This is a genomic window from Methylotenera mobilis JLW8 (assembly GCF_000023705.1).
GTDB lineage: Bacteria > Pseudomonadota > Gammaproteobacteria > Burkholderiales > Methylophilaceae > Methylotenera > Methylotenera mobilis.
Genome location: NC_012968.1, coordinates 230,687 through 288,357, shown reverse-complemented (window position 1 = coordinate 288,357; position 57,671 = coordinate 230,687). Strand labels below are relative to the sequence as shown.

Sequence of the window (57,671 nt, the reverse complement as noted above, 5' to 3'; positions counted from 1 at the left end):
CTGACCTTCTGTATTCATCAGCACAAAGCGTGTGGCATTCCACAGCTTATTGCAGAAGTTACGGTAGCCATCGCAGCGCTGTAAATCAAACTTGATATCACGGCCCGGGCTAGCTAATGCGGCAAACGTGAAACGTAGTGCATCGGTACCGTAGGCATTGATACCCTCTGGAAACTCTTTACGTGTACGTTTTTCGATTTTCTCGGCGTCTTTCGGGTTCATCAAACCCGTGGTGCGTTTTTTAATCAGGTCATCTAAGCCGATACCGTCAATCAAATCAATCGGGTCCAGCACATTGCCTTTAGACTTACTCATCTTCTGACCTTCGGCATCGCGAATCAAGCCATGCACATACACGTGCTTGAACGGGATCTTGCCGGTGATGTGCGTAGTCATCATCACCATACGCGCCACCCAGAAGAAAATAATATCAAAGCCTGTGACCAATACAGAAGACGGCAAATACTGTTGCAAGGCAACGTTAGCGGCGTCCTTTTCTGCGTCGCCAGACCAATCCAAGGTTGAGAATGGCCATAACGCAGATGAGTACCAGGTATCCAGCACGTCATCGTCACGCTTTAAATTGCCGCTGTAGCCATCTTTAGCGGCTTGTGCCTTAGCTTCGGCTTCATCATGTGCCACATAGACTTTGCCGTCATCTGAGTACCAAGCCGGGATTTGGTGGCCCCACCATAACTGGCGTGAGATACACCAGTCTTGAATGTTATTCAGCCATTGGTTGTAAGTGTTGACCCAGTTTTCTGGGTAGAACTTGATTTCACCGCTCGCTACCACGTCTAAAGCTTTTTGCGTGATAGATTTACCGTCAGCCGCAGCCTTACTCATGGCTACGAACCATTGGTCAGTCAGCATAGGCTCAATTACCACATTGGTACGGTCGCCACGTGGCACTTTAAGTTTATGCTTTTCTGCTTTAACCAAGTAGTTTTGCGCTTCTAAATCAGCCACCACTTGTTTACGCGCAGCAAAGCGCTCCAAGCCAATCAGGTTGGCAGGCATTGCGATAGATGGTTTAGCTGCGCCATCTGCCGCCCAAACTTCAGCTGTCGCTGGTACAAAGCCTTGCAGGTTAAGGATAACAATCTTATCCAAACCTTGACGCTGGCCGACCATATTATCGTTAAAGTCATGCGCAGGTGTCACTTTCACCACACCGGTACCGAACTCTAAATCAACATAGTCATCGGCAATAATTGGAATCTCGCGGTTACACAGCGGTAACTGTACGGTTTTACCAATCAGGTGTTTATAGCGCGCATCTTCAGGATGCACCATCACGGCCACGTCGCCTAACATCGTTTCCGGGCGGGTTGTCGCTACTGTTAAATGACCAGAGCCGTCGGCAAGTGGGTAGTTGATGTGCCACATAAAGCCATCTTCTTCTTCCTGCACCACTTCCAGGTCAGATACGGCGGTACCTAGCTTCACATCCCAGTTCACTAAACGTTTGCCACGGTAAATCAGGCCTTCGTTATACAGGCGTACGAAAGTTTCGGTCACCACTTTGTTGAGGCCAGCATCCATGGTGAAGCGCTCACGGCTCCAGTCGGGTGAAGTACCTAAACGGCGCATTTGTTTAGTGATGGTACCGCCTGAGTATTCTTTCCACTCCCATACTTTTTCTAAGAACTTTTCGCGGCCTAAATCATGGCGCGATACGCCTTGCGCATCCAACTGGCGCTCTACGACAATTTGCGTAGCAATACCAGCATGGTCGGTACCCGGTTGCCATAAAGTGTTGTCACCACGCATACGGTGGTAGCGTGTGAGTGCATCCATCAAGGTCTGGTTAAAACCGTGACCCATATGCAATGTGCCAGTCACGTTAGGAGGCGGTAATAAGATACAGAAATTATCCTGCTTAGCGGTATCTAAACCAGCGCCATAATAGCCGTGCCCCTCCCAAAATTCATACCATTTACTTTCAATGGTTTTAGGGTCGAAGGATTTGGCTAGCTCTTTGTTTTCTTGCATATTCTGTGTCGAATGGTCAGTTGTCATAACCTGACATTTTATCACATGGCAAACCTGCTGTTATAACGCTAGATAACTCGCTATAAAAGAAAACAAAACTGCGATAGAAAATATGGTGAAATGCACAATCGCCCAATAGCGATAGCGCTGCCTCAACGCTTGCGGTGTAATGCCGGATATTACAAATAGACGCTTGCTTTGCGGCTTGGCAATCAAATGCTGTTCACTTTTAAGCAATTGGCTTTGCTGACGTTTTATATCGGAATAAGCCTGCTCGCGGGCATGCTCCCACTCTTGCATATCAATCTCGCCATCCCGATTCAGGTCAAACCGCTGCAGCAACCTGGATTTAGACTGTTTCCATTGCGTCAGCAGCTTGCCTACTTCTCGATTGATTTCAGCCTCGGTATGCGCTTGGGTACTAGCATCTAAATCACCCAACACATAGATAGATTTATCCGCAAACAGCACATCCTCAATATAGCGATGCTCATTTTGTATAACCTCATGCCGTTTTGCAGCATAGATATCTGCGCCCTTGGGGTCTACCAAGCACACGCCGGTTGCATCGTGCAGCTCAAACACCTGCTCACTAACCTGGTAATCTTGCAAACGCCACATGTGGTTACTATCACGCGTGTACACCCACAGCCGATACCACACACAAGCCACACCTTGGATCGGGCTACGCATGGGCAGGCGCTGCCGTGATTTGCCATATAACTCTACATAACCTTGAGCGGCTGACGCAATCGTGGAGATAGGCACCTCGGAAATTGCCAGTAATCTTTTGTAGTTAAACACCCAGGCAAATATGGCAACCAGAGCGCTCACGCCCAAAAGCATGGGTAGTTGGTGCGCCTGCCCGTCTTGGTAATCTAAATACACCCCCGCCAGCACCAAGCCTAGGCAGACACACAGGGCGAGCGGGTTTAAATAGTAACTACGCAAGCGCAAAACGCTGCCTACAGCTTGGCGTTAAAGCGCTGACTTACGTCAACATCTACAAGCTCTTCACTAGAAAACTTAAGTAATGACTCTTTAGCAAAGCCGAGCAATCTGGCCACGATTAAATCTGGAAACTGCTGCACGCGTACATTGTTTATATAAACACTGTCGTTATAAAACTCACGACGGTCTGCAATTTGATTTTCAAGCCCGGTGATACGGGTCTGCAACATGAGAAAATTCTGGTTAGATTTCAGCTCAGGGTAGCTTTCAGCCACGGCAAACAAACCACCCAAGCCAACACGTAGCGCGCCTTCGGCTTGCCCTAAGGCTGTAACATCATGCGAATCACGCGCCTCATTCACTTGCGTACGTGCTTGTATCACTTTCTCTAGCGTCGCCTGCTCATGCTGCATATACTGCTTGCAAGTATCAATCAGTTTAGGTAATTCGTCATGGCGCTGCTTTAACAGCACGTTGATGTTAGACCATGCTTTTTCAACGTTATTTCTAACACTGACCAAGCTGTTGTAAGTGATGACAAAATACAGCACAACTACAGCTACCACTATCCACACTAACATCATATCCCCTTATTTTTATTGATGATATTTGCTTACGACCAACCCAAAAAGCCCGATTATAAAAGCTTGGTCGTGAAGGATAGTAGCATTTAAGACTTAAAGATTAAACAACCTCGAAGATTAAACATCCGCCATTAACACAGGGCCGACTTTCTCCCAGTAGCGAGAAAAACGCTTTAAGCGCCGTTCGCTCAGCCGCACATTAGCCAGCTTTGGCGCTGACTCCCAACTCGGAGCAAATGGCATCAATATTTCTTTAAGCTTCAAGTTCGGCGTGTCTTGCGTAAAAACCTGCCCCACCCCTTTTTGCAGCAACACAGCATGGGTATCACCCATCCAAACTTCAACATTCATCATTTCATGCAAACAGTCCGCGACAAACTGCAAACGATTCAATGACCAGTGACCACACAACACAGGATCGAACACAAAGATTTTAGGGTAAGGTTTACTCAGCAAGGGGTTTTGTGCAGACAGCATTTCATCATGGACCAGCACCGCAACGGCTTTAAATGTATGCGCAGCCTTCATCGGCAACGACTTAATTGGATATTGCTTGGGGCTAGCGGCAACAGATGGCGTAAATAAACGCGCACTCAATGCCTCATAACTTGCATCAAACGGGCATTGAGCTGTACAGGTTGCGCAATATTTGCCGCCGGTATAGCGCTCCAGGTTCTCTTTATTAAAATAGTAGGGTTTAGAGCTAAATGTCGAAGCAATCCATTGCCATGACAAGTGATTACTTGCAAAGTCACCATCTAATAAGTGCGCCTCAAACCAATCCGCTGCTTCACGCCAGTCTACTTTAAGATGGTGCACCACATAGCTGGCAAACCACATGCGTGCATGGTTATGCATATAACCCGTGTCCAGTAACTCCTTGATAAAGCCATCCATACAAGGCAAGCCTGTGTTTGCCTGCTTAACAGAAACACTAAGCGGCTGGTAATCAAGATTGACTTTAGGCTGCTCCATCTCGCTAAAGATGGCATTGCCCTCATAAAACCAGACTTGCCGCCAAAAATCGCGCCATGCTAGCTCCATCAGCAGACTTTCACCTTGTAAGCCAAACTTCTGCTTCACAAAAGAAAAAACCTCATTTAAGTTCAGGCAGCCGTGACGTAGATATGGGGATAAATGCGTGACCGCGCCATTGATAAAATTACGGTTACGCCCATACTGCACAGCATCAACTGCATGCAACTTTCTTAGTGCGCCGGTTCTGCCTCCAGACCAATCTAATGCAAGATCAGGACCCTTTGCCTGTGCGAAAATGCGTTTGATGTAATGTAATCGTTCTAGCCGATCGCTCGGAAGATTAAGTTTCTGTGCGGGGTTCATAGGAGTATTTCCTACAATGTTAATGGAGCGTTATGTACCACCCAAAAGGGTACACCTTTTTTAAGGAATTTTATATTAAAAATTATTGAAATATCATGCAATAATAATCACCGATGTTTAGGCTTAACACTTATCAATCTTTTTATCAGGACACTCAATGATAGAAGCAACTTGGGTTTGGGCGGTATTAGGTATCGTTTTAATCGCAGTAGAAATATTAGCAATTGGTACCTTATATATCTTATGGTTTGGCATCGCCGCTATCTGTTTAGCCATTGTCACTTGGCTGTTTCCTAATATCCCACACGCGATACAACTCATCGCGTTTGCTATCCTATCTATCGGCTCGTTGGCCATATGGCGACGTTATTACAAAAAAACTGACAGTAGTTCAGCCGTAGGACAATCACAAGGGGAAGAAATTGGCCGCATCGGTACTGTGATGCAAGCCAGCGGCCCGGCACAAAACGGCTCAATCCGCTTCACGCAAGGCCTGATGGGTAGCCGTGAATGGGTGGCAGTATCCGACGAAGTGATTGAAATCAACAGTCAGGCGAAAGTGATTGCTGTTGAAGGCAACGCATTACGTATTGCAAAAATCAGCTAACGTTTTTTTAACCTTCTCACTTTTTATTTTTTCTCACTTAAGGAATTCTCCAAATGACAGAGTTTAGTTTAGTACTCATATTTTTAGTGATTGTCGCCATTATCAAAGGCGTGCGCATTGTGCCGCAAGGTGAAGAGTGGGTGGTGGAGCGTTTAGGAAAATTTGCTGGTGTACTCACGCCAGGGCTGCATGTCATCAACCCGATTTTTACCAGAGTAAGTTACAAAGTTACCACCAAAGACATTATCCTAGACGTGCCGGAGCAAGAGGTGATCACCCGCGATAACGCAGTGATTCTAGCTAACGCGGTAGCTTTTATTAAGGTGACTAAAATTGACCGTGCCGTGTACGGGATTGAGAACTTCCGTGAAGCTATGCGCAATATGGTGCAAACCAGCCTACGCTCTATTATTGGTGGCATGGATTTAAACCAAGCACTGACCTCACGTGACCGCATTAAATCTGAACTCAAACTTGCCATTGCAGATGAAGCGCTAGACTGGGGCTTAACCGTTAAATCCGTTGAAATTCAAGACATCAAACCATCGCCGAACATGCAGGATGCAATGGAGCGCCAAGCTGCTGCAGAACGCGAAAGAGTAGCGGTGGTGACCGAAGCTGAAGGTGCTAAACAATCACTGATACTTAATGCAGAAGCACGACTGGAAGCTGCGCGTAAAGATGCTGAAGCACAAATGGTGGCAGCCAAAGCATCTGCTGAATCCATTAAATTTATTACAGAGGCCGTACAAGAGAATAACGCATCAGCCATGTTCTTGTTAGGCGACCGCTATATCACTGCGTTACAAAAGATGTCCTCATCTGAAAACAGCAAAGTTGTAGTCATGCCGGGTGACTTGGTAGGTGCAGTTAAAAGCTTAGTGGGCGGAAAATAATTAAAGCTTAGCAATCAATTGCCCATTCTTCCCTGCATTGGGGGAATGGGGTATTAAACACTACACACGGTACAAGCCGAGTCTTTACTCAGCTTAATCGCTCGCCATTCCATAGAGAGCGCATCTAGCAACAACAGCCGTCCTTGCAGGCTCTCGCCTATCCCCATCAGAATTTTCAGCGCTTCCGCCGCTTGCGTAGTGCCTATCATCCCTACCAGCGGGGCAAACACGCCATTGGTCGCACAGCGCAAATCGGTGCCTTCACCATTGTCAGGGAATAAACAGTGGTAACAAGGGCTTTGCGTTGAGCGCATGTCATATACTGTGACCTGCCCTTCAAACCCCAAGCCAGCACCTGAAACTAGAGGCTTTCTCAGCTGTACGCATAGCTTATTCAGCAAATAGCGCGTAGCAAAGTTATCAGAGCAATCCAATACGACATCGGCTTTAGCCACCAGCGCATGCAGCTCATCTTCACTGGCACGCTCGCATATGGCGTGCACGATAACTTCTGGATTAAGCGCCAACAATGTTTTTTGTGCTGAAAGTGCTTTGTTAACACCGATGGAGCTGGTCGTATGCACGATTTGACGCTGCAGGTTACTTAAATCCACCTGATCAAAATCACAAATAGTAATGGTACCCACCCCGGCTGCCCCTAAATATAAAGCAGCTGGCGAGCCTAAACCGCCAGCTCCCACGATTAAGGCATGGCCGTGGACTATTTTGTCCTGACCCTCGTACTCAATCTGTGGCAACAGAATATGGCGGCTATAGCGGAGAAGTTGGTTGTCGTTCATAAGTTAATGCAATTGTCCTGCTTCGATCATGGCATTATAGAGAACATAAGGAGAAATCCAAGTCACGATATGATCAAACTCGCCGTTAGGGTCAGCTGCACTTCTAGGTTCGTGGCTGACAAATACGCCATCATCCACAATACCGTTAGCATCCGCGTCATTTAAGTTCGCTGTTTCGTCTGCGCCGCCAATGGCTTGGTTCCCAGTGGCACCTATAGAATAGATAACAGCCACAGCGTTATTGATTAGGTAATTGGTTTCCGGCACAGCAGCTGAACATGCGGTGGCAGTGATACCAACAGAGCTAGCGCAAACCCGTAAGTCTGGCATCAAATTCGACATACCAACAACACTCATACCATCAGTTGCAGTGTTTGCAGTAAAGTCTGGGAGGGATGGTGCAGCAGCGTTATTAAACTGTGTAACCGCATAACGAATACGGTTCCCCCAACCATCCAATGCAAACCCTTGCGCATCAGCAGGCTCAACACCCAAGGTTGCTGCAGGCAAAAAACCTATACCATACTGAGCACAGGCAGCCGTGCCACCCAACGGCTGCTCCATCCCATTACTTGCCGCGGTGGCTGGGCAAGGTAAGCGACCATGCCGTTGCGCAAAGCCTAGCAAAGCCCTTTTGGCCGACGCCAGTGTATTTTCAGTTTGCGATTGAAATAGCTGATTACGTTGCGCCTGTAACGGCAACAGCAAAGCACCTAACACAAACCCTAAGATAATCAGTACGATGGCCATTTCAACCAAACTGAAACCTTGCTGCTTAATATCGATGTCTATTTGCATATATTTATAAAGTACTCATGGTGATACAACCACAACCTGATCGTTGTTTGTCGATGTTTTTGGCATCGTGTTACTGTAGACAGAATCTTGCGTACCATTACTCACAATAACATTTGTGTTTTCTACCGCACTCAAGTAGTTTGAAATATCACAAGAGGCCCCACTAGGACTTGCAAGAGATGTTGCAACTAACGCACTAACATTATTATTAATTCCAACCGTAATTTTAGGTGGTGAGCTGGCACTAGAACAAATCGAACCACTAACACAATCACTAGAAACAGCATAAGTAATATACTTTTGCCACTCGTTCTGTAAGTACCAGGCGGGAAGTAATCCACCGACAGCTGGTAACGATGTAATCACTTGAGTTGCACCACAAGCAGCCAATGTAAACGTGCCATTTGTGTTGTTTGAACAAGTTGCCAGATTAGTAGTATTTGAACAGCCTCCTGTTGAAACTAAAAATGAGCCTGTTGTGCTAAATCGGTTAATACCAGCGACTTTAGCGGAGCAGCTACCACAAGCATCGCAGCTGAACTGCTCAACCCCACCCGCTCTCTTACAACCGCCCTTACCAGTGCAGGTACAGGTTTTTCGGTCACTTGCCGCGACTGAACATGCACCGGTTGGTGCATTAGAGGCTGAGCCTGTTGCTACAAAGTTTCCACTTGCGCGAGTAAATGCAATGCTGCTCACTACACTGAAATTACAATTGCAAACTCTAGCAGACGTACAGCTACAAACATGCGCTGAAGGTGCGTTCACAGGCAACAAACCTCTAAGATTACCTTGTACACATTGATTTGAGTTCGCAACCAACCCGTAACTTGCTGCAAATGGATAGTAGGTCTTTGATTGATAGTAACTTTTTAGCGTCTGTCTCGTTTCTTGCAGCACTCGCTTTTCTAGTGCGTACATCAGTTCATCAATGGTAATGTAAACCAATTTATCGTTAAAGTAATATGGCTGGTTAAAGCTGGCATCATTTGAAGATACATTTCTGCTATCTTCGCCCATGATGAAGTCCTCATCTGCTGTGGCATATCCACGATTACTGAAGATTGCAGCACCAATTTGAAAACTATCTAAATATTGACTAGCATCTGGAGCCGTTGACGATCGATCTTGCCCTTCAAGGGGGTTGCCAGGTGAAATAATCACAGCCGCCACACGATCTGAGACAAGACGCCCGTTTCTATCAAGAACCTTTAGCCAAGGATAAGAGTCCGTGCCACCCTGTCGCAAATAAGGTGTAACGGCATGTGGTGGATTAGCCATACCTGGATTTATAATAGGGTATTCAGAATTCTCATAGTCTCGGACTAGATTGCGCGACACTGCGTACCAAAGACGATTACCCTGAGCATCTCTAAAATCGACCCCCAAGCCAGTATGTGGGGTTACACATGGATTTGATTGTGCCCTCCACGGCAGCTGACCAAGTAAATAGCTTGGTTGAAAAGTGCCAGTAGCACAGTCACTCTTGCCGTCGTAGGCACTAACACCATCAAAATCCAAATCAGTGTTTCTGTCTGGCCATGGCATCATGCCTGGCGAATTCGGATGACTCACGGCCCAAGCAATTAATACAGCCTTAGCCTCACCCAGCACGCGCATAGTTTTTTCATCCTGCGCGGCTTGCAAGTTTGAGGCGCTGAACATCTTGAACATGAACGCTGCGGCGCCTAGCCCAATAATAAATGCGATCAGAATAAGCACCATTCCTCGCTGAGCGTTACGCCCAAGAGGATAATTACTCATCACCACCAATCACTCCAGCCTCCTCCAACCTTAACCGCTTTGCTTTTTCTACGACTTGCAATTCTTTCACTTGGCTAGTCTCTGGCTCATACACCTGCCCAGCTTTCAGCCTGATTTTTTTACCACCGGTTTGCACATCAACTCCCTCAGTATTGGCAGCCTTGTTGGAGAACCCTCGGCGATTGATTCGTCCGATTTGTACGTTATCAACAGCGCCTCCTTCTTGCACGGCCTGATTATTAATCCAGAGCGTACCGCTTACGCCATCGCTGCGTTTTACGTAACCTTGCATGGCAATGGGGGCTGAGTTGTCCACTGGCAGCGGGTCGGCATCACTTGCTGCCGGCTCCTCTTCTTTAGCACGGACCACTTTTAGCTGCTGGCTCTGCCTTAGTTTATCTAATTTCTCACGTTCGGCAGGCTTGCTGAACAAACGCCCAAAATCATCATTAGGCGCAGCGTAGATGGTCGTGAAGCGGACACTCAACAGACCAGCAATAATCACTCGAAGTAGTAATTTCAGCATGACTTAAGGCCCCACTGCTGTTTGGATGGCGGCAGGTTCACGCAGAGTAAGCCAATCCAGCTCGCATTGCGCATGTAAGTTCGCAATCAACTGACTACTCAAGGCACCGCTCTCGTTCAATCTGGTAATTTCGCAATCTCTTAACATCAAGTCAGCGACATTAGCTTTACTTAAAGACTCCGTTAGCTGCAATAAATCTCCTTCATGCAGCATATCCAACTCAAACTGCATCACTGAACGATTCAAGGTAAAGCCGCCTAAGTTTAGAGCAAATCCTGGCGTATATTTTTCCTGCTGTTTGATACTGTATTTAATCCCAAATAGCTTATGGTTTTTATGTTGCTCTCGCAGGCTTTCCACCCACTCGATACGACGCTCCTCCCCCACAAAACCTTTATTAATCAAGGTTTGATATTGCGGCAAATAGGCGGTAATGACTTCCTTCTCCAGCCCAGAGGATTGATAGCGCTGGCGGGCAGCATTGAGCAGGCTTTGTTGTTTGAATAATGCTTGCTCCCTCTCCACCTTATACTGCTGAGTCAGCACAATACAAACCGCCACAACAGCAACTACCCCGCCTAAAATGATTAGTGGGATTTGCAGTTTTTTCCAGTCATGCGACTCTAGCTTCATGATGGCGGCCCTCCGCTTACACTCGTATTGTCTGTCGTGGGCTTGAGCACTATTTTTAATTTAAAAAACGCCGGTTGTTTTTGTGTGGACTGCTCATCCGTAGTACTGCCCTGCAAGCTCACAAATGAGCTCACGTTCACCGGCTCTTGCAGCACAACTACTTCTGCCACGCGGGCATCCGCCTTAATGTTAGACACAAACTGATTCAGGCTATTTAACGCACGGCGGTAATCACCAGTAAAACCAGAAATTTGCGCGGTAAGAAAAGCCACTTCGACCAACTTAGTAGGATCTGCCGGCAGCATAGCGTTAGCGGGCGGTTGCGCGCTGTTGCTGGTTGCTGATAACGGCGTAAATTTATCTTGGTCATTAACATTACTGTCATTAGTCAGCACCCAATGCATACGGTCAATTTGAATTTCATCTAAAGCACCCTGTGCGTTAGGGGCGAGCGCTGCACCAATCACCTGCATCATCAGCCTAGGCGACTTAGGAAAGGCTGCGATGGTTTTATCCAGCTCCACCGCCACCTTTAAATCATTCGCACTAATCTGCGTGACGGGAAAGTCTTTTGCGGCCTCCTCATATTGATGCTGTTGAATCTGCGTATCTTGCTGCGCCTGTTCAAATGCGGCTTTATGCTCCCAACCCTCTTTAAACATCCACGCAGCAGCAGCTATACCAAACAAGCCCACCAACACCGTGCCTATCGCCAGTGCTTGTTTTAGTTTATTAAACTGGAAAGACTTAGTGAGCCAGTTTGGTGCCAGATTATCGACCACATGCCCGCTAGCCAGCAATTGCATATGCATCAGCTCTGGCTTTTCCTGCAGCAGTGCTATCGGCAAGCCTAGCGTTTTGGCCAAGCTAGTGAGATTCACATCGGTGCAGTTCAAACCCTGCTCCTGGCTGATGCCTTGGCTAATCTGCTGGGTAGTACCGGTTGCACTGACTAATGTTAAATTTAGGGGAGTATCGCGCGTGATATAACGCTGGCTCATTAAGTAAAGACGTGTTTTTTCTATCTCTACCAGATAAAAATAGCCTAACTGACCGGGGCCGTCAGGCACATTCGGCACCAGCCGGCTCATGCGCAAACAGCCGTGATGGAAATAAGTTTGGCGCAGTCCGGAAGACAACCTTTCGCATAACAGCAAGTGCGGCTCTGTCAGCTTGAGTTGCTTCATCATGACCATACTTAGCATAGGCAGTAAGTAAACACCTACCAACTGTGCTTCTTGCGCCTTAATTATGCCGAGCCACGCTTGCAGGAAGTCATCTTTACTGATGGCAACAAACAAAAAGTTATCGTCTCTTCGTTTATCTTTATCTCGATCAATAAAATGAGCGGTACGAAAATCCAAACCGCGGTAATGCTGGTTCAGTTTACGCGTAATCAACTCATGCTTAGCGCTGCCAGTGGTATGCGGCAAACTCTCTAGCCTGAAATCCTCTTCCACCGCATCTGTAATCAAATAAACCGGGCTGGATGAATATTGCTGTAAAAACGTAGCAAATGCCTGATGCCCCGCTTCGTTATTTTCAAAAGCCTGATTACCTTTGAGCTTACCCGCATGCCAAACACCAACCAGTAACTGATTGGCTGTAGCGCATAACACTAGTTTGTTTGGATTAGCGAATATCATGCTTTATTGTAGTTAACTACTTAAATTTTAAGCTTGCTGAATGAGTCATAAACCGGCCCAAGCACAGAGAACATAATGAACGCCAGTATGCCACCCAGCAGCACCGTCAACGCAGGCTCTATCATTTTGAGCATTTTCTGCATAGAGTCATTCACATCACGGTCATAAAAGTAGCTGATATTGAGCAGCGATTTATCCAGCGCGCCAGTACTTTCGCCCACTTTAATCATACGGACCACTAGCTGCGGGAACAGCCCGGCATTACGAAAACTCTCACTCATGGCATCCCCCGCGTTAATCTGCGTATGCACCCGCGTCAATGCGTCCGCCACTACCCGGTTGCCTACGATGTTTTCACAGATTTTAATCGCATCTAAAATGGGAATACCGGTTTGATACATCAAGGCAAAATAACGGGCAAAGCGCGCCATGATAATTTTATGCAAAATAGGCCCAGTAACCGGGATGTTTAATTTAAACATATCAAAACGGTAGCGTGCAGCAGGGTTAGTGCGAATGGTTGCCGCCAATGAAACCACTGCAGCCACCGGCAAACCTAGAATCAACCACCAGTAGTTAACAAACGCATTCGACATCGCGATTAAAATCTTAGTATTCAGCGGTAGGTCTTGCCCCATGTTGCGCAAAAAAGACACCATTTGCGGCACCACGTAAATCATTAAAAACACCACAGCCAACAATACCACCACCGCAACAAACGCAGGGTAAGCCAACAGCTTTTTGGTTTGCGACATCAGCTCATCTTGCCAGCGTATCGTGTTAAACAGGTTACCCAGCACCACGGATAACTGCCCAGTGCGCTCACCCGCATCAATCAGGCTGACAAAAACATCACTAAATACCGCGGGGTGCTCAGCTAAAGCTTGCGACAGCATTTTGCCGCCCTCAACCTCTGCACTAATGGCGCCCAGCACTTTTTGAAAATATGGGTTATTACTGCTTTCGCGCAAGTCCACCAGGCATTCTAGCAATGGCACGCCGGCACTGGATAGCTGCTCTAGCTGAAAGCAAAACATGACCAAATCTTGGTTAGTTACCTTGTTACGGTTAAACAGACTGGTAGACCTCGTTGCAGGGCGAAAGGTAATTAAATCGAGGCCCATGCGCTCCAAGCGAATCTCAAGATCCACCTCATTCAGCGCATCTACCTGGCCCATGGCAAAGCGGCCTAACTTATCAACGGCTTTATAGCTAAAAGATGGCATAACTTAGTTAGTGATCCTGCTAGTTAAATCAATCACCCGCATCACTTCGCTTACGCTGGTATAGCCTTCTAAAATGCGTCGCACGCCATCCTCAGCCAAGGTGATAAATCCTTTATCCAGCGCCACTTTCTTCAGCTCATCCAAGTGCGCACGCCGTGAAATCAGCGCATCCATATCCGTATCAATACGCAATAGCTCAATAATTGCCATACGCCCGCGATAGCCGGTTTGGTTGCAATGCTGACATCCTTTAGGCTTGTAAATTGGCGTCTGATCATTTGCTTTAAGCTGCAATATCTTGCGCTCAAGATCATCTGGCTTATGCTTTTCTTTACAATGCGGACATAGCACCCGCACCAAACGCTGAGCCACCACGCCAATAATATTACCCGCCATAATGTCAGGCAAAATACCGATATCAGTTAATCGCGGAAAAGCACCTAAGGCTGAGTTAGTGTGCAAGGTACTGAACACCTGATGACCGGTCATCGCCGCGCGGAACGCCATCATGGCGGTATCCGCATCACGAATCTCACCCACTAGAATGATATCGGGATCTTGCCGCATAATAGAACGGATACCATTGGCAAAATCCACCTTATTCACTTCAGCCACCGAGGTCTGACGCATCATGGTCACGGGGTATTCCACCGGGTCTTCCAGCGTCATGATATTCACCGCTTCAGTATTCTGATGTGTAAGCAGCGAATAGAGCGTGGTGGTCTTACCGCTACCGGTCGGACCCGTGACAATCAAGATCCCTTCAGGGCGGGTCATCATTAACTGCAGTTCATCCAGCGTTTCTGGACGCAAGCCCATACGCTCCATCGGAATAATCGACTTCTCACGGTCTAGCACCCGCAATACGATATTTTCCCCATGGATGGTTGGGTGGGTAGATACCCTAAAATCGATGGGGCGGCCACATAAGTTCATGTTCAGGCGGCCATCTTGCGGTGCGCGCGTTTCCGCAATATCTAAGCCACTCACCACTTTTAGGCGAACGGCTAAGCCCCCCCAATAACTTTTATGCAAACTTCTAATTTGCTGCAATACACCGTCAATTCTGTAGCGTATGCGTAAAAAAGCCAGCTCCGGTTCAAAGTGGATATCCGAGGCACCCCGTTTGACCGCATCCATCAGCAAAGCACCGACCAAGCGCACCACGGGCTGCGTGTACTCATTATCGTCAGCGCTCAAGCTTTGATAATCAATTTCACCGGTTTCTATCTCACGTAAAATGCCATCAACTGACAGCTCGTAGCCATAAAACTGGTCAATCACCTCTTCCAGCTGCGCCTCTGCTGCCAACACTGGTTTTAATTGAATCTGCCCGCCCAGCATGGCTCGCAGCTGATCCAAGGCCACCACATTGAACAAATCGGCCATGGCCACCACCATGGTTCTGGTCAGCGCATCGTACGCCACCGGTAGCAAATGATAACGGCGTGAAAAGTCTTGCGGCACCATTTGCAGTGCCTCAAAGTCAGCGACCACAGTGGTTAAATCAATACTATCGGTTCCAATGGTGTGCGCAACGGTATCGCGCACCATGGCCTCTGTGACAAAACCTAGACGCACCAATTGGCGGCCTAACGGCAGGTCGTTATGCTCTTGCTCAATCAGCGCAATGCGCAGCTGATCCTGGCTAATTAAGCCCTGCTGCACCATTAACTCGCCTAAACGAATTTTACGCCGCTGTTCAGCCATTTAATTTAGCCTGTTTATATAGATTCATTCTTGTTTTTCTTTACTTAATCAGCACTGCAATCGTCTTGCGATATTTCCTAACATGATACGTATGGTGACAAAATATGCTTACTGCAATGCACGAATTCTGGCCTCTAACTGCGCACGGCCAGGGCTCGCGGCACCCGTCATGTTCAACAAATCAAGCGCGCGCTGATACTGCACCAGCGCCAACTTAGGCTTACCTAAATGCTCCAAACTAATCGCTAAATTAAATGCATAGTCCGCACTGATTGGTGCAAACTGGCTCGCGCTAAAATAAGCGGCCTGTGCTGCAGCCCATTGATTCTGTGCAGCATACAAATTACCCAAGGCCGCGTGTAAATTCGCCGCCTCCGGCTGACGTGCCAACATGCTTTTAATCTTACTTTCCGCCCCTACCGCGTCCGTATTTGCCTCTAAATCTGCCAGCGCTGATTGCGCGATAGTATTTCTAGGCTCAATGTCCGTCACTTTACGGTACCAGCCGATGGCATCCATCGTGCGAGCTTGGCGCTGTGCAATGGCCGCCATGCCCAGTAAGGCATCTACGTTTCTGACATCTTTTTGCAGCACTTGACGATACTTCTGCTGTGCAGAAACATCATCACCGCGGCTAAATGCCTCATACGCCGCCAACAGTGTCGGATCTACCCCAGCAGTTTGCGCTTTAGTCAAAAGTTTTAGCGGTTCCTTCGGCTCCGCCACTGCAGATTCATGTCCCGCGCCCTCATCAGCCTTCATCGGCTTATGCATAGTCTGAGCAACCAATGACGCATCTCCCGCTGCAGGCTCTCCTGCCGACATTGGCGTATCTACCTTTGCTCCAGGCTTACGTTTTTCTAGCGCTGGCTTTACTACCGTATTGTTAACTGCCGCAGTGTTAACTACAGCACCGCTATCCTGTGCCGGTGGTGCGTCAACCACCTCACCCGCATCAACATTGGCCGCCGTGTCATTCATAGCATCCGGCGCACTATCCGTGACAGACGCAAGCTCAGTGCCAACATCGCTGGCAACTGCAGCAACCTGAGCCACTGGCGGTGGCGCAGGTTTCGGCGTGACCACGACCACTTCACTAGCGCCTAATGCCTGGATGTATTTGTAGCCTTGCAAGCCCAGCAAAATAATTAAAGCACCCGCCACACCCAGCAAAAGTAGTGCAGTACGCGAGCTTGCCGTTTTTACCGCATGATTCGCCACAAACACACTGGCCGCAGCCTGCTGGTTGTCCTTTTTGGCATTAGCCTGCGCTTTTAAATTCGCCACACTTGCCATTGCCGCCTCATTGAAAGCGTCAGCCTTACTTTTCGAGTTAGTTACACCAGCTGCCGGCGAAGGCCTAGGCTTAACCGTAGTCTCACGTCTGACTTTCACCTCGGGGCTAACCAAACCGGCCTCTTCAGCTAAAGACAACCCTGCATCATGAAACACATTTGCCTCAGCAGCAGATGTAAGCGGAGCAGCCTGATCTGTAGACTGGCTATCGGTAGCACCCGGTGCCAAATCAAGCGGAGCTAAAGTTAAGGCTTCAGCTGCCAAAGACTCTGCCCCCCCGGATTTGGCAGACTTACCAGCCTTCTCCTTATCTTTTTCCGCTGTCGCAAGCGCCTTGATTAGCAAACTCATTTGCTAATTACCTTTCACTCTCGGCATCTAATGTATTTTCCAGCTGCTGTGAAGGAAGATACTGCTTATAAGAAGCAAGCTCATCACTTTCTAAACTCGCACTGACTATCACCGTAGGCCGTAGGAAAATAACCAGTTCAGTTTTACGATTTGCATCATTTTGCCCAGTAAACACTTTTCCTACGCCGGGCACTTTTGACAAGCCCGGCACTTTATCCGTATTTGTCAGCACATCATCCTGCATTAATCCACCAAGCACGGCTGTGTTACCGCTTAGAATCTGCAACATCGACTCCATTTCGCGCACCTGGATTTCAGGCACCAAACTTTCAACAGTCAAGTTAGGATTTGGGTCTTTTTTGAACCCCAGCACCCTCGAAACCGTTGGTCGTATATTGATATTCACATTACTCAAATCATTGATTTGCGGGGTGACGCTCATCACAACGCCAACAGGCACTGTATTAGGGGTTGTTGTCACGGTAGACAAGATACCGCCGCCTACAGAGCCTTGTGACTGCTGCGACTGCACCGTAAAGTAAACCAAATTATCGACAACCTTTAGCACTGCAGTCTGGTTATTCAGCACCATCAACTTAGGACTAGACAGCACTTTAGTTGATCCAAATTGCTCAAGCAAATTAATAGATGCTGCAATATTACCTATTTTACTTACTGGGTTAAGGTAGCCAGCCACAAATCCCGCATTCGTCGCCACGCCAAATGCATTCGCGGTAGTGGTGAAGGTATTCCCTGTCGCATTAATACCGTTCGTTTGCGCACCTAACTGCTGCCTAAACTGAAAGCCACTATTAGACGCACTATTATTTAGCCGGCTCCAATCAATGCCTGCTTGAAAGCTATCACTTAGCCTCACCTCAACGATGGTCGCTTCAATCAATACCTGACGCTTAGCGCTGGCTAGCACTTTATCTAAAAACTCCTGAACTCGCTCATGTTGCTTGTTGGTGCCGCGAACACTGATTACGCCAGCTTCACGGTTAGAAATAACATTGGCGGCAAACAAGGTCTTGTATTCAGTAAATGCCTTTTGTGCATCCACTTTTACATTATTAGCTTCAGTTTTTTGCGTATCCCCCAAAGCCACAGAGCCCGCTTTAGCACTTTGATTATCAGCACTAGCTGACTGCTTATCTGCCTCTAATCGACCGATAATGATTTCTTTATCACTCTCGGCCAATAATGCTGTGATATTTTTCTCCAAGGTATCCCAAAAACGATTATTGGACTCACTTCTCACCATAGTACGAGAGCTATTATTCGCCCCTGTGCCTGACGTATTACTTGTTGTACCGCCGCTAGTATTGGAGCTCTGACCAGTGCTAGAAATTTGACCATCCACACCGATAAAACCAATCGCATCTCGCGACATGTTCACATAGTCAACTTTATATGTCCTCAACACCGGCTGATCTGGCGTGATCGTTAACACATTACCTTTAACGGTATAAGTTAGATCCACTTGTTTTGATAAACGCTCTAGTATCGCTGGCAAAGTTTGATCTACTGCATTTAAAGTAACTCGCCCCTGAATAGCCGGATGTATATCAATATTTAGCTTGCTGTCTCGGGCTATGGCAAACAGCACTTCTTTCACGGGAGTATCGTAAACCACGATACTGTAAACAGGCTCTTTCGCCTTAGGTTTTGGCGGTGGCAAATAAGGGCTGTTTGTAACAGGTTTAGGGATGGCGGCGACAGGAGCCGCTGATTTTGAAGTTAGGGAGGGGGTTGAGGTATTCTTGCCGTCAATATGCCCAGTTGATGGCTTCACTTTAGATTGATGTGAGCACGCTGACACCCCAAAAACCAGGGTCATGCATAGCAGTGTTGATACTGTTTTATTCTTTATCACGGCTTGGTTACCCCTACATTCTGCAACTTTATCTATACGCTCTATGTTCACTTTCCATGATACCGCAAAAATGCAAGAAAATACAAATAGCAACAACAAGTTACACGAATAAATCAAGGTTATTAATGAGGTAGGACTCAAACTTTATAGCGACCGCGGCCGCTTGATAAACTCTGCGCCAACACAACAACATCAACCCAAACAAACGCAATCAAAAATACTGACAGAGACAACGACCATTTGCCTCAAGAGAAACTTAATTAACTGGCACCAACTCTTTGCTAATTCCTGCCAGCGTTCTTAAATAAGGCCGATAATTTTTAATATTGGGAGGCAGATCTTTTAATGCTGCAAGTGCCGCAGCCCGCTCGGCGTAAGCGCCGTATAACACCACGGTGTATAAACCATCTGCCTTACGCATACGGTAAAGATAGATGTTATCTACCTCCACCTGTCGACTTAGGCTTTCAAGCTCGGTCATCAACTGGGTATCTTCTACTTGGCCAACTGATGACGCAGCATTGGGTACCGATTTAATCTGTAACAGTACGGTTTCAGGTTTCGCGTTTTGCAATAACTGACTCATCGCCCCTAAACGCTGACTCACTAAGCCTTCCGCGCTTTTATTTTCCACAACAGGTGGCTTATCGCTCGCTACGGTCGCATTTCTCAACGCAGCAGGCGCATTGGCAGAAGTCAGTGCTGATAAAGTATTCACGCCCACCTGTGTATTGGTCACGGCAACGGCAGACTGCTTTACCGCTTGGGGTGAGACAGAGTTCACGGCTGCAGGTTTAACATCAGCCGTTTTAGCATCAGCCAACTTATTTGCAGCAATGGGAGCTGGTTGCACCCCCACTTTGGCCGCACTTTGTGGGGCTGGCGATTGCTGCCAGATGAACGCAGCAGCCAATGCGCCACTTAAAACCACCAGCAAGCAGATAAACCACATGGCCAGTCGCTTATAACGGCCGAACTGTTGGCCATATAAACTTTCGGCAAACTCGCTATCCTGAATAGCGGCTTTTACGTGCTTGGGAGTGACCTGATACACATTGTCCGCAAACGCTGCCAGCAATGCCTTATCCGCCAAGATATTCACACGCCGCACCAAGCCCTGTGCCGCATGAGACAGTTTTTTAATCGATGCATCACTGAACAAATGGGGCCCATGGTAGCCTGCCGCTCGTAATCTAAAAATCAGGTACTCGCCTACATCCTTGGTTTGCAACGGGCTCAAATTAAAACGGTGTGTGATGCGCTCACGTAATTGGCGGATTTGCTCCTGATTTAAATTCTCATCAAGCTCCGGCTGACCAAACAGCACAATCTGCAATAGCTTGTCTTGCTTGGTTTCCAGATTAGATAGCAGGCGAATCTCTTCCAGAGTTGCTAGCGGCATGCCCTGTGCCTCTTCCACAAAGATCACAACCTGCCGCCCCTCTGCATGTCGGCTCAACAAATGCGCCTGCAACGCCTGCATCACTTTTAACCGGTCTGCATTTTTTGGTAACTCAAGCTGCAACTCAAAAGCAATCGCATGCAGCACATCCTCTGGCGCTACGCTGGGGTTGGCAAGGTAAATGCTCTCGATTCTTTCAGGCAATATCGTTTGCAACATGCGGCACAACATGGTTTTGCCACTACCGACTTCACCGACCACCTTGACAATGCCTTCACCATTACCAATGGCGTACACCAAGGCATCCAGCACGGCACCTCGATTCCCGCCAGAAAAGAAAAAGTCTGTATTCGGGGTAATCTTAAACGGAGGCTGCTGTAAACCAAAGTGAGGATAATACAAGTAATTTCCTAGCGTCGATTAGTCTTCTTGTGTGTTCATACGGCTATACAGCGTGGTACGGTTCACATTTAACAATTTCGCTGCCTGGCTTAAATTACCATGCGTCATTTTCATGGCGGCATCAATGTAGGCGCGTTCCCACGACTTCAGCACAGCATCCAAACTCACATTCGCTTGGCGCTGGAGGTGTTTTTGTGCTTGCGCAGTCATACTCGCATCATCGCTAAAATCAAAGGCATCTGTAGAGAATGCCTGCTCGCTTAAATCAAACTCAGCAGTCAACTCACTTTCTTTAACCGTCTTACCGGAGTATTTGGCAATTAAGCGTATCACCACATTTCTCAGCTCACGTACATTGCCGGGGAAATCATAATCCAGCCAACGCACTTCAGCTTTAGCATCCAGCTTGAAAGGTAACTTGTCAATTTGCTTGGTGTAAAACTCGATAAAATGATCACGTAGCAGGTGCTTATCTTCCGCCAGTTCACGCAATGGCGGCACATGCACGGTGAACACGCTCAGGCGATGATATAAATCTGACCTAAATTTACCGGCACGCACCTCTGCCCTTAAATCGCGATTAGTCGCGGCCACGATACGCGCGCGGCTCTTGCGCGTTTGCGTTTCGCCGATACGCTGATACTCGCCGTTTTCCAACACTCGCAACAGCTTTGCTTGTAATTCTAAAGGTAGCTCGCCAATCTCATCTAAAAACAAAGTGCCATCACCAGCATCTTCAAAATAACCGGCATGCGCGGCAACCGCACCCGTAAAAGCACCTTTAGCGTGCCCAAACAAGATAGACTCTGCCAACAAGGGTGAAACCGCAGCGCAGTTCACTGATAAATATGGGTACAACAAACGCTGGCTTGCAAAGTGAAAGCTGCTAGCCACCAACTCTTTACCACTACCAGACTCACCTTCAATCAACACTGGGAAAGGGGAGTCTGCAAATTGACGAATCTGCATGCGCAAGGCTTGGATAGGCAAACTATTGCCCAGCAAACCGCCATGCTCTTGCTCCACGCGCATTTCGTTCAACTCAACATCTTGAACCTTCAGCGCATTTAGCAACATGTCTTTAAGCTTCTCTACATCGCAAGGCTTGGCAATAAAGTCTACCGCGCCTAAGGCGAGCGCATGCTTCACGTTCACGTCATCACTTTGACCTGAAAGCACATGAATTTTAATCGTTGGAGAATGTGTTAGCAGTGCGCTAATGACTTTAAAGCCTTCTTCGGGGGTATGAGGGGTAGGCGGCAGGCCTAAATCAACCAACGCTAAGGCGGGGGGAGAGTCTAGTTGTTGCAGCAAACTTTTCAATTGCGTGTACGACTCGGCCACACACACCTCAAAATATTTACTCAACACAAAATGCAAAGTATCAGTGATTAGCGGGTCATCATCAATAATCATCAATACAGGACGTAGTGCCGCCATTAACAAACCCTTTTTTAAATTAGATAACAACTATAGCCAGCGTCACTATAGCCTGAATAGTTTGATGTATCAATACTTTCACTACCCTTGCAGCATGGGTAGAATTGAGATGAAACCATGGTTTAACACCTGGCGAATTGAACAGTAAAACTGTCAAAATCTTCTAGTGAGTTTAATACATCTCCGATAGCGGCACACTCACTGCACTTTGCAATGATGCACCTACCACTCTAGGTGGATAATCACACCACAAGTGGACTAAAAAGCAGATGGCGATGCGCCTTTAGATAGGCCAAGAATTCTATACCACTAAGCTCAGTGAGCTTTTGATTTACTTCTTGATTGTTACTAGGAAAACAGAATACTGATGCATCTTGCCCCACAGCCTTCAATCCATCATGCGCAGCGTCCTGCATGATATTTCGCACCTTATCTTGCACTTGCTCAGTAGCTGGCGTATACGGCACTATGATCCAGAAATCACTACCAATCCTAGCTACTAAATCTGTATTTCTAAACACGGCTTTTAGGTGGCTGGTCATTGCAACCAACTGCTCAGCCGCATCTTTTGCGCCGTAAGCATCACCCAGCTCATTTTTATCCCCATGATCTATATGCACTAAGCCAAATTGCATAGCACACATATATCTCGACATAACTGCCATCAACCATTCAAATATAAAAAGAAAGCGATCCCGATTCTCAATATCTTCAATTAACATGATACCCCCACATTAAATTTATGATGATTGCAAAAAGTCATTGGCCATCCTGCTTGATACGCGTAAGTGCCAATACACAACCCACACATCGACCACCAGGGTAAAGATACCCTCTTTACCATGCAAATGATACTAGTTTAATGCAAACGTCTTAACGTGCGCACTATTTACCCAACATCCAAATCATGTATTTATTTGGTAACATTTACATAGACTAAGCATCTCAGAGTTCTAAACACCTGTCAAAAAAAAACCCCGCATGAACGCAGGGCTTCAGAATAGAGGATTAGCTAATAAAGCGCTTATCCAGACTAACAGCAGTCACAACTTCAAGCTCACCACCAGGGGTACCGCGATACGAACGTTAAGTGGCGAGTTGAGAAAAGACACATCATTATTATTCACTTAACTAAGCATTAATCTGCCGATGGTGCATACGCTGATTTTTTACCACCAAATTCATAACGCACACCAACCCATACGGAGCGTGGTGCACCTGGCGCCAAGAACGTTTCACCCACAGTCTTAGAGCGGCGACCATTGGTTGTCATGTAATTACCATTAGCCGGGTTGAAAGGGCTAGCACCGAGCTGTCCGGCTGTCGCGTACTCTTTGTCAAACACGTTATTAATACGTGCAAACAAATTCCACTCATCATTCATTTGGAATGCAGCTGACAGATTAACAGTGCTGTAGCCAGCGATTTTGCCGCCACCTAGGAAAACACCGCCTGACTCATGCTTATTATTCTCGTTACCGCGCACATATGAGCCAGTAACAGCCAGTAGATCACCGCCCACACTGAATCTATCTGTCACACGGTAATTTGAATAAAGCTTGAACATGTTTCTAGGCACCAATGGGATACGGTTGCCTTTTTTAACATTAACGTTACCATCGTCAGCCGAAGAGTTAGCTTCAGCCATAAAAGTCTCGTTACTCTCATATGTAGCATCAAGGAAGGTATAATTGGCACCTATCGCAAGATTACCCAGACTCGCGTTCAGGCCACCCTCAACCCCACGACGACGGGTTTCACCAAAGTTCTTAAAGTAACCTTCACCAGAAGTCGGGCTGCTAATAAATTGGATGTCATCGTAGTTTGTTGCGCTAAACACACCAGCATTCCAAGATATCGCACTGTTCAACTTACCACGCAAGCCAGCTTCCCACGTTTTGGTCACCACCTGATCCAATGGCGGATCACCTGCCATTGCATTAGGTAAACGACAACCGTTATCAGGGTTAGCACAGCCAAGCTCGATGCTGGTTGGCGCGCGACTACCTTCATTGTAGCCAGTATAGACATTCAGAGCATCGCTCACCGCATAAGTCAGACCGATTGCTGGATTAATGCGGCTGAATGTGTGGTTACCACTTAATGAGTCGTCGGCATCTCGATAAGCATCACCATCCAAGCGATCTTTATTTTTTACGCGGATATGGTTATATCGCGCAGCAGCAGTTACGTGTAGCTTGTCAGTCACCGCTAAAGTATCTGTCGCAAAGATGCTCCATGTATAGTTTCTGCCGCGCAAGTTAACACGTGCATCATCCAACTCACCATCAGCGTTATAGCCTTTACCATTTGTTGGATCAAGAAAAACGCCCGAGCCAGCAATGCCGCGATCTGCGGTGACCACACCGTATTCAGAAGATGCCTTGTAAGTGCTGCGACTAAAATCAAAGCCAGTACCAACCGCATATGTATTGTCTAAACCCCACAATTTATTGCTGACATTGACCTGACCAAAAATACCCATGTTTTCTTGGTTTACTTCACTACGGTTAATCAAGCCAGAGCACTTTTCCAGTGGCTCATCACCAGTCGCTAGCTGACTAGCACAGGCAGGAGAACCATTGGCCAAGAATACATTCTGCCCCCAGTTTGGCGAGGTTACGGCACCAACCACCTCGGGCAATGAACCGTCGTTAAGATCACCGTTATAACTACGCGTTTTAATCTTCCGGTAGTAGGTATTACCTGTGAGCGACACGTTATCAGTAAAATAATGCGCTAATTGCAGATTCAAAAAGTTAGATTTATTCTGCGTATTATCCGGCCATGTGAACACGCTGTCGTAATTGCGGCGCAGCATACTTTGTGGCGTCATGCCGTTACCGTTCAGGTCAGTATCGGCCCAAGCATAGGTCAGATTCAGGTCAGTTTTTTCACCATGCCAACCCAACTTACCAAATAACTGCTTGGAGTTGGATTCAGAATGGTCACGCCAGCCATTTTCATCAAAAAAAGTACCGGCAACAAAGTAATCGATATTATCCGCTACACCGCCATATTCCATATTTGTAACATTACGGCCCCAACTACCAAACAAAGTTTGCAGTGCGCCACCTGGATTGTCGCGGCCATTTTTAGTTTGAATCGACAAAGCACCACCTAACGTATTCAAGCCAAACATCGGGTTAGAGCCAGGCATCAACTGCATGCCTTTAATGGCATTCTTAGGAATCAAGTCCCAGCTCACCACATCGCCAAATGGCTGGTTCATACGCACGCCATCCATATAAATGGAAAGACCCTGTGGCGTTCCCAATAGCGGTGACGCAGTAAATCCACGGTAATTAATGTCTGGCTGCAACGGGTTATTCTGAACCTCGTTTACATAAACGCTACCCATATGGCGCTTCATGTATTCACTAATATCCAAAGATTGTGTACGTTCTAGATCTTCAGCATCCACCGTTTGTACATTAGAAGGAATTTGACTAACTGGCACACCGACAGATGGCAGCGGTGTTGCACTCACCACTTCAACCTTGTCAATTGTAATCTTGTCCCCAGCTTGCACCGTTTGCGGCACTGAATAGGCTGCCAATATGGCCAGCAACATCAGCCTTGGTTTCATTGTGTTTTGCATAACTCTCCCTGTCATTATTTTAAATACGGGGAACTAGTAGGCAAAAGGCATACCAACATCAAACCATAAAAATAATCTTGCAGAATCAGCCAGTTATAAAAACTCAGACTAAGAGAAAAACTTACGCGCCAAGTAGATTGGATTTATTCAGCCACCACCCTGGCTATAAACAACCATCACTCAGATGGTAAACAAGCAAGAGTAGATTCAGCAACGACGGCCTTTGATTGAATACCAAGGTAAGCACGGAACAGCAGAATGAAGGGCAACAGGCAATAAAAAAGCCCCGCGAGTGCGGGGCTTTTAATATATGGGGTGGCTGATGGGGTTCTACCCCATGCAATTCCAAGTCGAAGTTAATCAACGAGTTACAAATGAAGTATAACGTATATCGCTAAAAATAAGTGCTACCGTTAGTGCTACCGTTTTTAGCTCGTCAAAATAGGACAGCATTACGAACATTTCTCTTGTTGATAATAAATATCGACAGTCCGTTGACTTTAAGGAGTTTTCTATTAAGTTGTGTCGTAAGACTAACGACACAACGGATGAACCAACAACTAGAAGATTTTTATTCTCACCTCAATGAAGCCGTCATCACTACCAACGACTTTGAAGAAGGCACAAAATTTCGCAAACGCGAAAAAGTACAGCAATTCGCTTATTGTGGTCTCAACCCTATGTATCGTCAGTATTTGAGTTTTGATCTCGATGAACAAGGATCAGCTTTTAAGTTTGAAGATGTGAACCTACCCCCTCCGACCATCATTACAATAAACCCAGTCAACAAGCATTGTCATTATCTATATCATTTAAATACACCTGTTGCTTACCACGAAAGTAGTCGCAGCAAGCCACAGCAGTATTTTGAAGCAGTACAAGACGCCATGACACATCGCCTAGCTGCAGATACTGCTTACAGCCACACCATCACTAAAAATCCATTACACACAAGATGGCAAGTCATCACCAATAATGCCAGCTATGATTTAGGCGATTTTTTAGAATATGTTGAAATAAATAAGCTCAGAGTAGACAAAGCACTCATCGAGAAGTTGGAGTGTGGTGGTCGTAATGATTTATTGTTTCATACACTTCGATTGTGGGGCTACCGTTCGGTCCATAGGTTTATAAGTGAGGAAAGTTGGCGCCAGGAAGCCCAAAACAAGGCTCAAGAAATCAACATAAGCTTCTCTGACCCATTACCATACAAAGAAGTATTTCACACAGCAAATGCCACCTCAAAATGGATATGGAGAAACCGTCACCAACTAGGCGGTAGAGAGAAAGTGCTAACTTTTACAAATGAAACAGCTCAGGAGCGCATGAGCAAAGGCGCTGAATATACCAATGAGCTGAGAACAAAAAAAGCAATTGAGGCAATACAAGAAGCAGTAAATTTCTTGCTGTTCTCTGGCCTACCTATTACGCAGAAAAGCGTGCAAATCAAATGTGGGCTCAACATTAAAACCGTTAGAAAATACTGGTCTCAGATTAATAAATAAGCCCAGAATCACTGGCTAAGATCAAATTTTTTTATATGTACCCACAACGGCGTACATCAGTTAATTAGCAGGACTAAGCTGTGATCAAAATCACAAGCAAATGAACCAACTAACGCTTTAAGTACAAAAACAAAAAAACTGAGCCAATAAAGACTTCAGTTTAATTGCTTGAAATATACTAGTTAAAGTCGAGTAAATCAGATTTTTGATTTACGCCCACTCTTACAAGGGCTGCTAGGTAATTCTTTATCTAGTTTAGCTTGTAATTTTTTGAGATTATTATAATCATCAAAATCACTTATCAAATCCCTATCAGAGAATGTTGATTGAATTAAAGACAAGTAGCAATCTAACTCCCAAATGAATTCACGGCGACTAGATAAGAGTAAGTAATCTGATTTTATACTTGGTAAAAGCTCTTCTGCTTCAATAAAATTTTGAGCAACTAAACACTCAAAAAACCAGCATACATTTTTGTCAAAATCATAAAGATTGTTCTCAACAATAAACTCTATATCTGTGTATGAAAAATCATCACAGAAATCCAGCATAATCTCGCGTACATAATCATTCACCCCCAGAATGTTGGTAGCGATAAATTGCAAAGCAGCTGCCTCAAATTCAACACGGTAGGTTGTGAGAAACTCATTAAAATTATTAATGCTAATATCTTGCTCAGCTAACCATAACTCAGTATTTATGACGGCTTTATTTGCTACAGCCGATAAATTGGCTTCGTTTTTAAATACACTACTTACTAATGTGCTCATGTCTGTCATGCCATTTCTCCTTTGCGATTAAGCTTGTTTAGCTACATTAATTGATGCATTGATATCTGTGTTTTTCTGAGTACATTCATTACCCCAGCCAGCCCAACCGTTTGCTGGCTCGCCTCTGCAAAATAGTTCAACTTTGCTAAGTTCCGGATACATATGGTCAATAATTTGGTAAACCTCATCTGGTTTACGACTGTGCTCACGACGCTTGAATTTCAATACAGAAGATGGGCGTGCATCGTATGGAACCTCAGGCACCAATCCTTTGGTAGCAATCATCAGCACCTCATGGCCTTGACGAAAATATGTACCCTGACCAGAAAAGTCTTTATCCCAAACTGCACTCGTCTTAAATGTAAAGCCCCATGCTTTCACCACTTCTACAGCTTCTGGCAACAAAGAAGATGAGCACCACATAAACAGAACTGCATCATCAGCTGAAATTTGGCTAATAGGCATCTCGCAAATTTCCTTTACTGACATACATGGATAACCCACGGCAAGCTCACCCATGTAGTCCCATGGTGGATCAGCTAGAATTACGCTGAATGTTCCTAGTGAAGACTCCAATGGTTTGTTATTGGCTCTTTTAGCTTCAATCTCTTGAATACGCTCTTGACGGCGACTTTCAAATTTTGCTTTATTAATAGCCTTGCTGGCCTCTTGAATAGTTTTGATATCATCAAAGTTAAGTTGTGACTGATCTTGTTTCGCAAGTTGGGCAAGTTTTGCTGCGTTGCTGATGTCTAGCTTTCCTTCAGAGACTGCCGCGATAAGTTCTGGGGTGCCGTTATTGAGCACTTTTTTTCCACGCTGAACTGAGTCAACTGAAATGCCCAATTCTTCTGCAACCTTTCTTTGGGATACAGCTCCAGCAGTATGCTGATTTGCTCCAACGAATGAGTTGGTTAATCGCGCAGCAATGATTGCCTTTTGACCTTCCGTGAGATGACGTCTATGCAAGTTGATACTAATTACAGATTGTTCTGCTGATTTATCATTAGCAGCTTCTAGCTCTGCGAACTTAGGAGTGACTCCTAATGCCGAGCATGCACGTAAGCGATGGCGACCATCCACCACCTTTCCTCCATACATAAGAATTGGCATTTGCAATCCATTTTGCGCGATATCTTGTTTCAGCTCGTCAAACTGCAATTCCGACATCTCTGGAAATAGATTAGCTATTGGATGAATTAGCAATTCACTTTGCAATTCATCATTTTCCAACCCCATTAAACTATTAACGTTATATTTTTCTGTCATTTTTGATTCTCCTTATTAATTAAAGTCTTGAATGGCGTTAACTGATTCAAGATGAACCCATTGTAAAAAAATGAGCTATCGAAATTAATAGGGCTAAATTCCAATCAAAAAGCTGTTAGTATTTTTTTAAACTAATGGATTAGTGGAATTTGATAATGGCAGGAAAAGGCAGAAAACCACGTACACTGATTGACACCATGAGGACGCAGTTATGGGCACACCAACTAAAGCAACTAACGCATGCCAAGAGCTTTTACGAGCTCAATGAAAAATTTGAAAGTTTCAATACAAATTACAGCTCTGACTATGCAAATGGTAGTACTGGTGTTAACTCAACAACTCGACAGCTAATCGATCAAAAACTAAAAACCAAATATGGTGCTGAATCTATTAAAGCCAGTGACTTCTATCACATAGGCCCAACAGTTCAAGATGAGGATGGGGAAATAGAATTTGTTAGGTTTTGGGATGCCCTAGATGGCCCAATTGAAGGGCTCTGGGATATTTTGTTTTGGTATGACTTCTCTGCCGAACTACAACACGAGCTGGGCTTAGCTTTCAAAGTCAAAATTAGTCTCATCATTGCAAGACTATTTAATACGACTGAACCGCCAAGTGAATGGCTTCAAAAGGATCAACCCAACTTTATTGCAAAAGCCTATCGCAGTGGAGAAATCAATGTGGATTTACGATTGCTCACAGCTGTTATTGCAGTATGGCGACTTGCTAACTTTATGAAGGATAGCGTGTATTTAGCCGATTACATGATGATTGGATTATTAGATAAAGCTGCTGAAGATTTGCTATCTCCATTAGCGCCAAAATTCACGGAGATTGAAAAAAGCAAGAAACCCAATAAAACAACAAAACCTAGAAAGACCAAGGAGTACCCAAGTTTCTATAGCAACTTCATAAAGCACCTCATCAATATTGATGCGCCCAAGGTGCAGAAATTTAATGAGGTAGTCGATAAATTTAATGGCTACATTCCATCACGCCCCAATCTAATTTATAACGAAAATGGAAGAGGTGCTTTCGAGCTCAGCAAAGATAATGGATTTGACTACTTTAAAGCCAGCACTGAAGGAACCAGGGTTTCAGAGTATCTAATATAAGTTATATTGTTTTATGTTCCAAAATAGGGTTAGATATGCTTGACTGGGTCAAATTTAATTGCTTATCTTAAAGATTCAGAAAATAACACTCGATCCATAGCCCAAAAATCAATTAGGCACAACAAAAGACTTCTTAATTCCACCGAAGACGTAGCATGTGATAAGAAATTCCTTTGCATTGCTAAAGCTTCCAACTCCTTCGCTACGGTGAAAAGTGTTTTGGCAACTTCATTTTTGGAAAAAAAATCCCCTAAAATTTCTGTATTAGATGTTGTTAATTGACGGTTTACGCTAGAGCGAACTTGTTTCGAAATTAATAGCCCATCCTTAGCATGTTGCTCTACTAAACCCATCGTAACATTTAGTATTTTTTGGAACCCTGAGCTACCTTTTGAACCATAAGAGAACCCGTCTTTAATTAGGGCGCTTCTTTCCGCCTGCTCTAAAAAGGAGTACTCACGAAGAATATAATCAACGGCTACTGCAATATAAGAACAGATCAAATATAAAGACCTAAGTGCAACTTCACGTTGATTAGGTTTTGTAATGACCTGCTCCGCAAAAAATCTACCGTTGAGTAGCCACTCGTTACAACTATCAAAAGAAAGCCCTTTAGCTAAAAGACTTTTACTTGCTTGCATTCTGCCACGCCAATCGCCATCAATTTTGCTCAATGCGTAATCATCAATTTTTTTGAAATACTCTTCTTCGGTCAACCGTGAAGACTCTTCAAATTTCTTAAGCTTTCCAAGAAACAACCCATCTAAAACGGGAATGCCCATTTCTTTACCAAAGTCTTTAACAGCCTGTCGCCTATCATTTGTTGCAACAATAGCATTAGTAGCTTTGGTTGCAATCTTTAATCCTTGAACCCAAAATATTCTCTCTATAGCTTGAGGTGTTTTTTTGTTCTTTGAATCAACGATAGTAATTTCTCTAGAAACCGATGAGGCTCTTCCATAAAGCCATACATCTATATCTGTCACGTCAAAACCTTCGTAAACAAATGGAACACCGCGCACTACATAATACCCGGCTTGGAGAAAATAGCTGCGAAGCAATTCCTCCATTTTGTATCCTTTATCTAGCTCATTTGTTGATTTAGCCATCAGAACCCTCCTCCTGTCCGTAGCACAGAAAGCATATCATTTGTAGCTTTAGGGCTTGATTTAACTTGTGTTTTTCTTGCTAGCTCTCTATTTTTCTCAGGTCCGTTAAATCTAGTTACGGTGGCATTTGGCAGTGATAATAATGAATGCTCACTTACATCACCTTGTTTTATTGCCTGTAATGCAAGTTCTCCGACCTCTTTCTTTAACAATTTCAACATTGGCCCTGATCTTCCATTTTTAGTACCGTGACTAACTTTAACGACACCTTTAAGCTCTAGGATTTTATAGTCTTGGGCAATTGCATTTACAGGACCTACACTCTCTCCTCTAACTAATGCCTTCAACAACGCCTCCACTAATCGAATTTCACCCCGCGCATATGAGCTTCTAGTCATACCATATGTTATTGAGCTGACAAACGCTTTAGCAAGGTCAAAGGCATCATCAACCATCGAAGTGCTATATTTAGAAAAAGCAGATGGAAGTGTTATAAAGCCAACCTCTTCTGTGTCATTACTCACGATATTAATATCGAAAAGCCCTATAGCCGATGTTTTCTCAAATAGTTTTTGCCCTAGCTGACTCTTTGCTGCCTCAACAGATATACACGCATGTTTTTTTAATGCTTCTGTAAATTCATTTAATTTTGACTGCTCATCTGCAGAAAGTGAGTCTAAAACTGCCGTAATTTTTTTCATTGCATCTCTGCGGAATAAATTACCATTAAAAAGAAGTGATTCACCAGGGCCGAGTTTTTCGAAATCAACAAAACCAATCTGCTCAGAGTCTTGCATTAACTGTGCTATCTCCGAGCTATCTAACTCAAAAAGGTCGCTCAATTCAGTAGAAATGTCTTGGGATCTTACAGGCTCAATTGAAGCTTGTTCAGCAAGAACAATTGCTGCTTTTTCTTGAGGAGTTGCATTTTGAGAGTCAAATATGTCTGCTGTATGCTGAAGTACCGCGGATGTAGTTACTCCTAGAACAGCAATCCCACTAGATGATACATCTATTAATTCACGCTCTTTTAACACATCAAGAAGTACAGGCAACTCAAAAAGCGTGCTTATATTCGCAGCAGTTGCAAGAACATTTAATCGAGCATTATCAATTTGGGATTCTGTATTAGACGATATGGCTGAAAGCAAAATTCCAGACTTACCAGACAAAGAGGTTTTTTCATAAACTGGCTGATTATTTACGCTTTGAAGCTTATTGGTATGATGGATTAGCCATGATCCTTTTATTTTTTTATCCAAACCTATCTCCAAACCTAACACTCAGTTATTACAAAATTAAGGCTGTCCTGATTTATCTCATAATTAATTATAGCCTACTGCCCCAGCATTACCCTCAAAATTAACAATTCACTCTCGATGTGTAATTTTATTCACCCGTCACAAACCTTTTATTTGATTTAAACGCACATCCAGACTTGCTTTCCGTTCAAAACCTATTACAACTGTACTAAGGCTAAGATCAAGCGAGGTTAGCAAATTGCGCGTAATAAATATCGGCAATTATTAATTTGGGCGCTACCCAATTCCCGTGTTTGATACGCCCATCGGTATAAAAATAATAAGGAGCCGACGATGGAAAGTAGAATTAAATTAAAGAACGGACAAGCAGGTCCTGATGGCAATAACTACTTACGTGAAAAAAGAGTTGAGATCAGGGTGTGCCAACAAGAATATGAAAAACTAGAAAAGCATGCTTTAGAAGCAGGCTATTTGAATGTGGCTCAATATCTACGGGAATCTGGTTTAACCCGTAAGCAAATCACCTCCCCCTCTATGAAGCAAAAAGAGAAAAACCAATGGCTGTATGAAATCAATCGTATAGGCAATAACGTCAACCAGATTGCAAGACATCTAAATCAAGGCAAATTACCTGATGAAGAAATGCTAATGATCTTATTGCAAATACAAGACATAGCTCAGGACACGCTAAAAGAAGCGCTCAAATCTGGAAATGAGGACATCGAATGATTGTGCGCATCTTTAAATCAGGCGTGTCAAATGGCGAGTCGCCAGTCAAGTATTTGCTTGGCAATACAGACCATGCTGGTAATGAACGTGCTGTAAAACCTGAAGTTTTAGAAGGCAATCCCCAAACTACGATTGATGTCATTAATTCAATCCAGCGCAAATACAAATACATCTCTGGTTGCATCAGTTTTAGAGATTCAGAAAAACCAACGAAATCCCAGCTTTACGAAATTATTGATGATTTTAAAAAGACCTTTTGTCCAGGTCTCACTGGTGATAACTTCAATAGCTTATTTGTATTACATAAAGACAAAGGCAACACTGAGATTCACTTTGTGTTTCCTAACCAAATTTTAGCTAATAGTCTTCATGGTAGTGGCCGTAGATTTAACATCCACCCACCCGGAAAACAAAACATTCAATTCTTTGAGTCGTTCGTCAAAGTCACTAATCAAAAATTAGGCTATGCCCAAGTGGTTCCAGATCCACTAAAAATAGCATTTACTGATTTTGAGCGTAAAACACCAGAAGGCAGGAAAGATAAATCCAATAAACGTTGGATTCAACGAAGCGTGATCAAAGCTGTTACCAATGGTGAAATCAAAAACAGGGATGATCTTTGCAGGCATTTAGATGAAAACTTAGGCATCACGATTACACGACAAGGCAAAGACTACTTGTCAGTTAAGCTACCTGGGGCATTAAAAGCCAAACGATTACGTGGTGCTTTATATAGTGAGGATGCAGACTATCAAGGATTGATTACTCAATCCATCGCATCTAAACAACCACATTACTTAAGCCCCACAGAGTTTAAAGCAGAGCAAATCAAGCTTAATGAATTTATCCATGCACGTGAGCAATTCAACATTAAAGCCTATTTAACACCAAGACCCATGAGAAGGTTTGCAAAACAAATAAATCCACACCTAACAACTACAACAAGGAGAACCACAATGGCAAAAGCCGACCATCTAGCAGTAATGAAAAGAATCATTCATGAAGCTTTATTTATTTCACGAAAAAAACCTACACCACCTACCCCTGTGAGAGTCGTGCCCAACGTGAAAACTATCCGAAGCAATGTGACAAGCATCAGAAGTAAAGCACTTGGAGCCACAAAATCACCTGCAACTTTAGACCTTGATGCATTAAAAATGACTATTGCAGAAGTTGAAACAAACTTGCATCAAGCCATTGGCGAAATGAACAATGCCAAGAACCCAGCTGATGCAGCAAAATTACAGCAACGTGTGATTCAGCTTAAGATTCAGTTAGAAAAGCTACATGCTGAAATGATGGCGATAAAGATTAAGTTTGGGCTAAGTACAAACACGCCTAAACCAAAATGATGAATTATCAAAAAAATGTCTCAAAAGAGTTAAACTTGTATAAACGAAAATCGCACAAAAAACTAAGACGCTAGTGCATTAAAAAATAATACAGGGATAGCATGGCAAAAGAGCAATTAACAAAACAAGAGCCACTAGAAAAGCAGCTTTGGAAAGCTGCTGATAAGCTCCGTAAAAACATAGATGCAGCAGAATACAAACACATTGTTCTAGGCTTAATCTTTCTTAAGTACATCTCAGATACCTTTGAACAGCAGTTCGCTAAGTTAGCTGCTGGGGTGGGTGAATATGCAGGCTCCGACCCTGAGGACAAAGATGAATATTTAGCTGAAAATGTATTCTTTGTCCCTCAAGAAGCTCGTTGGTCTTATCTGCAATCACAAGCCAAACAACCTGACATTGGCAAAATGGTGGATAACGCCATGGATGCGATTGAAGCAGAAAACGCCTCGCTTAAAGGTGTACTACCTAAAGTATTCGCAAGAGATAATTTAGACCCAGCTAGCCTTGGTCAACTGATTGATCTTGTCGGCAACATTGCTTTAGGTGATGCTAAATCGCGCAGTGCAGATGTATTAGGCCACGTGTTTGAATACTTCCTTGGTGAGTTTGCTTTGGCAGAAGGCAAACAAGGAGGTCAGTTCTATACCCCACGTTCCGTGGTTGAGTTGTTGGTTGAGATGCTAGAACCATATAACGGACGAGTATTTGACCCCTGCTGTGGCTCTGGTGGTATGTTTGTGCAGTCTGAAAAGTTTATTGCAGACCACCAAGGCAAAGTCAACGACATTTCTATTTACGGCCAGGAGAGCAACCAAACCACATGGCGTTTGGCTAAAATGAACTTGGCTATTCGTGGCATTGAAGCTAGCCAAGTCAAATGGAACAACGAAGGCAGCTTTCTAAACGATTCGCATAAAGATTTAAAAGCAGATTACATTATTGCCAACCCACCATTCAATGTGAGTGATTGGTCTGGTGAGTTACTCCGTAATGATGGTCGCTGGCAGTTTGGTGTGCCTCCAGCAGGTAATGCCAACTTTGCTTGGCTACAACACTTCATTTACCATCTTAACCCTACAGGCCAAGCCGGTATTGTATTAGCCAAAGGTGCACTTACCAGCAAAACCAGTGGCGAAGGCGATATACGGAAAGCCTTAATAGAACAAGGCAACGTGATTGATTGCATCGTTAATCTACCTGCAAAGCTATTCCTGAATACCCAAATACCGGCAGCACTTTGGTTTATGAGCCGAAATAGAACCAATGGCAAATTCAGAAACCGTAGCAACGAAATACTGTTTATTGATGCACGCAACCTTGGGCATTTAATTAATCGCCGTACAAAAGAGTTAAGCCATACCGATATTAAACAAATTACAGACACTTACCATAATTGGCGCAACCCAAATGGCAGTTATGCGGATGTTTCAGGCTTCTGTGCCTCTGTCAGCCTAGAGCGTGTAAAAGAGCTTGATTATGTACTCACCCCAGGCCGCTATGTAGGCTTGCCAGATGATGAAGATGACTTTAATTTTGCCGAACGTTTTAACGCGCTAAAAGCAGAATATGAAGCACAGCTGCTGGAGGAAGAAAAACTCAACAAAGCAATTGCTGAAAACTTGGCGAGGGTGAAGCTGTGAGTGAGTGGAAAACAGTCAAGCTAGAGGAAATTGCGAGTGTTATTGACTCGCTTCATCAAACCCCGTCTTACTCAGACTTAGGGTTGCCAATGGTTAGAGTTACAGATATTAAAAAGGGAAAACTAAACCTAACAAATACTTTAAAAGTTAGTAAAGAAGTATTTGATAAATTCTCTAAAAACCACACCCCAAAAAAAGGCGACATTTTATTTTCCAGAGTTGGTTCATACGGTAATACATGTATTGTTGACGATGAAACAGAATTTTGTCTTGGTCAAAATACGGCATTTATTGTTCCAAATGAGAATTCACTATTTTTATATTACTTTTTAAACTCGCCTAATGGAATAAATGAAATAGAGTCTTCAGTTGCAGGTTCAACTCAACCGACAGTAAGTTTAAAAAGTATCAAAAATTTTGAAATCCCTCAACCACCTCATAGAGAACAAAAGGCCATCGCCTCGGTCCTCAGCAGCTTGGATGACAAAATCGATCTGCTTCACCGCCAAAACAACACCCTAGAGTACATGACCGAAACGCTTTTTAGACAGTGGTTTGTAGAAGAAGCACTGGAGGATTGGGCTTTTGTTGAGTTAGGTGAATACGTAAACTGTTTTAATGGTGTTTCATACAAAAGCGCAGAGTTAAACCCATCTAAAACTGCAATGGTCACGCTCAAAAGCTTTGACCGTAATGGTGGCTTTAGATTGGACGGCTTTAAAGAGTTTACTGGTAGATACAAAGAACAGCACGTCGTTGTTCAAGGTGATTTAGTAGTTGCTCACACAGATATTACGCAAAACGCCGAAGTGATTGGCAACCCAGTATTAGTTGTTGCTTCTCCAGACTATGAAACCATCGTGATTTCAATGGATCTGGTAAAAGTTACATCAAAATTTGATTGGTTATCAAATGAGTTTCTATATCGCATGATGCGAACAAGGGAATTTAAAGAGCATTGCTTAGGCTATTCAAATGGCTCAACCGTGCTGCACTTGAGTAAGCAAGCTATTCCAACATATGAGTTCTTTTTACCGCCAAAAGAGAAAATCCAGTCTTTTACTACAATCGCCAAAGACATGCTTGGTAAAAAGTTTAAGAATATTGAGCAAATCCAAATTTTAGAGAAACTCCGCGACACCCTGCTTCCAAAGCTAATGAGTGGTGAAATAAGGATAAATAATGGCTAACCAGAAGATTTACTCAATAGAGGTTCAAGGTGATTTTCTAAATAAACAAGTACAAGCCAAACCAATGCATTCTATTGCTGAGCTTATCTGGAATAGTTTGGATGCAGACGCAACCCTAATAGAAATTAAAGAGGAAACTTACGGTACGGGAAAACAGCGAATAATTATTGCTGATAATGGAGCAGGTTTTACACACTTTGAAGCCCCAAGTTTATTTGGCAATTTAGGCGGGTCATGGAAAAATTTAGCGGGTCAGTCAAAGGGCAAGCAGCGCTTTCTACATGGCTCAGAGGGAAAAGGAAGACTAAAAGCATTTTCGCTTGGACGAGTAGTCGATTGGGATGTTTGTTATAAAGATGGAACCTGTTTTAAACAATTTACTGTTTCTATGCTACATGACTCTCTCCGTGAAGTACGTATCACTGAGCCGGTGCCAGCAAAGGAAAATAGAACAGGCGTTAGATGCATAATTTCTGAGTTGCATAAAACATATGAGTTTCTCAACTCCGAGCATACAGTCCAAGATTTATCCGAGATTTTTGCAACTTATCTGAATAGTTATAAAGACATATTGATTAACTTGCCAGCAGGCAAGCTGGATGTTTCTGTAGCGATTACATCAATAAAACAATTAAGTTTAGGAATGATTCAAGATGGTGATATTGAATACCCTATAGAACTAGAAATTATCGAATGGAAAAACGCAACTGATAGGGCAGTATATCTGTGCAACGAAGCAGGATTACCTTTATTACAATCCGACCTAAGAGTACAGGTGCCTGGATTAAATTATTCAGCCTATTTGAAATCAGCTTATATCTCAAAATTATCTCGTGATGGGACACTTGGTTTAGCAGAGATGAATCCGACTCTGATAGAAGTCATGACTAGAGTTAAGGATGCAATAAAAACCTTTTATCGTGAAAGCGGGGCAGAAAAAGCTCAATCGTTAGTGGGACGATGGAAAGAAGAACAGGTTTATCCATACAAAAACGAGCCTCAGAATCTTGTAGAAAAAATTGAGCGTGAAGTATTTGATATTGTTGCTGTGAATGTAAATAACTTTCTTCCTGACTTTGATACCTCTCCACAAAAAGGAAAGAAACTACAATTGCGCATGCTGCGCCAAGCTATAGAGAAAAGCCCTGAGGAATTGCAACTAATCCTCACCGAAGTGCTAGATCTACCTGAAAAAAAACAAAAAGAATTTGCTAGGTTATTACAAGAAACCTCTCTTTCAGCAATCATAAGTGCTTCAAAGGTAGTGTCTGATCGTCTTAAGTTTATTGAGGGGCTAGATGCCCTTTTATTTAATGATGACGAAAAGGAGAACTTACAAGAACGAACGCAACTTCACAGACTGCTAGCGGAAAATACTTGGATATTTGGTGAAGAGTTCTTTTTATCTGTTGATGATCAATCCTTAACAGAGGTATTAAAAAAACATCTAGTAGCAATTGGATCTGATACTGTTGTTGATCAGCCTGTTAAAAGAGTTGATGGCCGTCGTGGCATAGTTGATTTAATGTTGACTCGCAGTATTCCATGTCATCGTCAGAATGAGATGGAACATTTAGTCATTGAACTAAAGCGACCAACGGTAAAAATTGGAGCGAGTGAACTGACTCAAGTGGAAAGTTATGCTTTTGCGGTTGCACAAGACGAGCGCTTTAATGGTGCGGACACACGCTGGACATTCTGGGTTATCTCTAATGATATGGATGACCATGCAAGGAGAAAAGCTAAACAAGCAAATATGCAGGCTGGGCTAATACACCAATCAGATGATAAGAGAATAAATATATGGGCGAAAACATGGTCTGAAGTACTTCAGGCAAATCGTCATAGGCTTAAATTATTCCAGCAGAGCCTTGAAATTAATGCAGATAGAGATGGTTCGCTGACATTCCTGAAAGAGACCTACGCTAACATACTTGGTGAAAAAGATGACTCATCAAATGTATCTGCAAAAGAGAGTGACTTATGACAGATACAAGAAGAAAAATTGATCTTTACGTACTTTCGCTAGGGTTACTTTTTGTCTTTATCTTGATAATGACAGTTCAGTTTCCAGAAGGTGCTGTAGATTTACGTCATCTTTCATCTTGGTGGCGCTTTTTAAGCGCCAATATTTTCCCTACAATTATTTTCATGTGCCTTTGTTATGCAGTTTTTGCATTTTTCAGATTTGATTTTGATTTGAAAGGCGCAACGGATATCCCGTTTGAGGTCACGAAAGTTGAAGGTATTAATTACGAGCACTTAACTTTCCTCGCGACATACGTCATACCGCTGATTAGCTTTGAATTTTCAAGCACAAGGCAGCTAGCTGTATTTGCGTTGCTTTTACTTGTAATGGGCGTTATCTATATCAAAACTGACCTCTTCTACGCAAACCCATCACTTGCTTTGCTTGGCTTCCAAATATATAGGGCTAACGGCGCATTCAAAATTGGTAATAGAGAGAACATTATTCTTATCTCTAAATGCAAAATAGTTGAAAACCAAAAGCTGAGTTACATTAAGTTAGACGATCGTATTTACTATGTTAGGGGAGTGGTTTAATGGATATACAAGAATTAAAAGAGTCGCTTTCGTATTTTTATGAACATCAAGACCAAATAGGTGTGACTGTATATGCTATTTCCAGACTACCCAATCAACAAGAGCCAAAAAAGCTAGATATTGAAGCCGATGCACAATCTGGTTTAAAGCAGCTATTTTTAAAAAGCATTAAAGACACAATAATCGATGTTGAAGAATTAGCAGTGATGAACTTATCTACCTCTGATGAGAGAGTAAACGTAATTTATGCTTATGACATAGAAATACCACAAGAATTGAGCGCTATTGATACTGTGATAGCGAATGACAATTTGCCAACTTATAACTTAGATGCTGAAAAGATAGGAAATATAAAAGCATTACTGATAGAAATAGGGAATAACGAAAAGCAAGTCATTTTATATAAGACGATTGCTCCGATACATATTTTTAGCCAGTCGAGTTTTTGTTTAGTACAACACGAAACAAGATTAGAAAAAATTGACAAAGACTTCTTGAGAATAAGTCCAGGCTTTCAGATGCTGAAAATTGATGGTGAGTTATTAGTAAATGATTTGGCTGCGCTTGAAAGAAGTTTCGGTTTCCATGAAATTATTAAAAAGGAAGCAACGTTAGGAATAACGGCAATTGAAGACAAACTGGTTATTGAAAACGTTGAAGCATTGAGAGAGCTGCTTGAGGACATTAAATATGCAAGACGGTTTGTAAAGGTCGCTAAAGGCTCACCAGTTTTGATAAAAAACATCCCTAACACAAGCATTATCAGCTTTTGCAAAACATTTCCTGCATTAGCCGGAAGAATAAGATTCAACCAAGCAGAAGATAAAATAGTTTTAGATTCAAAGGTTTCAAAAGATTTATTTATTAAATTATTAATGGATAACTTTTTAACTTCTGACTTGACGAAATTCCACTACGAAAGTGTTGCCAAAGACAGTTTGGATAAAGATGTCGCTGCCTAATAAATCTTGTCTGTTTCGTTTATTTCGTTTAATCTATGCATATAAGCTTAAACTAAGCTTACTTTAGAGGTAATAAGAAATGAACGCGATGCAAAATGTAGTGCATTTACCCACAAAGCCCGAGATTGAAGCTGCTAAACAATCTAGCCGTATGTTGAGTAAATATGCGGATGCAGACAGGGTACAACTAACTTTACGTGCCAATAATGGCGCAGCTGAAGATTTGGTGTTGCCTGGGCAAATTATGCAATTGCTGTTAGATATTGTCTCGGAAATGGCAAAGGGCAATGCGATTAGCTTGGTTCCAATTCACCATGAGCTCAGTACACAAGAAGCAGCTAATTTACTGAATGTTAGCCGTCCGCATTTGGTGAGCTTATTAGAAAAAGGCGAACTACCTCATCGTAAAGTAGGTGCCCATCGCCGTGTGTTAGCAAGCGATGTGTTGGCTTATAAAGAATCACTGTTGGCTAAGCGCAATGCAGCCCTTGATGAACTAACGGCTATATCGCAAGAGTTAGGTATGGGGTATTAAACAGGATGGCACGTTTTGCCGTTTTGTTTGACGCATGCGTGCTTTACCCTGCAGCTCTGCGCGACAGCCTAATGCGCTTAGCAAACTGTGATTTGTTTAAAGCCTATTGGACAGATGCGATACATGAAGAATGGATCAATGCTCTAGTGCGCGAAGATAAATACCCGCTAGAGGTACTTGAGCGTGTGCGCAACTTGATGGACAGTCATGTGCCTGATGCAAAAGTAGAAGGCTATGAATGTTTGATTGAAGGTTTAGCCCTACCAGATAAAGATGATAGGCATGTGCTTGCTGCCGCCATAAAGTGCAAGGCAGATGCGATTGTGACATTTAATCAAAAGGATTTTCCTGCTGATTATTTACAAACTTTTCAGATAGAAATCATCCACCCAGATGATTTTCTTTATTATCAAATAGACATGGCACCTGCGATTTGTTGTAAAGCTTTTAAAGACCAGCGCAGTGCTTTGAAAAATCCGCCTATGTCTGTGGATGAATTTTTAACTTGTCTGCAAAAGCAACAGTTACCACAAACGGTTTCATCACTAAAAAATTATGCGGGCTTGATTTAGTATTTTCGGCAATTTTAGAGATTTCCTCAAATTGAGATATTCTCGAAGTTTTGATTTGTTGCTACTGTTCGGAATTGCCGGCCAGTTCAATATGCACTATTAATTGAGTTATTTCCATTTTGGAAACAACTGCCGAGGATTGCTCGGTAATTGCTGACTGTAGAAAAATAAGATCAAGAATTATAATAAATGTCGAAAATCACAGAATCTGATATCGAAACCTTAGCCATTGAGCGCCTGCAAGCGCTTGGGTTTAGCTATGTATATGCGCCGGATATTGCGCCCGACTCAACCACCCCAGAACGTGAAAGCTTTGCTGAGGTGCTTTTACTCAGTCGCCTGCGCAATGCCATTACACGTATTAACCCTACCCTACCTGCCACAGCTTTAGACGAAGCAATTAAAACTATCCAACGTATTAGCTCCCCTGAACTGCTAGCTAATAACGAAACATTTCACAGATTACTTAGAGAGGGTGTGAATGTAAGTTATCAAAAAGATGGCTTACAACGCGGTGACTTGGTATGGTTGATTGATTTTATCAACCCACAAAACAATGACTTTGTTGTAGCGAATCAATTCAAGATCATTGAAAACAACCAAAATAAACGACCAGATGTGATTTTGTTTGTAAATGGCATTCCACTGGTAGTCATTGAACTTAAAAATGCAGCCGATGAAAACGCCACCATTAAAACTGCATACCAGCAACTAAATACCTACAAAGAAACCATCCCTAGCCTATTTACCTACAATGGTTTTGTAATTGTTTCAGATGGACTAGAAGCAAAAGCTGGTTCTATCTCTGCCGGATTTAGTCGTTTTATGGCGTGGAAAACTGCTGATGGTAAAAGTGAGGCATCAAAGCTTACCGGCCAATTAGAAACATTAATCAACGGCATGTTGAACAAATCAACATTGCTGGATTTGATTCGTCATTTCATTGTGTTTGAGAAATCTTCCAAAGAAGGTCCAAAACAAGCTGATGGTACTCCAGGTCTAATCAGCATTAGTACAGTCAAGAAGCTTGCTGCATACCATCAATACTACGCAGTGAATGCAGCAGTTATCTCAACATTAAGGGCTACCGCTGAAGCGGTAAGCTTAGCTCAAACACCTGCAAGTTATGGTTTAAGTGATGTACGCAATCAACCAAATGGAGATCGTAAAGCTGGTGTTGTTTGGCATACTCAAGGCAGTGGCAAATCACTCTCCATGGTGTTTTATACAGGCAAAATTGTCCTAGCACTGAACAACCCAACCATCTTGGTAATTACCGATAGGAACGACCTAGATGACCAGCTGTTTGATACTTTTGCATCTTCCTCACAACTACTTCGCCAAGAGCCAAAACAGGTAGAGGATCGCCAACAACTTAAAGAGCTCTTAAAAGTAGCTTCTGGTGGTGTTATTTTTACTACCATCCAAAAATTTCAACCTGAAGAAGGTAATGTTTACGAAACATTATCTGATCGTAGAAACATTGTAGTGATTGCTGATGAAGCACATAGAACACAATATGGCTTTAAAGCAAAAACTGTAGACGACAAGAACAAGGCTGGTGATGTCATTGGCCAAAAGATTGTGTATGGCTTTGCTAAATACATGCGCGATGCTTTACCAAATGCAACCTATCTGGGTTTTACGGGCACACCGATTGAAAGCACGGATGTAAACACACCAGCAGTATTTGGTAATTATGTTGATATTTATGACATCGCTCAAGCTGTTGAAGATGGTGCCACAGTTCGTATTTATTACGAAAGCCGACTGGCTAAGGTTCAATTAAGTGATGAAGGCAAGAAGCTTGTTGCCGAACTTGATGAGGAACTAGAGCAAGACGAGCTTACGGAAACACAAAAAGCCAAAGCAAAGTGGACACAAATTGAAGCATTGATTGGTAGTGAAAATCGCATTAAAAATGTTGCACAAGATATTGTCGCCCACTTTGAGCAACGACAGGAAGTGTTTGACGGCAAAGGCATGATTGTTAGCATGTCTCGGAGAATCGCTGCCGAGCTATATGATGCCATTATTAAGCTGAAGCCTGAGTGGCATTCAAACGAACCTCACAAAGGTGTCATCAAGGTCGTGATGACTGCAGCCTCTGCTGATGGACCAATGCTTGCCAAACACCACACAACCAAGCTACAACGCAAAGCACTAGCTGAGCGAATGAAAGACCCTGACGACGAATTAAAACTCGTTATCGTGCGTGATATGTGGCTTACTGGCTTTGATGCGCCCAGCATGCATACCTTATACATTGATAAGCCGATGAAAGGTCATAACCTAATGCAAGCGATTGCTAGGGTTAATCGGGTTTATAAAGATAAGCCAGGTGGATTGATAGTTGACTATCTTGGTATTGCATCAGACCTTAAAGAAGCGTTGTCATTTTATTCTGATGCCGGTGGCAAAGGTAACCCAGCAGAAACACAAGAGCAAGCAGTAGCTCTGATGTTAGAAAAGCTAGAAATTGTCTCTGACATGTATCACGGCTTTCCTTATGAAGATTACTTTGAAGCCGACACCTCCAAAAAACTCTCTTTAATCCTTGCTGCTGAAGAGCACATTCTTGGCATTGATGATGGCAAGCGACGTTATGTGAATGAGGTGACTGCATTATCTCAAGCTTTTGCGATTGCCATTCCACACGATCAAGCCATGGATGTCAAAGATGAGGTTGCTTTCTTTCAAGCTGTAAAAGCACGACTAGCTAAATTTGACAGCACAGGCAATGGTAGAACAGATGAGGAAATTGAAACCACTATACGCCAGGTGATTGATCAAGCCTTAGTATCTGAACAAGTAATTGATGTATTTGATGCTGCTGGCATCAAGAAGCCTGACATCTCTATATTGTCTGAAGAGTTTTTACTTGAGCTTAAAAACCATGAGCATAAAAATGTCGCACTGGAAGTGCTTAAAAAATTGCTCAATGATGAACTCAAAGTACGTGCCAAGAAGAACCTAGTGCAAAGTAAAAGCTTGATGGAAATGTTAGAGAACGCCATCAAAAAGTATCACAACAAAATACTCACTGCAGCAGAGGTCATGGATGAGTTGATTAAGATTAGTAAAGAGATTGTCGCCTCTGATAATGAAGCTAAAGGGCTTGGCTTATCTGAGTTTGAGTATGCCTTTTACTCAGCCGTTGCTAGCAATAATAGTGCTAAAGAACTTATGCAACACGAGCAGCTACGTGAGCTAGCCGTTGTATTAACACAACGTGTTAGAGAAAATGCATCCATTGACTGGACGATTAAGGAAAACGTCAAAGCCAAACTGAAAGTGATCATAAAACGCACTCTGCGCCAATTTGGCTACCCGCCTGATATGCAGTTACTAGCAACCGAGACAATCATGAAACAAGCTGAAATGATTGCTACAGAATTAACAAAAGGCTAAGTGGACACCAATATCTAGCGAGCTGGTTATTAGTGTCCCTCTAGCTATTTTTCGTTAATATTTTGCTGAAAAATTTCCATCCATCTTTTTAGTTCTACTTCAGTTTTTCTATTGTTAGTAGCATGCCAAGGGAAAGCCACTCGCCATTCAGGATGGTCTATATCTTTTACATCTAGAAATAATCCTGATCCTGCTTCATTTTCTTTATTTTGACGGCTGTTATGAGCGCCTTCAGCCAATGTTCGGTTGCTCATAGTAGTGCCTCCTGTTAGCACGCTATATGACCAGTTACGAATGTCGGTAAAGTCATACCTCTTAAACTTATCTCCATCAAATAAATATACTTGGCGCGTTGCAGTATTCATCCCGATGCCCGTACTCTTATGATAATGCTGGTATTGGCACCCCTCCGCTAAACCTAACCATTCTTTTTTCTTGCTAGCGTCTTTTAAACTGTTTCCTATAGGTTGCCATATCAACCAACCGCCAATGCCACCACCTATCAAAAGAAACAGAGAGTTATGCATCTCCTGAGAATATACATAACCAATCAAAATGAGTATCACACCAAAAAAAATCTTCACAGCCAGCTCCTTTATTGTTTTTTCTTTAGATTACCAAACGGTGTTTTTATTGAACCATCCTCTAGTATTGTGAAGACAACATTCTGACCATTGTTTTCCACCTTTACCCTATCGCCATCTATCTCATACTTGCCTTCAGATTCAATACCTAAGGCACTCATGAAAACTTTATCCCCCGTGCCAAACGTATAACTTACTGTGCCCGTCTTATCTGCATATTCACCACTTAGCTTTGATCCGCAGGCTGACAAAAGTAACAACATAATTAATAAACCTATTTCCCTCACAAACGCTCCTTATTCAACCTTAAAGGTTGTATTTCAACGTAATAAGCACTTCATGTCAAATGGTTGATAGTCAACTATATAGGTTGAGTTAATTATGATGACAAAATCTAAAAAATACCTTGCAGAGCAGATAGGTCAGAGCATTGCCAAACGCAGGCTTGCTGCTGGACTTACTCAGGATCAGGTCAGCGAAAAGCTTGGAATAGGCTATGAAGCTGTTTCTAGAATGGAACGTGGGGTAACTATTCCTACCGTGATTAGGCTGGCGGAATTAGCCGAAATATTCGGCTGTGGTATTCAAGAGCTTTTAATTGAATCTAGTGATAGACCTGACGATCAGGCTGAGCAGATTAAAAGCATGCTGGCTAAACTGAATAGCGAAGATAGGAATATGATTTTAGAGACCATACAAAAACTCTATCTTCGCTTAAAACCATAAATAGATTCCTGCTACTGGCTGGCTGCCTTCTTCTTTTCTGCCTCGAACGCTTTCTTTGCTGCTTTTCTTTTCATACTCCTGACTAAGTCATACATAAAACCATCTGACTCAAAGTCAAAATGAAATTCGCCAAAATCCACACCATGCTCAATTTGGTTGAGGTGTGTCAGCATATAACTTAAGGAAAAATGTTCCTTACTTTTAGCCCCAGCCTCTTCACTTCCATAAGTCTCGTTAGTGATATCGAACTCAATATGATGCCCAAGAATAGACTTGCGTAAATGTGATGGGTATTTTGCATCATCCATTTTGGCACTGAGCGTTTTTCTTAAGCTGTGGAACGTTTTCAACTCCTCATCCACTTTAATCAGCTCTTGCTTATGCTTTGTAAAGTTATATCCTACATTTTTACCGTATCCATTTTTCGTTTTGATGAGATACGGATATAAATGGGAGTCTTCACCATAAGTTTTCAGAACATATGCGTGATAATCCAGAAAGTTAGTTTTAAGCATAAATCTAGGGATTGGTAAGATGCGTTTTGATGACTCAGTTTTTAGCTCTTTGTCATCCCCATATTCATTGATATCAATAACCCAGGTACCATCGCTATCATAAATATCTGTCACGCGAAGCTGTGCAACCTCTTCCAATCTGAGTCCCATCGTTAGTGCTATCAGGGGAGAGTAGAACAAATCTGGCTTTTTAAAGCGTTTGAAATAACCTTCAACTTCGAACAACCTGCCAATCTCTTCTGGTCTAAAACGCACATAGCTATCTGTGACCGACTTTAACTGTGATTTTTTTACTAAATGTAAATTGGCAAATGGATTTTCAAATCGATACTCTTCAATTTTAATTAAGTAGTCAAAAAACTGCTTGATCGCTTTGGTGTGGTTATCAACTGTAAGTGGGCTGGCTTCTTCAATATTGATATGGTCTCTATAAGCAGTAGCGAATGTTTTTTTCACAGCTTCTACATCTGTGATTTTCTTTGAACGCGCATAATCGATGAACTTAACCACTCTAGGGTAGTAAGCATTGCGTGTACCTTCAGAATAAACTTTATAAGTTGCGCTCTTCCAGCTTTTAAAGCCGTCATCCAACGAATACAATTTTGGAGGGGGTACTATAGCTTTTGGTACTTTCATACCTATCCGCTCGACTAAACCATCATAAGCAGCCTTTTCTGCTGGACTATCAAGGTTAAAGTCATACGTAGTACCCTCATGTTCAACTTTAAGCTCTGGGAATCTTTTGCTATCGTCTATCGCCATACTTTTAAGCCACTCTTCAAATGCAAGATTAATCTTTAATGCCCGGACGTAAGCAACACTTCTATCCTTGGTTTTAAGACTATAAATGATTTTTTGATGGTGAGTATAGGGAACGAGCTTTTTAGGCACCAGCAGGCGTATGTAATACATGCCTGAGGCTTTTTGGTACGTTCTTGAGGGTGTGGGCATCACTTTCTCCAAGTAATGACTTGGAAGTGCTACCCTTGATGCTACTGTTTAAGTTATTAATATACACCTAAGTATATAATTTTAAACAGCAATCAGAAAATGGGGTGGCTGATGGGGCTCGAACCCACGACAACAGGAATCACAATCCTGGACTCTACCAACTGAGCTACAGCCACCATAGAGACTTTATAAAACTGGCCTGCCCGACAGGAATCGAACCTGTAACCCCCAGCTTAGAAGGCTGGTGCTCTATCCGGTTGAGCTACGGGCAGATTTTGGTTACAAGGCTTTACATCATCTACAACATAAAGCACTAATTTTTCGGGCTGACTTTTAATTTGGGTGTTAAAAGCATTTACTTCTAACACCCAAAAATTTTGGTCGGCGTGGAGAGATTCGAACTCCCGACATCCTGCTCCCAAAGCAGGCGCGCTACCAGGCTACGCTACACGCCGAAGAGGCAGTAATATAACCAAAACTAAGATTAAGGTCAATCGCTATATGCTAAAATAGCACTTTATTTCATAAATTAATTGAATTTTTAGATTCTGATACCCAATGACTGCTCAAATTATCAATGGCAAAGCAATTGCCGACAATTTATTAGACTCAATCAAAGAAAGAATCAACCAACGCCTGTTAGCCAACAAACGAGCGCCAGGTCTTGCGGTTATCTTGTTAGGCGAGGATCCCGCCTCCGCCATCTATGTGCGTAACAAACGTCTAGCTTGCGAAAAAGTGGGCATTCGCTCCGTTGCCTATAACTTGCCAGCATCGACTACTGAACAAGAATTACTCACCTTAATCACACAGCTAAACCAAGACAACACGATAGACGGTATTCTGGTGCAGTCACCACTGCCGCCGCAAATCGAAGAAGAACACATCATTGAATGTATTAGTCCGAGCAAAGATGTAGACGGCTTTCACCCATACAATATTGGACGATTGGCAGTACGCCAACCTACGCTACGCTCATGCACACCATTTGGCGTGATTAAAATGTTAGAAGCTATCGGCATCAACCCAATGGGGCTGGATGCATTGGTCGTTGGCGTATCCAACCATGTGGGTCGCCCGATGGGTCTAGAGCTTCTGCTAGCCGGCTGCACCGTGACCAGTTGCCACCGCCATACCAAAGACCTGGCTAAAATGGTTGCACAGGCTGACATCGTGGTTGCAGCTGCCGGCAAGCCTGGCTTAATCAAAGGCGAGTGGATCAAGCCGGGAGCCATTGTCATTGATATCGGCATCAACCGCCTGGAGGATGGCCGTATTTGTGGTGATGTAGATTTCACCGTAGCAAAAGAACGCGCTGGCTGGATTACCCCGGTACCAGGTGGCGTTGGCCCGATGACCGTTGCCACCCTGATGGAGAATACATTACTCTCCTTGGAACTTAGCGAACAAGGCGGTGCAATTTAATCATATAAAATCAATTGGATAGAAGCACACTGATTACGCTTTTGCATCAAACCATTAATCAGTGTACACTCATGCGCTGATTTTAGGTGCTAGCATTTTGCTGGCTCAGTTTTCAATAATTTTAATTTTTTGTATTTGGGTAATTATTATGGCAGATGTAATTAGTAAGCAATTCACGCCTTATCAGCCGAAGCCTGATGAAGAATACATGAGCAAGGCTCAACTCAACCACTTTCGTTCAATTTTAAATGACTGGAAAGCTGAGTTAAGCGAAGAACTCGACCGCACCGTGCACACCATGCAGGATGAAGTGACGATGTTTGCTGACCCGAACGATAGAGCCAGCCAAGAATCTGACATGACGTTGGAGTTACGCAACCGCGATCGCGAGCGCAAACTCATTAAGAAAATTGATGAAACCCTACGCAATATTGAGCACGATGAGTACGGCTACTGCGAAGGCTGCGGCATTGAAATTGGCCTGAAACGTCTGGAGGCGCGTCCTACTGCTACCCTATGCATAGACTGCAAAACGCTAGACGAACTAAGAGAACGTCAAGTAGCTAAATAACCAGCTCTATTTAATATCTAAGCCGCTACGCTTATTCATTAAAAAATTGATAACAAAAAGCCCGCATATGCGGGCTTTTTGTTATGTAACAAGTGACACGCCTAGCGTATTACTCGTCAGCTTCTGTTTCAGCTTTAGCTTCTGCAGCTGGCGGGTCAATCAAAGCTTTCATGCTTAGACGTACACGGCCTTTCTCATCAGCCTCAACCACTTTCACCTTCACTACATCGCCCTCTTTCAAGAAGTCAGCAACTGCATTTACGCGTTGATGTGCGATTTGTGAAATGTGTAGCAAGCCATCTTTACCTGGAATCAATGTTACGATTGCACCGAAATCAAGCAACTTGATCACAGTACCTTCGTAAGTTTGGCCAACTTCCACTTCAGCAGTGATTTCTGCAATGCGACGTTGCGCTTCCGCACCTTGCTCTGAGCTTGTGCATGCAATTTTCACTGTACCGTCATCTTCGATATCAATCGTAGTGCCGGTTTCTTCAGTTAAAGCACGAATAACCGCGCCACCTTTACCGATTACATCACGGATTTTCTCAGGATTGATCTTCATGGTGATGATGCGTGGTGCAAATTGTGACATTTCTGTATTAGCGCCACTCACCGCTTGCTTCATGATACCCAAGATATGCGCGCGACCTTCTTTAGCTTGCGCTAGAGCCACTTGCATAATTTGTGCAGTGATGCCGGTGATTTTAATGTCCATTTGCAACGCAGTGATACCATCTTCTGTACCAGCTACTTTAAAGTCCATATCACCCAAGTGATCTTCATCACCTAAAATGTCAGTCAATACCGCTACGCGATTACCTTCTTTGATCAAACCCATCGCAATACCTGCAACGTGATTTTTCATCGGCACACCAGCGTCCATCAATGCCAAACAGCCACCACATACGGAAGCCATAGAGCTTGAACCGTTAGATTCTGTAATTTCAGAAACCACACGCATGGTGTAATCGAAATCTTCTTTAGCTGGCAATGCAGCTACCAAAGCGCGCTTAGCTAAACGACCATGGCCGATTTCGCGGCGTTTTGGCGTACCTACACGGCCAGTTTCACCAGTTGCGTACGGAGGCATGTTGTAATGCAACATAAAGCGGTCTGCATACTCACCTTGCAGCGCGTCGATGATTTGCTCATCACGGCCTGTACCTAAAGTTGCTACAACCAAAGCCTGTGTTTCACCACGGGTGAACAATGCAGAACCGTGAGTGCGCGGCAATACGCCAGTACGGATGCTGATAGGACGCACAGTGCGTGTATCACGACCGTCAATACGCGGCTCGCCATTTAGAATTTGGCTACGTACAGTTTTAGCTTCTAAATTAAAGATTTCATTTTTAATTTTGTTGGCTTCAGTGGTTGAAGTTTCTTCTGTAATCAACTCAGCCAATACACGGCTGGTGATTTCTTCTAACTTAGCTGAACGTGCGCCTTTAGCTTTAATTTGGAAAGCAGCATTGATATCAGCAGCAGCCAAGCTTGCTACTTTCTCAATCAATGCAGTGTCTGGCTCTGGCGCAACCCAGTCCCAAGCATCTTTACCCGCTTCAGCAGCTAATTCGCTAATCATTTTAATCACAGCTTGCATTTGCTCGTGACCATAAACAACTGCGCCTAGCATCACTTCTTCTGACAACTCTTTAGCTTCAGATTCCACCATCATTACAGCACTTTCAGTTGCTGCAACAACCAAGTCCAACTCAGTTTCTTCCAACTGGGCTTTAGTTGGGTTTAATACATACTCATCGTTGATATAACCAACACGTGCAGCACCTAGTGGACCATAGTATGGAATACCAGATAATGACATTGCCGCAGATGCACCGATAATTGCAGGAATATCCGCATCGATTTCAGGGTCTGATGACAACACAGTTGCCACCACTTGCACTTCGTTATAGAACGCTTCTGGGAACAGAGGACGTAATGGACGATCGATCAAACGGCTAGTCAACGTTTCCTTTTCTGAAGGACGGCCCTCGCGTTTGAAAAAACCACCTGGGATTTTGCCCGCAGCATAGGTTTTTTCCATGTAGTCTACAGTCAAAGGGAAGAAGTCCTGACCGGCTTTAACTTCACGCTTGCTGGTTACGGCCACTAACACTACCGTGTCACCGTAGCTCACCATCACCGCAGCATCTGCTTGGCGTGAGATTTCACCGGTTTCAAGGGTTAGCGTATGCGCGCCGTATTGAATACTTTTAGTAAATTTATTAAACATTTATTTTCCTTTTTCAACAGACTGTTATTCACTACCCAATAACAATCTAACAATAAAAAAAGCCGACGCACATCGATGCAATCGGCTTTTTACAGCAATTATATAAGTGAAGCCAAAAAGCCAATCACTTGTATAACTGTTACTTACGCAGACCTAAACGTTGAATCAAAGTTTGATAACGGCTAGCGTCTTTACGTTTTAGATAGTCTAACAAGCTACGACGTTGGCTAACTAATGCTAACAAACCACGACGTGAGTGGTTATCTTTTTTGTTAGACTTGAAGTGCTCTGTTAGATAAGAGATACGGTTAGTTAAAAGTGCAACTTGCACTTCTGGGCTAGCTGTATCATTTGGTGCGCGTTGATATTCTGCAACGATTTTCGCGGTGTCTTGTGCTGTAACTGCCATAACTTTTTCCTAAATTTAGAGGTTTTGCGTCAATACAAAAGTAGCCTAGTATCACACCATAATATATAGCGTAGATGCCAACCCACAATTGCATTCATTTACATGAACCGCACATTATAGTGACAAGTTAAGCGCTTAACAAGTTATTTCAACACTTAATTATTCAAGACTTAGCTTAATTATTTACTTGCTGCATCAAGCGCTTAGGTGCAATCTTGCCATCACTTTGCTGCTCACCCAAGCCCAGAAACACCTGTCGCTCATCATACAGACGCAGCAACCCGGCCGGCACTTTGCCACTTTGCCACACCGCTTGCCCCTGCATTAAATAAAAAGCACTATCTGCATCCAGCACGATAGCCGGTAAATCATCCACGGCGCTATCTGGCGCAGCTAAAATTGCCAAGCGCTCTTCTGCTGTCATCGCTTCAAATTGCGCCAAAGTGACGGCTTGGGCAATATCGTAACCAGCGGTATAGGTTCTGCGTAAACCAATCAAATGCGCTCCGCAGCCCAAGCTGGCACCAATATCCTCTGCCAGCGTACGAATATAAGTGCCCTTACTGCAAGTAACTGTAATTTCCGCCACATCGCCAGCAAAGCTCAGCACCTCAATGTTGTGGATATTAACGGTACGCACTTTGCGCTCAATCTCTATGCCTTCACGCGCATATTCGTACAGGGCCTTGCCCTCGTGCTTTAAGGCAGAATACATAGGTGGCACCTGCTGAATGGTGCCGATAAATCGCAAGCATGCCTGCCTAAACTGCGCGGCGCTCACTTGTACGGGCATTTGCTGTAGCACTTCACCTTCCGCATCGCCAGTGGTGGTGGTAATACCTAATTTAATCGTGGCATGATAAGTTTTGTCAGCATCGGTGAGATAGTGTGCAAACTTGGTAGCTTCACCAAAACACAGCGGCAACAAACCAGTGGCCAGAGGGTCAAGCGTGCCGGTGTGTCCAGCTTTCGCGGCCTGCAATAGCCACTTTACCCGCTGTAAAGCTTGGTTAGAAGAAAAGCCCAAAGGCTTATCTAATAACAAAATGCCGTTGATATTTTTTTTGACTCGTTTGAATTGCAAAGGGAGGTTAACTCTGAGGCATTAAGACTTAATTTGGGTTAAGGCTTAGATTATTAGTTAAGACTTGGTTTTATCTGAAGCAATCGCTTCATCAATCAATTTAGACATCATCATGCCGTTATCGATTGAGGCATCATACACAAAGTGTAATTGCGGCACCGTGCGCAGCAACATGCGCTTTGCCAACTGCGTACGCAAAAAGCCGGCAGACTTTTCCAAGCCCTGCTGTGTACTATCGCTTTGCTTAGCTGCACTGTAGAAAATCTTAGCGTGCGCCATGTCACCTGTCACCTCAACTGCAGTAACGGTAATCATGCCAACACGCGGGTCTTTAATTTCGAACATCAGCAAATCCGCAATTTCGCGCTGCATTTGTTCAGCCACTCGGTGGCTACGTGAAAAATCTTTTGCCATTTGAAAATCCTCAATAAATGAAATGTTTTAAGTCAGGCTAGGCGCAAATCAAAAAATGGAGCGCAGCATATATGAATATGTAAGCGACAGTTTTTGATTTGCAACAACGCATGACGACAAAGATTTCATTTATAGCGTACGGGCCACCTCAATCATTTCATACACTTCCAAGATATCTCCGACTTCGATATCGTTGTAACCCTTCAATGACAGACCGCACTCGAAATTGTTTTTAACTTCTTTAACATCATCTTTAAAGCGTTTGAGTGAATCCAGCTCACCAGTATGCACAATCACGTTGTTACGCAAGATACGTACTTTAGAGTTACGTTTAATCATACCGTCTTGTACATAACAACCGGCAATCGCACCAATCTTAGAAATACGGAACACTTCACGCACTTCTACAGTACCAATCATGCTCTCTTTTTGCTCTGGTGCCAACATGCCACCTAGCGCCGCTTTGATTTCGTCTACTGCTTCGTAAATAATATTGTAGTAACGTACATCCACGCCCAAGGTATCAATCAACTTACGTGCGCCAGAGTCTGCACGCACACTGAAACCGATCAACACGGCTTTAGACGCTGCTGCCAAGTTCACATCAGACTCGCTGATCGCACCCACGCCAGTGTGAATGATATTGACCTTCACTTCACTGGTAGATAGTTTTTGCAAGCTAGTCGCCAACGCTTCATACGAACCCTGTACATCAGACTTGATAATCAAGCCCAAGGTTTGCACTTCACCGGACTCCATTTGCTCGAACATGTTTTCCAGTTTTGCCGCTTGCTGTTTAGCAAGTTTCACATCACGGTATTTACCTTGACGGAACAATGCAATTTCGCGCGCTTTGCGTTCGTCATTCAATACAATGACTTCTTCACCCGCGCTTGGCACATCAGACAACCCTAGAATTTCTACTGGCATAGATGGGCCTGCTTCTTGAACATCCTTACCGGTTTCATCCAGCATCGCACGCACTTTACCAAAAGTAGTGCCTGCTAAAATCATATCACCACGTTTCAAGGTACCAGACTGTACTAGAATAGTTGCCACAGAACCGCGACCCTTATCTAGACGACCTTCAATCACCAAGCCTTTTGCCGGTGTATTTTTTGGTGCTTGCAATTCCAACACTTCAGCTTGCAACAACACAGCTTCCAGCAAGTCATCAATGCCTTGACCGGTTTTGGCGGATACTGCACGGAACATGGTGTCGCCACCAAAGTCCTCAGGCACCACTTCCTGACTTACCAACTCCATTTTTACGCGCTCTGGGTCTGCATCCGGCTTATCAATCTTGTTGATTGCCACCACGAGCGGCACACCCGCTGCCTTCGCATGGTGAATCGCCTCAATAGTTTGCGGCATCACGCCATCATCTGCTGACACAACTAGAATCACGATATCGGTTGCCTTTGCACCACGAGCACGCATCGCAGTAAACGCTTCATGGCCTGGGGTATCCAGGAACGTCACCATACCGCTAGGGGTTTCTACGTGGTAAGCACCGATGTGCTGGGTAATGCCGCCGGCCTCGCCAGTCGCCACACGGCTGCGACGGATATAGTCCAGCAATGAAGTTTTACCATGGTCAACGTGACCCATTACAGTAACCACTGGTGGGCGCGTTTCCATCACTGCTTCAGCATGGTCGGTTTCCTCGATAAACGCATCCGGATCATTTGGTGCTGCCGCCTGAGCTTTATGGCCCATTTCTTCCACGATAATAATTGCAGTTTCTTGGTCTAGCACTTGGTTGATAGTTACCATCATACCCATGCCCATCAGGGTTTTAATCACTTCACCAGACTTAACCGACATTTTGTGTGCAAGATCAGCCACAGTAATGGTTTCAGGCACCAACACCTCGTACACCAACGGCTCAGTTGGCGCAGTAAATGCGTGTTGCTGCTCATCATCATGATGCTTGCCGCCTTTGCCTTTCGGCGCACGCCAGCCAGCTTTACCGCCCGCCACATCACCACGTGTTTTTAATCCACGTTTTTTGTTCTCGGCATCGGTCCACTCTTTATTGTTGCCTTTACCTTTTTTCGCATCTTTCACAGCTGGCTTTTCAGCACCTTCTTTTACCGCAGGCTTGTGCAAGGTACCTTCTGAAAGTTTAGCAGCCTTCGCTTTCGCTGCTTCAGCTTCTGCCAGCTTTCTCGCTTCCTCGTCTAGACGGCGTTGCGCCAACTCTTCTTTTTTGCGCTTATCTTCAGCTTGCAATGCAAGCAAGGTAGCATGGCGTTTAGCCTCTTGCTCACGTAACGCGATTTCTTCAGCGCCAAGCAAGTCTTTGCGGCTAATCGTTTGCTGTCTAACCACCACTTTTTCTGGTTCAGGTGCAGCTGGTGTTTCAGCCTCCACAGGAGCAACAACTTCTGGCTCTGGCTCCACCACTGGGGCTACAGGTGCTTCAACCACCACAGATTCAGGCTCGGCCACCACCTCTACTGGCGCTTCAACAACTGGCGCAGCCAATTCAACCGGCGCCTCTTCAGCTTCAGCCAACGCCTCAACCGCCACTTCTTCTAACATCTCTTCTTCAGGCAGGCCCGCGTCTTCGCGTTGCTCAATCACGCGTTTTTTACGCACTTCTACCTGAATGGTGCGCGCTTTACCGCTGTTATCGGTTTTTTTAATTTCCGTGCTTGATTTACGTGTGAGGGTAATTTTGTTTTTAGGAGCAATCGTGCCGTGCTCTTTACGCAAATGATCCAGCAATGCTGCTTTATCATGTTCACTCAACTCATCTTCTGCGCTTGTTTTATGCACGCCAGCACTTTTAAGCTGTTCTAATAACAATGCCGTTGGCAGCTTTAATTCGCCGGCAAATTGTTCTACGGTTGTTTGTGCCATTTTGTTGCTCCAGTATTCTTCTTCCTAAGCTTGATTGCCTAGCGTTACCAC

At 43.9% G+C, this 57,671-nt stretch carries 47 protein-coding genes and 3 tRNA genes (1 of these 50 cut by a window edge); 17 read left to right on the top strand and 33 right to left on the bottom strand.

Annotation, left to right across the window (positions count from 1 at the left end):
- From MMOL_RS01310 to MMOL_RS01295, 4 genes are all read right to left on the bottom strand, one after another.
- On the bottom strand, positions 1-2,022 hold the 5' portion of the coding sequence (locus tag MMOL_RS01310; protein ID WP_012777624.1) for a valine--tRNA ligase. 867 nt of this gene lie to the left of the window's left edge; only the first 2,022 of its 2,889 coding nucleotides appear in the window; it begins with the start codon at positions 2,020-2,022; the stop codon falls past the left edge of the window.
- A gap of 33 nt (positions 2,023-2,055) precedes the next feature.
- Entirely contained in the window at positions 2,056-2,952 is an 897-nt protein-coding gene (locus tag MMOL_RS01305) for an EF-hand domain-containing protein (RefSeq protein WP_012777623.1), read from the bottom strand.
- Between the two features lie 8 nt (positions 2,953-2,960).
- Positions 2,961-3,527, bottom strand: a complete 567-nt coding sequence (locus MMOL_RS01300) for a LemA family protein (protein WP_012777622.1) — start codon at positions 3,525-3,527, stop codon at positions 2,961-2,963.
- A 120-nt stretch (positions 3,528-3,647) separates the two neighbouring features.
- Entirely contained in the window at positions 3,648-4,871 is a 1,224-nt protein-coding gene (locus MMOL_RS01295; RefSeq protein ID WP_012777621.1) for an FAD-binding domain-containing protein, read from the bottom strand.
- Between the two features lie 157 nt (positions 4,872-5,028).
- Here MMOL_RS01295 and MMOL_RS01290 point away from each other — a divergent pair, with 157 nt between their 5' ends.
- Entirely contained in the window at positions 5,029-5,478 is a 450-nt protein-coding gene (locus MMOL_RS01290; RefSeq protein ID WP_012777620.1) for an NfeD family protein, read from the top strand.
- Positions 5,479-5,531: 53 nt separating this feature from the next.
- Positions 5,532-6,374 (top strand): SPFH domain-containing protein, encoded by an 843-nt coding sequence (locus tag MMOL_RS01285; protein ID WP_012777619.1) that lies wholly within the window; start codon positions 5,532-5,534, stop codon positions 6,372-6,374.
- Between the two features lie 53 nt (positions 6,375-6,427).
- Here the strand turns inward: MMOL_RS01285 and MMOL_RS01280 are convergent, their stop codons facing one another.
- The 14 genes from MMOL_RS01280 to MMOL_RS01215 form a co-directional block, all read right to left on the bottom strand.
- Positions 6,428-7,174 (bottom strand): HesA/MoeB/ThiF family protein, encoded by a 747-nt coding sequence (locus MMOL_RS01280; RefSeq protein ID WP_012777618.1) that lies wholly within the window; start codon positions 7,172-7,174, stop codon positions 6,428-6,430.
- A gap of 3 nt (positions 7,175-7,177) precedes the next feature.
- Complete coding sequence (locus MMOL_RS01275; RefSeq protein ID WP_012777617.1) at positions 7,178-7,972, bottom strand: type II secretion system protein; 795 nt, start codon at positions 7,970-7,972, stop codon at positions 7,178-7,180.
- A gap of 15 nt (positions 7,973-7,987) precedes the next feature.
- The gene (locus MMOL_RS01270; protein ID WP_041928510.1) at positions 7,988-9,736 is read right to left on the bottom strand and encodes a hypothetical protein; all 1,749 of its coding nucleotides are present in this window, start codon (positions 9,734-9,736) and stop codon (positions 7,988-7,990) included.
- Positions 9,729-10,262: a hypothetical protein gene (locus MMOL_RS01265; protein ID WP_012777615.1), complete on the bottom strand. Its 534-nt coding sequence runs from the start codon at positions 10,260-10,262 to the stop codon at positions 9,729-9,731. Before MMOL_RS01265 ends, MMOL_RS01270 begins: the two co-directional genes overlap by 8 nt.
- A 3-nt stretch (positions 10,263-10,265) precedes the next feature.
- Complete coding sequence (locus MMOL_RS01260) at positions 10,266-10,895, bottom strand: hypothetical protein (protein WP_012777614.1); 630 nt, start codon at positions 10,893-10,895, stop codon at positions 10,266-10,268.
- Positions 10,892-12,541 (bottom strand): hypothetical protein, encoded by a 1,650-nt coding sequence (locus MMOL_RS01255; RefSeq protein WP_012777613.1) that lies wholly within the window; start codon positions 12,539-12,541, stop codon positions 10,892-10,894. Before MMOL_RS01255 ends, MMOL_RS01260 begins: the two co-directional genes overlap by 4 nt.
- A 20-nt stretch (positions 12,542-12,561) precedes the next feature.
- Complete coding sequence (locus MMOL_RS01250) at positions 12,562-13,767, bottom strand: type II secretion system F family protein (protein ID WP_012777612.1); 1,206 nt, start codon at positions 13,765-13,767, stop codon at positions 12,562-12,564.
- A 3-nt stretch (positions 13,768-13,770) separates the two neighbouring features.
- Positions 13,771-15,477: a GspE/PulE family protein gene (locus MMOL_RS01245; protein WP_012777611.1), complete on the bottom strand. Its 1,707-nt coding sequence runs from the start codon at positions 15,475-15,477 to the stop codon at positions 13,771-13,773.
- A gap of 108 nt (positions 15,478-15,585) precedes the next feature.
- Positions 15,586-17,124, bottom strand: a complete 1,539-nt coding sequence (locus MMOL_RS01240; protein ID WP_012777610.1) for a tetratricopeptide repeat protein — start codon at positions 17,122-17,124, stop codon at positions 15,586-15,588.
- Between the two features lie 7 nt (positions 17,125-17,131).
- Positions 17,132-19,000: a pilus (MSHA type) biogenesis protein MshL gene (gene mshL, locus MMOL_RS01235; RefSeq protein WP_420794741.1), complete on the bottom strand. Its 1,869-nt coding sequence runs from the start codon at positions 18,998-19,000 to the stop codon at positions 17,132-17,134.
- Between the two features lie 256 nt (positions 19,001-19,256).
- The gene (locus tag MMOL_RS01230) at positions 19,257-20,804 is read right to left on the bottom strand and encodes an AAA family ATPase (protein ID WP_012777608.1); all 1,548 of its coding nucleotides are present in this window, start codon (positions 20,802-20,804) and stop codon (positions 19,257-19,259) included.
- Between the two features lie 18 nt (positions 20,805-20,822).
- Positions 20,823-22,244 carry a sigma-54-dependent transcriptional regulator gene (locus MMOL_RS01225; RefSeq protein ID WP_012777607.1) on the bottom strand — a complete coding sequence of 474 codons (1,422 nt, stop codon included), beginning with the start codon at positions 22,242-22,244 and terminating at the stop codon, positions 20,823-20,825.
- A 242-nt stretch (positions 22,245-22,486) separates the two neighbouring features.
- Positions 22,487-22,966, bottom strand: coding sequence for a diguanylate cyclase domain-containing protein (locus MMOL_RS01220; protein ID WP_012777606.1), 480 nt, complete (start codon positions 22,964-22,966; stop codon positions 22,487-22,489).
- Positions 22,967-23,382: 416 nt separating this feature from the next.
- Complete coding sequence (locus tag MMOL_RS01215) at positions 23,383-25,845, bottom strand: TonB-dependent receptor (RefSeq protein WP_012777605.1); 2,463 nt, start codon at positions 25,843-25,845, stop codon at positions 23,383-23,385.
- A gap of 548 nt (positions 25,846-26,393) precedes the next feature.
- Here MMOL_RS01215 and MMOL_RS01210 point away from each other — a divergent pair.
- Complete coding sequence (locus tag MMOL_RS01210) at positions 26,394-27,350, top strand: replication initiation protein (protein WP_012777604.1); 957 nt, start codon at positions 26,394-26,396, stop codon at positions 27,348-27,350.
- Between the two features lie 197 nt (positions 27,351-27,547).
- On the opposite strand, the gene MMOL_RS01205 is transcribed toward MMOL_RS01210, so the two are convergent.
- Positions 27,548-28,129, bottom strand: a complete 582-nt coding sequence (locus MMOL_RS01205; protein WP_012777603.1) for a hypothetical protein — start codon at positions 28,127-28,129, stop codon at positions 27,548-27,550.
- An 18-nt stretch (positions 28,130-28,147) separates the two neighbouring features.
- Entirely contained in the window at positions 28,148-29,389 is a 1,242-nt protein-coding gene (locus MMOL_RS01200) for an MT-A70 family methyltransferase (RefSeq protein ID WP_012777602.1), read from the bottom strand.
- Positions 29,390-29,544: 155 nt separating this feature from the next.
- On the opposite strand from MMOL_RS01200, the gene MMOL_RS01195 reads away from it, so the two are divergent.
- On the top strand, positions 29,545-30,504 hold the full coding sequence (locus MMOL_RS01195; protein WP_012777601.1) for a hypothetical protein: 960 nt from the start codon (positions 29,545-29,547) through the stop codon (positions 30,502-30,504).
- Positions 30,505-30,566: 62 nt separating this feature from the next.
- Here the strand turns inward: MMOL_RS01195 and MMOL_RS01190 are convergent, their stop codons facing one another.
- Both MMOL_RS01190 and MMOL_RS01185 read right to left on the bottom strand, forming a co-directional pair.
- Complete coding sequence (locus MMOL_RS01190; RefSeq protein WP_012777600.1) at positions 30,567-31,613, bottom strand: kinase/pyrophosphorylase; 1,047 nt, start codon at positions 31,611-31,613, stop codon at positions 30,567-30,569.
- A complete protein-coding gene (locus MMOL_RS01185; RefSeq protein ID WP_012777599.1) occupies positions 31,613-32,875 on the bottom strand; it encodes a hypothetical protein in 1,263 nt (420 codons plus the stop codon). Before MMOL_RS01185 ends, MMOL_RS01190 begins: the two co-directional genes overlap by 1 nt.
- 333 nt (positions 32,876-33,208) lie before the next feature.
- Between MMOL_RS01185 and MMOL_RS01180 the strand changes: the two genes are divergently transcribed.
- The 10 genes from MMOL_RS01180 to MMOL_RS01135 all read left to right on the top strand — a co-directional run bounded on the left by MMOL_RS01180 (position 33,209) and on the right by MMOL_RS01135 (position 45,834).
- Positions 33,209-33,604 (top strand): plasmid mobilization protein, encoded by a 396-nt coding sequence (locus tag MMOL_RS01180; protein WP_012777598.1) that lies wholly within the window; start codon positions 33,209-33,211, stop codon positions 33,602-33,604.
- Entirely contained in the window at positions 33,601-34,956 is a 1,356-nt protein-coding gene (locus MMOL_RS01175) for a relaxase/mobilization nuclease domain-containing protein (RefSeq protein WP_012777597.1), read from the top strand. The genes MMOL_RS01180 and MMOL_RS01175 overlap by 4 nt, the downstream gene beginning before the upstream one ends.
- 101 nt (positions 34,957-35,057) lie before the next feature.
- Complete coding sequence (locus tag MMOL_RS01170; protein WP_012777596.1) at positions 35,058-36,599, top strand: type I restriction-modification system subunit M; 1,542 nt, start codon at positions 35,058-35,060, stop codon at positions 36,597-36,599.
- Complete coding sequence (locus MMOL_RS01165; protein ID WP_012777595.1) at positions 36,596-37,789, top strand: restriction endonuclease subunit S; 1,194 nt, start codon at positions 36,596-36,598, stop codon at positions 37,787-37,789. Before MMOL_RS01170 ends, MMOL_RS01165 begins: the two co-directional genes overlap by 4 nt.
- The gene (locus MMOL_RS01160) at positions 37,782-39,776 is read left to right on the top strand and encodes an ATP-binding protein (RefSeq protein ID WP_012777594.1); all 1,995 of its coding nucleotides are present in this window, start codon (positions 37,782-37,784) and stop codon (positions 39,774-39,776) included. The genes MMOL_RS01165 and MMOL_RS01160 overlap by 8 nt, the downstream gene beginning before the upstream one ends.
- On the top strand, positions 39,773-40,354 hold the full coding sequence (kwaA, locus tag MMOL_RS01155; RefSeq protein ID WP_012777593.1) for an anti-phage protein KwaA: 582 nt from the start codon (positions 39,773-39,775) through the stop codon (positions 40,352-40,354). Before MMOL_RS01160 ends, kwaA begins: the two co-directional genes overlap by 4 nt.
- Entirely contained in the window at positions 40,354-41,316 is a 963-nt protein-coding gene (gene kwaB, locus MMOL_RS01150) for an anti-phage protein KwaB (RefSeq protein WP_012777592.1), read from the top strand. Before kwaA ends, kwaB begins: the two co-directional genes overlap by 1 nt.
- 79 nt (positions 41,317-41,395) lie before the next feature.
- Positions 41,396-41,851, top strand: coding sequence for a helix-turn-helix domain-containing protein (locus MMOL_RS01145; protein ID WP_012777591.1), 456 nt, complete (start codon positions 41,396-41,398; stop codon positions 41,849-41,851).
- 5 nt (positions 41,852-41,856) lie between these two features.
- A complete protein-coding gene (locus MMOL_RS01140) occupies positions 41,857-42,423 on the top strand; it encodes a PIN domain-containing protein (RefSeq protein WP_012777590.1) in 567 nt (188 codons plus the stop codon).
- A gap of 189 nt (positions 42,424-42,612) precedes the next feature.
- Entirely contained in the window at positions 42,613-45,834 is a 3,222-nt protein-coding gene (locus tag MMOL_RS01135) for a type I restriction endonuclease subunit R (RefSeq protein ID WP_012777589.1), read from the top strand.
- Between the two features lie 44 nt (positions 45,835-45,878).
- Here the strand turns inward: MMOL_RS01135 and MMOL_RS01130 are convergent, their stop codons facing one another.
- Positions 45,879-46,418, bottom strand: a complete 540-nt coding sequence (locus MMOL_RS01130; protein ID WP_012777588.1) for a DUF4755 domain-containing protein — start codon at positions 46,416-46,418, stop codon at positions 45,879-45,881.
- Between the two features lie 11 nt (positions 46,419-46,429).
- A complete protein-coding gene (locus MMOL_RS01125; RefSeq protein WP_012777587.1) occupies positions 46,430-46,705 on the bottom strand; it encodes a hypothetical protein in 276 nt (91 codons plus the stop codon).
- 94 nt (positions 46,706-46,799) lie between these two features.
- On the opposite strand from MMOL_RS01125, the gene MMOL_RS01120 reads away from it, so the two are divergent.
- On the top strand, positions 46,800-47,144 hold the full coding sequence (locus MMOL_RS01120) for a helix-turn-helix domain-containing protein (protein WP_012777586.1): 345 nt from the start codon (positions 46,800-46,802) through the stop codon (positions 47,142-47,144).
- Between the two features lie 11 nt (positions 47,145-47,155).
- On the opposite strand, the gene MMOL_RS01115 is transcribed toward MMOL_RS01120, so the two are convergent.
- The 4 genes from MMOL_RS01115 to MMOL_RS01100 all read right to left on the bottom strand — a co-directional run bounded on the left by MMOL_RS01115 (position 47,156) and on the right by MMOL_RS01100 (position 49,065).
- Positions 47,156-48,610, bottom strand: a complete 1,455-nt coding sequence (locus MMOL_RS01115) for a DUF6538 domain-containing protein (RefSeq protein WP_012777585.1) — start codon at positions 48,608-48,610, stop codon at positions 47,156-47,158.
- Between the two features lie 100 nt (positions 48,611-48,710).
- Positions 48,711-48,786: transfer RNA gene (locus MMOL_RS01110), tRNA-His, on the bottom strand.
- 19 nt (positions 48,787-48,805) lie between these two features.
- Positions 48,806-48,882: transfer RNA gene (locus tag MMOL_RS01105), tRNA-Arg, on the bottom strand.
- A 106-nt stretch (positions 48,883-48,988) separates the two neighbouring features.
- Positions 48,989-49,065: transfer RNA gene (locus MMOL_RS01100), tRNA-Pro, on the bottom strand.
- Positions 49,066-49,168: 103 nt separating this feature from the next.
- Between MMOL_RS01100 and folD the strand changes: the two genes are divergently transcribed.
- A complete protein-coding gene (gene folD, locus MMOL_RS01095; RefSeq protein ID WP_012777584.1) occupies positions 49,169-50,035 on the top strand; it encodes a bifunctional methylenetetrahydrofolate dehydrogenase/methenyltetrahydrofolate cyclohydrolase FolD in 867 nt (288 codons plus the stop codon).
- Positions 50,036-50,183: 148 nt separating this feature from the next.
- Entirely contained in the window at positions 50,184-50,606 is a 423-nt protein-coding gene (dksA, locus tag MMOL_RS01090; protein WP_012777583.1) for an RNA polymerase-binding protein DksA, read from the top strand.
- Between the two features lie 109 nt (positions 50,607-50,715).
- On the opposite strand, the gene pnp is transcribed toward dksA, so the two are convergent.
- The 5 genes from pnp to infB form a co-directional block, all read right to left on the bottom strand.
- Positions 50,716-52,845, bottom strand: coding sequence for a polyribonucleotide nucleotidyltransferase (gene pnp, locus MMOL_RS01085; RefSeq protein ID WP_012777582.1), 2,130 nt, complete (start codon positions 52,843-52,845; stop codon positions 50,716-50,718).
- 139 nt (positions 52,846-52,984) lie between these two features.
- On the bottom strand, positions 52,985-53,254 hold the full coding sequence (rpsO, locus tag MMOL_RS01080) for a 30S ribosomal protein S15 (RefSeq protein ID WP_012777581.1): 270 nt from the start codon (positions 53,252-53,254) through the stop codon (positions 52,985-52,987).
- Positions 53,255-53,429: 175 nt separating this feature from the next.
- Complete coding sequence (gene truB / locus MMOL_RS01075; protein ID WP_012777580.1) at positions 53,430-54,338, bottom strand: tRNA pseudouridine(55) synthase TruB; 909 nt, start codon at positions 54,336-54,338, stop codon at positions 53,430-53,432.
- A gap of 57 nt (positions 54,339-54,395) precedes the next feature.
- Positions 54,396-54,752: a 30S ribosome-binding factor RbfA gene (rbfA, locus tag MMOL_RS01070; RefSeq protein WP_012777579.1), complete on the bottom strand. Its 357-nt coding sequence runs from the start codon at positions 54,750-54,752 to the stop codon at positions 54,396-54,398.
- Positions 54,753-54,881: 129 nt separating this feature from the next.
- The gene (gene infB, locus MMOL_RS01065) at positions 54,882-57,620 is read right to left on the bottom strand and encodes a translation initiation factor IF-2 (RefSeq protein ID WP_012777578.1); all 2,739 of its coding nucleotides are present in this window, start codon (positions 57,618-57,620) and stop codon (positions 54,882-54,884) included.
- Between the last annotated feature and the right edge of the window lie 51 nt (positions 57,621-57,671).

What these genes read in the sequence shown, in the direction of transcription:
- rpsO (WP_012777581.1), bottom strand. Translation starts at nt 53,254, where the DNA reads ATGGCAGTTACAGCACAAGACACCGCGAAAATCGTTGCAGAATATCAA.
- MMOL_RS01175 (WP_012777597.1), top strand. Translation starts at nt 33,601, where the DNA reads ATGATTGTGCGCATCTTTAAATCAGGCGTGTCAAATGGCGAGTCGCCA.
- kwaA (WP_012777593.1), top strand. Translation starts at nt 39,773, where the DNA reads ATGACAGATACAAGAAGAAAAATTGATCTTTACGTACTTTCGCTAGGG.
- rbfA (WP_012777579.1), bottom strand. Translation starts at nt 54,752, where the DNA reads ATGGCAAAAGATTTTTCACGTAGCCACCGAGTGGCTGAACAAATGCAG.
- MMOL_RS01275 (WP_012777617.1), bottom strand. Translation starts at nt 7,972, where the DNA reads ATGCAAATAGACATCGATATTAAGCAGCAAGGTTTCAGTTTGGTTGAA.
- MMOL_RS01260 (WP_012777614.1), bottom strand. Translation starts at nt 10,895, where the DNA reads ATGAAGCTAGAGTCGCATGACTGGAAAAAACTGCAAATCCCACTAATC.
- kwaB (WP_012777592.1), top strand. Translation starts at nt 40,354, where the DNA reads ATGGATATACAAGAATTAAAAGAGTCGCTTTCGTATTTTTATGAACAT.
- infB (WP_012777578.1), bottom strand. Translation starts at nt 57,620, where the DNA reads ATGGCACAAACAACCGTAGAACAATTTGCCGGCGAATTAAAGCTGCCA.
- MMOL_RS01115 (WP_012777585.1), bottom strand. Translation starts at nt 48,610, where the DNA reads ATGCCCACACCCTCAAGAACGTACCAAAAAGCCTCAGGCATGTATTAC.
- MMOL_RS01290 (WP_012777620.1), top strand. Translation starts at nt 5,029, where the DNA reads ATGATAGAAGCAACTTGGGTTTGGGCGGTATTAGGTATCGTTTTAATC.
- MMOL_RS01210 (WP_012777604.1), top strand. Translation starts at nt 26,394, where the DNA reads ATGAACCAACAACTAGAAGATTTTTATTCTCACCTCAATGAAGCCGTC.
- MMOL_RS01135 (WP_012777589.1), top strand. Translation starts at nt 42,613, where the DNA reads ATGTCGAAAATCACAGAATCTGATATCGAAACCTTAGCCATTGAGCGC.
- MMOL_RS01220 (WP_012777606.1), bottom strand. Translation starts at nt 22,966, where the DNA reads ATGTTAATTGAAGATATTGAGAATCGGGATCGCTTTCTTTTTATATTT.
- MMOL_RS01300 (WP_012777622.1), bottom strand. Translation starts at nt 3,527, where the DNA reads ATGTTAGTGTGGATAGTGGTAGCTGTAGTTGTGCTGTATTTTGTCATC.
- MMOL_RS01295 (WP_012777621.1), bottom strand. Translation starts at nt 4,871, where the DNA reads ATGAACCCCGCACAGAAACTTAATCTTCCGAGCGATCGGCTAGAACGA.
- MMOL_RS01280 (WP_012777618.1), bottom strand. Translation starts at nt 7,174, where the DNA reads ATGAACGACAACCAACTTCTCCGCTATAGCCGCCATATTCTGTTGCCA.
- MMOL_RS01160 (WP_012777594.1), top strand. Translation starts at nt 37,782, where the DNA reads ATGGCTAACCAGAAGATTTACTCAATAGAGGTTCAAGGTGATTTTCTA.
- MMOL_RS01200 (WP_012777602.1), bottom strand. Translation starts at nt 29,389, where the DNA reads ATGACAGAAAAATATAACGTTAATAGTTTAATGGGGTTGGAAAATGAT.
- folD (WP_012777584.1), top strand. Translation starts at nt 49,169, where the DNA reads ATGACTGCTCAAATTATCAATGGCAAAGCAATTGCCGACAATTTATTA.
- MMOL_RS01145 (WP_012777591.1), top strand. Translation starts at nt 41,396, where the DNA reads ATGAACGCGATGCAAAATGTAGTGCATTTACCCACAAAGCCCGAGATT.
- MMOL_RS01140 (WP_012777590.1), top strand. Translation starts at nt 41,857, where the DNA reads ATGGCACGTTTTGCCGTTTTGTTTGACGCATGCGTGCTTTACCCTGCA.
- MMOL_RS01225 (WP_012777607.1), bottom strand. Translation starts at nt 22,244, where the DNA reads ATGGCGGCACTACGTCCTGTATTGATGATTATTGATGATGACCCGCTA.
- MMOL_RS01120 (WP_012777586.1), top strand. Translation starts at nt 46,800, where the DNA reads ATGATGACAAAATCTAAAAAATACCTTGCAGAGCAGATAGGTCAGAGC.
- MMOL_RS01205 (WP_012777603.1), bottom strand. Translation starts at nt 28,129, where the DNA reads ATGACAGACATGAGCACATTAGTAAGTAGTGTATTTAAAAACGAAGCC.
- MMOL_RS01285 (WP_012777619.1), top strand. Translation starts at nt 5,532, where the DNA reads ATGACAGAGTTTAGTTTAGTACTCATATTTTTAGTGATTGTCGCCATT.
- MMOL_RS01255 (WP_012777613.1), bottom strand. Translation starts at nt 12,541, where the DNA reads ATGATATTCGCTAATCCAAACAAACTAGTGTTATGCGCTACAGCCAAT.
- MMOL_RS01190 (WP_012777600.1), bottom strand. Translation starts at nt 31,613, where the DNA reads ATGGCTAAATCAACAAATGAGCTAGATAAAGGATACAAAATGGAGGAA.
- MMOL_RS01195 (WP_012777601.1), top strand. Translation starts at nt 29,545, where the DNA reads ATGGCAGGAAAAGGCAGAAAACCACGTACACTGATTGACACCATGAGG.
- MMOL_RS01170 (WP_012777596.1), top strand. Translation starts at nt 35,058, where the DNA reads ATGGCAAAAGAGCAATTAACAAAACAAGAGCCACTAGAAAAGCAGCTT.
- pnp (WP_012777582.1), bottom strand. Translation starts at nt 52,845, where the DNA reads ATGTTTAATAAATTTACTAAAAGTATTCAATACGGCGCGCATACGCTA.
- MMOL_RS01265 (WP_012777615.1), bottom strand. Translation starts at nt 10,262, where the DNA reads ATGCTGAAATTACTACTTCGAGTGATTATTGCTGGTCTGTTGAGTGTC.
- MMOL_RS01215 (WP_012777605.1), bottom strand. Translation starts at nt 25,845, where the DNA reads ATGCAAAACACAATGAAACCAAGGCTGATGTTGCTGGCCATATTGGCA.
- MMOL_RS01250 (WP_012777612.1), bottom strand. Translation starts at nt 13,767, where the DNA reads ATGCCATCTTTTAGCTATAAAGCCGTTGATAAGTTAGGCCGCTTTGCC.
- MMOL_RS01270 (WP_041928510.1), bottom strand. Translation starts at nt 9,736, where the DNA reads ATGAGTAATTATCCTCTTGGGCGTAACGCTCAGCGAGGAATGGTGCTT.
- MMOL_RS01180 (WP_012777598.1), top strand. Translation starts at nt 33,209, where the DNA reads ATGGAAAGTAGAATTAAATTAAAGAACGGACAAGCAGGTCCTGATGGC.
- MMOL_RS01245 (WP_012777611.1), bottom strand. Translation starts at nt 15,477, where the DNA reads ATGGCTGAACAGCGGCGTAAAATTCGTTTAGGCGAGTTAATGGTGCAG.
- dksA (WP_012777583.1), top strand. Translation starts at nt 50,184, where the DNA reads ATGGCAGATGTAATTAGTAAGCAATTCACGCCTTATCAGCCGAAGCCT.
- MMOL_RS01240 (WP_012777610.1), bottom strand. Translation starts at nt 17,124, where the DNA reads ATGAGTTTGCTAATCAAGGCGCTTGCGACAGCGGAAAAAGATAAGGAG.